The 55,116-nt window shown below is 62.3% G+C and carries 59 protein-coding genes (2 of these 59 cut by a window edge); 36 read left to right on the plus strand and 23 right to left on the minus strand.

What is annotated here, in order from left to right; genetic code table 11:
- Nucleotides 1–578, plus strand: the 3' portion of a protein-coding gene (locus tag ACP7B7_RS12860) for an MFS transporter (protein ID WP_426076916.1). The gene continues 1,123 nt to the left of window position 1, outside the view; only the last 578 of its 1,701 coding nucleotides appear in the window; its start codon lies beyond the left edge, outside the window; the stop codon is at nt 576–578.
- A 91-nt stretch (nt 579–669) separates the two neighbouring features.
- On the opposite strand, the gene ACP7B7_RS12865 is transcribed toward ACP7B7_RS12860, so the two are convergent.
- Complete coding sequence (locus ACP7B7_RS12865; protein WP_308921282.1) at nt 670–873, minus strand: hypothetical protein; 204 nt, start codon at nt 871–873, stop codon at nt 670–672.
- Nucleotides 874–1,059: 186 nt separating this feature from the next.
- Here ACP7B7_RS12865 and ACP7B7_RS12870 point away from each other — a divergent pair, with 186 nt between their 5' ends.
- A complete protein-coding gene (locus ACP7B7_RS12870; protein ID WP_426076917.1) occupies nt 1,060–1,755 on the plus strand; it encodes a nucleotidyltransferase domain-containing protein in 696 nt (231 codons plus the stop codon).
- A gap of 89 nt (nt 1,756–1,844) precedes the next feature.
- On the opposite strand, the gene ACP7B7_RS12875 is transcribed toward ACP7B7_RS12870, so the two are convergent.
- The gene (locus ACP7B7_RS12875; RefSeq protein WP_426076918.1) at nt 1,845–2,744 is read right to left on the minus strand and encodes a LysR family transcriptional regulator; all 900 of its coding nucleotides are present in this window, start codon (nt 2,742–2,744) and stop codon (nt 1,845–1,847) included.
- Nucleotides 2,745–2,854: 110 nt separating this feature from the next.
- Between ACP7B7_RS12875 and ACP7B7_RS12880 the strand changes: the two genes are divergently transcribed.
- Entirely contained in the window at nt 2,855–3,094 is a 240-nt protein-coding gene (locus ACP7B7_RS12880; protein ID WP_426076919.1) for a DUF2798 domain-containing protein, read from the plus strand.
- Nucleotides 3,095–3,240: 146 nt separating this feature from the next.
- Nucleotides 3,241–4,077, plus strand: a complete 837-nt coding sequence (locus ACP7B7_RS12885; RefSeq protein WP_308921286.1) for an alpha/beta fold hydrolase — start codon at nt 3,241–3,243, stop codon at nt 4,075–4,077.
- 49 nt (nt 4,078–4,126) lie between these two features.
- Here ACP7B7_RS12885 and ACP7B7_RS12890 read toward each other — a convergent pair whose 3' ends face one another.
- The gene (locus tag ACP7B7_RS12890) at nt 4,127–6,214 is read right to left on the minus strand and encodes a 3-hydroxyacyl-CoA dehydrogenase NAD-binding domain-containing protein (RefSeq protein ID WP_308921287.1); all 2,088 of its coding nucleotides are present in this window, start codon (nt 6,212–6,214) and stop codon (nt 4,127–4,129) included.
- A gap of 543 nt (nt 6,215–6,757) precedes the next feature.
- Between ACP7B7_RS12890 and ACP7B7_RS12895 the strand changes: the two genes are divergently transcribed.
- Genes ACP7B7_RS12895 through ACP7B7_RS12910 form a run of 4 tightly spaced genes read left to right on the plus strand, consistent with a single transcriptional unit; the run spans nt 6,758 to nt 11,337 of the window.
- On the plus strand, nt 6,758–8,455 hold the full coding sequence (locus tag ACP7B7_RS12895; protein ID WP_308921288.1) for a methyl-accepting chemotaxis protein: 1,698 nt from the start codon (nt 6,758–6,760) through the stop codon (nt 8,453–8,455).
- A 12-nt stretch (nt 8,456–8,467) separates the two neighbouring features.
- Nucleotides 8,468–9,292, plus strand: coding sequence for a CheR family methyltransferase (locus ACP7B7_RS12900; protein ID WP_426076920.1), 825 nt, complete (start codon nt 8,468–8,470; stop codon nt 9,290–9,292).
- A gap of 1 nt (nt 9,293) precedes the next feature.
- Entirely contained in the window at nt 9,294–9,851 is a 558-nt protein-coding gene (locus ACP7B7_RS12905; protein ID WP_426076921.1) for a chemotaxis protein CheD, read from the plus strand.
- Nucleotides 9,838–11,337, plus strand: coding sequence for a chemotaxis protein CheW (locus tag ACP7B7_RS12910; RefSeq protein ID WP_426076923.1), 1,500 nt, complete (start codon nt 9,838–9,840; stop codon nt 11,335–11,337). Before ACP7B7_RS12905 ends, ACP7B7_RS12910 begins: the two co-directional genes overlap by 14 nt.
- A 66-nt stretch (nt 11,338–11,403) precedes the next feature.
- Here ACP7B7_RS12910 and ACP7B7_RS12915 read toward each other — a convergent pair whose 3' ends face one another.
- Nucleotides 11,404–13,050: a 3-(methylthio)propionyl-CoA ligase gene (locus ACP7B7_RS12915; RefSeq protein ID WP_426076924.1), complete on the minus strand. Its 1,647-nt coding sequence runs from the start codon at nt 13,048–13,050 to the stop codon at nt 11,404–11,406.
- A 189-nt stretch (nt 13,051–13,239) separates the two neighbouring features.
- Between ACP7B7_RS12915 and ACP7B7_RS12920 the strand changes: the two genes are divergently transcribed.
- From ACP7B7_RS12920 to ACP7B7_RS12945, 6 genes are all read left to right on the plus strand, one after another.
- Nucleotides 13,240–14,718 carry a protein adenylyltransferase SelO gene (locus tag ACP7B7_RS12920; protein ID WP_308921294.1) on the plus strand — a complete coding sequence of 493 codons (1,479 nt, stop codon included), beginning with the start codon at nt 13,240–13,242 and terminating at the stop codon, nt 14,716–14,718.
- Nucleotides 14,719–14,727: 9 nt separating this feature from the next.
- The gene (gene msrB, locus ACP7B7_RS12925; RefSeq protein WP_308921295.1) at nt 14,728–15,129 is read left to right on the plus strand and encodes a peptide-methionine (R)-S-oxide reductase MsrB; all 402 of its coding nucleotides are present in this window, start codon (nt 14,728–14,730) and stop codon (nt 15,127–15,129) included.
- A gap of 68 nt (nt 15,130–15,197) precedes the next feature.
- On the plus strand, nt 15,198–15,827 hold the full coding sequence (locus ACP7B7_RS12930; RefSeq protein WP_308921296.1) for a septation protein A: 630 nt from the start codon (nt 15,198–15,200) through the stop codon (nt 15,825–15,827).
- Entirely contained in the window at nt 15,824–16,117 is a 294-nt protein-coding gene (locus ACP7B7_RS12935; protein ID WP_308921297.1) for a BolA family protein, read from the plus strand. Before ACP7B7_RS12930 ends, ACP7B7_RS12935 begins: the two co-directional genes overlap by 4 nt.
- Before the next feature lie 114 nt (nt 16,118–16,231).
- On the plus strand, nt 16,232–17,011 hold the full coding sequence (locus tag ACP7B7_RS12940) for a peptidylprolyl isomerase (RefSeq protein ID WP_308921298.1): 780 nt from the start codon (nt 16,232–16,234) through the stop codon (nt 17,009–17,011).
- A gap of 89 nt (nt 17,012–17,100) precedes the next feature.
- Entirely contained in the window at nt 17,101–17,877 is a 777-nt protein-coding gene (locus ACP7B7_RS12945; protein WP_308921299.1) for a peptidylprolyl isomerase, read from the plus strand.
- Between the two features lie 320 nt (nt 17,878–18,197).
- Here the strand turns inward: ACP7B7_RS12945 and ACP7B7_RS12950 are convergent, their stop codons facing one another.
- A complete protein-coding gene (locus ACP7B7_RS12950; RefSeq protein ID WP_308921300.1) occupies nt 18,198–18,539 on the minus strand; it encodes a nuclear transport factor 2 family protein in 342 nt (113 codons plus the stop codon).
- 103 nt (nt 18,540–18,642) lie between these two features.
- Between ACP7B7_RS12950 and ACP7B7_RS12955 the strand changes: the two genes are divergently transcribed.
- Both ACP7B7_RS12955 and ypfJ read left to right on the plus strand, forming a co-directional pair.
- On the plus strand, nt 18,643–21,165 hold the full coding sequence (locus ACP7B7_RS12955) for an excinuclease ABC subunit UvrA (RefSeq protein WP_308921301.1): 2,523 nt from the start codon (nt 18,643–18,645) through the stop codon (nt 21,163–21,165).
- Nucleotides 21,166–21,277: 112 nt separating this feature from the next.
- The gene (gene ypfJ, locus ACP7B7_RS12960) at nt 21,278–22,165 is read left to right on the plus strand and encodes a KPN_02809 family neutral zinc metallopeptidase (RefSeq protein WP_308921302.1); all 888 of its coding nucleotides are present in this window, start codon (nt 21,278–21,280) and stop codon (nt 22,163–22,165) included.
- A 4-nt stretch (nt 22,166–22,169) separates the two neighbouring features.
- Here ypfJ and ACP7B7_RS12965 read toward each other — a convergent pair whose 3' ends face one another.
- The 4 genes from ACP7B7_RS12965 to ACP7B7_RS12980 form a co-directional block, all read right to left on the minus strand.
- Nucleotides 22,170–22,946 carry a substrate-binding periplasmic protein gene (locus ACP7B7_RS12965; protein ID WP_308921304.1) on the minus strand — a complete coding sequence of 259 codons (777 nt, stop codon included), beginning with the start codon at nt 22,944–22,946 and terminating at the stop codon, nt 22,170–22,172.
- Nucleotides 22,946–23,812: a carboxylating nicotinate-nucleotide diphosphorylase gene (nadC, locus tag ACP7B7_RS12970; protein WP_426076926.1), complete on the minus strand. Its 867-nt coding sequence runs from the start codon at nt 23,810–23,812 to the stop codon at nt 22,946–22,948. The genes ACP7B7_RS12965 and nadC overlap by 1 nt, the downstream gene beginning before the upstream one ends.
- Complete coding sequence (gene nadA, locus ACP7B7_RS12975) at nt 23,809–24,942, minus strand: quinolinate synthase NadA (RefSeq protein ID WP_308921306.1); 1,134 nt, start codon at nt 24,940–24,942, stop codon at nt 23,809–23,811. Before nadA ends, nadC begins: the two co-directional genes overlap by 4 nt.
- Nucleotides 24,943–25,147: 205 nt before the next feature.
- Nucleotides 25,148–26,746, minus strand: a complete 1,599-nt coding sequence (locus ACP7B7_RS12980; RefSeq protein ID WP_308921307.1) for an ABC-F family ATPase — start codon at nt 26,744–26,746, stop codon at nt 25,148–25,150.
- A gap of 202 nt (nt 26,747–26,948) precedes the next feature.
- On the opposite strand from ACP7B7_RS12980, the gene ACP7B7_RS12985 reads away from it, so the two are divergent.
- Together ACP7B7_RS12985 and ACP7B7_RS12990 are read left to right on the plus strand one after the other, a co-directional pair.
- Nucleotides 26,949–27,611, plus strand: coding sequence for a hypothetical protein (locus tag ACP7B7_RS12985; RefSeq protein WP_308921308.1), 663 nt, complete (start codon nt 26,949–26,951; stop codon nt 27,609–27,611).
- Nucleotides 27,612–27,634: 23 nt separating this feature from the next.
- Entirely contained in the window at nt 27,635–28,183 is a 549-nt protein-coding gene (locus ACP7B7_RS12990; protein WP_308921309.1) for a DUF2939 domain-containing protein, read from the plus strand.
- A gap of 27 nt (nt 28,184–28,210) precedes the next feature.
- Here ACP7B7_RS12990 and ACP7B7_RS12995 read toward each other — a convergent pair whose 3' ends face one another.
- The gene (locus tag ACP7B7_RS12995) at nt 28,211–28,903 is read right to left on the minus strand and encodes a DUF3334 family protein (protein ID WP_308921310.1); all 693 of its coding nucleotides are present in this window, start codon (nt 28,901–28,903) and stop codon (nt 28,211–28,213) included.
- A gap of 234 nt (nt 28,904–29,137) precedes the next feature.
- On the opposite strand from ACP7B7_RS12995, the gene ACP7B7_RS13000 reads away from it, so the two are divergent.
- Entirely contained in the window at nt 29,138–30,814 is a 1,677-nt protein-coding gene (locus tag ACP7B7_RS13000) for a DUF6138 family protein (RefSeq protein WP_308921311.1), read from the plus strand.
- Here ACP7B7_RS13000 and ACP7B7_RS13005 read toward each other — a convergent pair.
- Together ACP7B7_RS13005 and ACP7B7_RS13010 are read right to left on the minus strand one after the other, a co-directional pair.
- The gene (locus ACP7B7_RS13005) at nt 30,792–31,166 is read right to left on the minus strand and encodes a response regulator (protein WP_308921312.1); all 375 of its coding nucleotides are present in this window, start codon (nt 31,164–31,166) and stop codon (nt 30,792–30,794) included. The genes ACP7B7_RS13000 and ACP7B7_RS13005 overlap by 23 nt on opposite strands.
- Nucleotides 31,167–31,421: 255 nt before the next feature.
- The gene (locus tag ACP7B7_RS13010) at nt 31,422–33,065 is read right to left on the minus strand and encodes a methyl-accepting chemotaxis protein (RefSeq protein ID WP_426076927.1); all 1,644 of its coding nucleotides are present in this window, start codon (nt 33,063–33,065) and stop codon (nt 31,422–31,424) included.
- A 139-nt stretch (nt 33,066–33,204) separates the two neighbouring features.
- On the opposite strand from ACP7B7_RS13010, the gene ACP7B7_RS13015 reads away from it, so the two are divergent.
- A complete protein-coding gene (locus ACP7B7_RS13015; protein WP_308921314.1) occupies nt 33,205–34,032 on the plus strand; it encodes an AraC family transcriptional regulator in 828 nt (275 codons plus the stop codon).
- Here the strand turns inward: ACP7B7_RS13015 and ACP7B7_RS13020 are convergent.
- Nucleotides 34,029–34,283: a hypothetical protein gene (locus ACP7B7_RS13020; protein WP_426076928.1), complete on the minus strand. Its 255-nt coding sequence runs from the start codon at nt 34,281–34,283 to the stop codon at nt 34,029–34,031. The genes ACP7B7_RS13015 and ACP7B7_RS13020 overlap by 4 nt on opposite strands.
- A gap of 172 nt (nt 34,284–34,455) precedes the next feature.
- Between ACP7B7_RS13020 and ACP7B7_RS13025 the strand changes: the two genes are divergently transcribed.
- The 7 genes from ACP7B7_RS13025 to ACP7B7_RS13055 all read left to right on the plus strand — a co-directional run bounded on the left by ACP7B7_RS13025 (nt 34,456) and on the right by ACP7B7_RS13055 (nt 38,213).
- The gene (locus ACP7B7_RS13025) at nt 34,456–34,821 is read left to right on the plus strand and encodes a hypothetical protein (protein ID WP_426076929.1); all 366 of its coding nucleotides are present in this window, start codon (nt 34,456–34,458) and stop codon (nt 34,819–34,821) included.
- Between the two features lie 38 nt (nt 34,822–34,859).
- Entirely contained in the window at nt 34,860–35,711 is an 852-nt protein-coding gene (locus ACP7B7_RS13030; RefSeq protein ID WP_426076930.1) for an alpha/beta hydrolase, read from the plus strand.
- A 67-nt stretch (nt 35,712–35,778) separates the two neighbouring features.
- Nucleotides 35,779–36,624 carry an undecaprenyl-diphosphate phosphatase gene (locus ACP7B7_RS13035; protein ID WP_426076931.1) on the plus strand — a complete coding sequence of 282 codons (846 nt, stop codon included), beginning with the start codon at nt 35,779–35,781 and terminating at the stop codon, nt 36,622–36,624.
- A 59-nt stretch (nt 36,625–36,683) separates the two neighbouring features.
- Entirely contained in the window at nt 36,684–37,256 is a 573-nt protein-coding gene (mntP, locus tag ACP7B7_RS13040; protein ID WP_308921319.1) for a manganese efflux pump MntP, read from the plus strand.
- 131 nt (nt 37,257–37,387) lie between these two features.
- Nucleotides 37,388–37,621 (plus strand): DUF2158 domain-containing protein, encoded by a 234-nt coding sequence (locus tag ACP7B7_RS13045; RefSeq protein WP_426076932.1) that lies wholly within the window; start codon nt 37,388–37,390, stop codon nt 37,619–37,621.
- A 78-nt stretch (nt 37,622–37,699) separates the two neighbouring features.
- On the plus strand, nt 37,700–37,906 hold the full coding sequence (locus ACP7B7_RS13050; protein WP_426076933.1) for a hypothetical protein: 207 nt from the start codon (nt 37,700–37,702) through the stop codon (nt 37,904–37,906).
- A 55-nt stretch (nt 37,907–37,961) separates the two neighbouring features.
- Entirely contained in the window at nt 37,962–38,213 is a 252-nt protein-coding gene (locus ACP7B7_RS13055; RefSeq protein ID WP_426076934.1) for a hypothetical protein, read from the plus strand.
- Between the two features lie 6 nt (nt 38,214–38,219).
- On the opposite strand, the gene ACP7B7_RS13060 is transcribed toward ACP7B7_RS13055, so the two are convergent.
- On the minus strand, nt 38,220–38,510 hold the full coding sequence (locus ACP7B7_RS13060) for a hypothetical protein (protein WP_308921323.1): 291 nt from the start codon (nt 38,508–38,510) through the stop codon (nt 38,220–38,222).
- 69 nt (nt 38,511–38,579) lie between these two features.
- Between ACP7B7_RS13060 and ACP7B7_RS13065 the strand changes: the two genes are divergently transcribed.
- Entirely contained in the window at nt 38,580–39,299 is a 720-nt protein-coding gene (locus tag ACP7B7_RS13065; protein WP_426076935.1) for an SOS response-associated peptidase family protein, read from the plus strand.
- Nucleotides 39,300–39,302: 3 nt separating this feature from the next.
- Here the strand turns inward: ACP7B7_RS13065 and ACP7B7_RS13070 are convergent, their stop codons facing one another.
- The 9 genes from ACP7B7_RS13070 to queE form a co-directional block, all read right to left on the minus strand.
- On the minus strand, nt 39,303–40,475 hold the full coding sequence (locus ACP7B7_RS13070; protein WP_426076936.1) for a DUF418 domain-containing protein: 1,173 nt from the start codon (nt 40,473–40,475) through the stop codon (nt 39,303–39,305).
- Complete coding sequence (gene ldcA, locus ACP7B7_RS13075) at nt 40,472–41,395, minus strand: muramoyltetrapeptide carboxypeptidase (protein ID WP_308921326.1); 924 nt, start codon at nt 41,393–41,395, stop codon at nt 40,472–40,474. The genes ACP7B7_RS13070 and ldcA overlap by 4 nt, the downstream gene beginning before the upstream one ends.
- 34 nt (nt 41,396–41,429) lie before the next feature.
- Nucleotides 41,430–42,347 (minus strand): alpha/beta fold hydrolase, encoded by a 918-nt coding sequence (locus tag ACP7B7_RS13080; protein ID WP_308921327.1) that lies wholly within the window; start codon nt 42,345–42,347, stop codon nt 41,430–41,432.
- Nucleotides 42,348–42,427: 80 nt separating this feature from the next.
- Nucleotides 42,428–43,591: a hemin-degrading factor gene (locus ACP7B7_RS13085; protein ID WP_426076937.1), complete on the minus strand. Its 1,164-nt coding sequence runs from the start codon at nt 43,589–43,591 to the stop codon at nt 42,428–42,430.
- 66 nt (nt 43,592–43,657) lie between these two features.
- The gene (locus tag ACP7B7_RS13090) at nt 43,658–44,107 is read right to left on the minus strand and encodes a hypothetical protein (RefSeq protein WP_426076938.1); all 450 of its coding nucleotides are present in this window, start codon (nt 44,105–44,107) and stop codon (nt 43,658–43,660) included.
- A gap of 48 nt (nt 44,108–44,155) precedes the next feature.
- Nucleotides 44,156–46,036 carry a TonB-dependent receptor domain-containing protein gene (locus ACP7B7_RS13095; RefSeq protein ID WP_426076939.1) on the minus strand — a complete coding sequence of 627 codons (1,881 nt, stop codon included), beginning with the start codon at nt 46,034–46,036 and terminating at the stop codon, nt 44,156–44,158.
- 201 nt (nt 46,037–46,237) lie between these two features.
- Nucleotides 46,238–46,750, minus strand: a complete 513-nt coding sequence (gene tadA / locus ACP7B7_RS13100; protein WP_426076940.1) for a tRNA adenosine(34) deaminase TadA — start codon at nt 46,748–46,750, stop codon at nt 46,238–46,240.
- Complete coding sequence (gene queD, locus ACP7B7_RS13105) at nt 46,743–47,189, minus strand: 6-carboxytetrahydropterin synthase QueD (RefSeq protein ID WP_035819191.1); 447 nt, start codon at nt 47,187–47,189, stop codon at nt 46,743–46,745. The genes tadA and queD overlap by 8 nt, the downstream gene beginning before the upstream one ends.
- Before the next feature lie 10 nt (nt 47,190–47,199).
- Entirely contained in the window at nt 47,200–47,835 is a 636-nt protein-coding gene (gene queE / locus ACP7B7_RS13110; RefSeq protein WP_308921331.1) for a 7-carboxy-7-deazaguanine synthase, read from the minus strand.
- A gap of 277 nt (nt 47,836–48,112) precedes the next feature.
- On the opposite strand from queE, the gene ACP7B7_RS13115 reads away from it, so the two are divergent.
- The 8 genes from ACP7B7_RS13115 to ACP7B7_RS13150 all read left to right on the plus strand — a co-directional run.
- The gene (locus tag ACP7B7_RS13115) at nt 48,113–48,964 is read left to right on the plus strand and encodes a sensor histidine kinase (RefSeq protein ID WP_426076941.1); all 852 of its coding nucleotides are present in this window, start codon (nt 48,113–48,115) and stop codon (nt 48,962–48,964) included.
- 99 nt (nt 48,965–49,063) lie between these two features.
- The gene (locus ACP7B7_RS13120; protein ID WP_308921333.1) at nt 49,064–50,059 is read left to right on the plus strand and encodes a sensor domain-containing diguanylate cyclase; all 996 of its coding nucleotides are present in this window, start codon (nt 49,064–49,066) and stop codon (nt 50,057–50,059) included.
- A gap of 64 nt (nt 50,060–50,123) precedes the next feature.
- Nucleotides 50,124–50,411 carry a type II toxin-antitoxin system Phd/YefM family antitoxin gene (locus ACP7B7_RS13125; RefSeq protein WP_308921334.1) on the plus strand — a complete coding sequence of 96 codons (288 nt, stop codon included), beginning with the start codon at nt 50,124–50,126 and terminating at the stop codon, nt 50,409–50,411.
- 1 nt (nt 50,412) lies between these two features.
- The gene (locus ACP7B7_RS13130) at nt 50,413–50,601 is read left to right on the plus strand and encodes a hypothetical protein (RefSeq protein ID WP_426076942.1); all 189 of its coding nucleotides are present in this window, start codon (nt 50,413–50,415) and stop codon (nt 50,599–50,601) included.
- Entirely contained in the window at nt 50,595–50,744 is a 150-nt protein-coding gene (locus tag ACP7B7_RS13135) for a hypothetical protein (protein WP_426076943.1), read from the plus strand. The genes ACP7B7_RS13130 and ACP7B7_RS13135 overlap by 7 nt, the downstream gene beginning before the upstream one ends.
- A gap of 97 nt (nt 50,745–50,841) precedes the next feature.
- Nucleotides 50,842–53,712 carry a M16 family metallopeptidase gene (locus ACP7B7_RS13140; protein WP_426077000.1) on the plus strand — a complete coding sequence of 957 codons (2,871 nt, stop codon included), beginning with the start codon at nt 50,842–50,844 and terminating at the stop codon, nt 53,710–53,712.
- 391 nt (nt 53,713–54,103) lie between these two features.
- Nucleotides 54,104–55,087, plus strand: coding sequence for a DUF1852 domain-containing protein (locus tag ACP7B7_RS13145; protein ID WP_426076944.1), 984 nt, complete (start codon nt 54,104–54,106; stop codon nt 55,085–55,087).
- Between the two features lie 27 nt (nt 55,088–55,114).
- Nucleotides 55,115–55,116, plus strand: partial view of a methionine synthase gene (locus ACP7B7_RS13150; RefSeq protein ID WP_426076945.1) — a 2-nt sliver only. Its footprint extends 1,027 nt past the window's final position; only 2 of the gene's 1,029 nt are visible here; the start codon is cut by the window's right edge — 2 of its three bases fall inside, at nt 55,115–55,116; its stop codon lies off the right edge, out of view.

Below are 55,116 nucleotides of genomic sequence, written 5' to 3' on the forward strand. Positions count from 1 at the left end.
CCAAGAAATTCCCGTCCTCGTGCGATATCGCCACCGGCTTCCTGTCGAACAGCTCGGTGAACTACACCAAGGAAGACGCACCGGCCGGTGCAATCGCCAAGGTCCGCATCGGCGCCAGGGAATTTACCTCCTTTAACGCCGTCATGACGGCCGACGGCCTGAACTTCGACGCCGACAGCAAGGCCAAGGAAGCGGCTTTCAAGAAAGAAATCGGCGCTGGCGTCAAGGAAGCGGGCTACCCTGCCAAGGCCGACCCGGACCGCATCAACAAGCCGATGGTGGTGCTGCTGCTGTTTATCCTGGTGCTGTACGTGACCATGGTGTACGGGCCGATCGCCGCCATGCTGGTGGAAATGTTCCCGACCCGCATACGCTATACCTCGATGTCGCTGCCCTACCATATCGGCAATGGCTGGTTCGGCGGCCTGCTGCCGACCACCGCGTTTGCGCTGGTGGCGTTCAAGGGCGACATTTATTATGGCCTGTGGTATCCGATCATCGTGGCCCTGGCCACGGTCGTGATCGGCACCCTGTTCGTGCGTGAAACCAAGGACAACAATATCTACGCCGACGATTGATGCAATGTGTGCACCGGCCAGCGCCGGTGCACAAGGAAAAACGCCGCCGGGAGCAATCCCGGCGGCGTTTTTTCATGCACCAACGATCAATTTACTTGTCGCTCGCGCCCTTCTTCAGCTGATCACGATGCTGCACATATTCCTGGTAACTGGTCTGGTTGCGCTTGCGGCAGGCGTTGCGGTCATCAAAATTGTTGAGGCTGTTGCAGTACTCGCCGATCTTGTCCCGATTCGCGTCATACAAAACCTCACAGCCGGTGATGGCCAACAAACAGGGGACGATCAGATATTTCATTGCATCTCTCATGGCATGGTGTAAATAAACTGCGGGAAGGACTGCACGGCCAAAAAATGCTTGACGGCTTTATCTTAACGCGATCAAGGCGCGAAGTACAAGCGCTCGGTTTTACTTTCTGGAAAGATGTGTGCCATCGCTAGTGCTGGCGCATGCTACAGTCCGCCTTTTGAAGCCAGAATTCGCATGACCGTTACCCCACGCACCATTCCACCCGCCCCCCACGGCCCATTCCAGCCAGCCTATCTTGACCTGATCGATGACCTGCGCACGGCACTGCTGGCGCAGGCCGGAGAGCTGCTCGATGGCATCTATTTGTACGGCAGCGTGGCGCGCGGCGATGCGACACCCGGCGTGTCGGACCTGGACGTGACCCTGATCCTGCGCCACCGCCCTGCGCCGCGCGACGCCAGCATGCTCGAAGCGCTGCGCCTGGCGCTGGCGGCGCGCCATCCGGAAGTGAGCAAGATCGATTTCGATATCGGCACCCGCATCGACGCGCTGGCGCCGCGCCACCTGCACAGCTGGGGCTACTGGCTCAAGCACCACTGCCGCTGCATCTGGGGCAACGACCTGTCACGGTGTTTCACACCGTTCCCGCCGTCGCGCACCATCGCGCTGGCCGTCAATGGCGATATCGTCGAGGTACTCGAGCGCCAGGCCGGGGAGATCGAACAGCTGCGCGAGCAAACCATCGACACCGCCAAGCTGGTGCGCCGGCAGCGCGAAGCGGCGCGCAGGCTGCTACGCGCCACCAGCGTGCTGCGCGCGGAAAATGAACCGTCGTGGCCACAAACGCTGGAACAGCATGCGGCGCTGTTTCTCAGCAATTATCCAGCGATGCGGGAGCAGATCGACTTTTTCATGCGCCATGCCGGCTAGGGTGGCCTGCCGGACGAGCAATTCGTCACGCGCCTGCGCGCCTTTGCCGGCTGGCTGCAGCTGCAGCTGCAGCTGCAACAACAGCAAAGCTAGGCCGGTTGGTTCAGCGCCGGGCAGTTTTCCGCGAACTGCGCCAGGTGTTCCAGCAGCACCCGCACCCGGGCCGGCAGGTAGCGGCGCTGGGTCCAGACCGCGTACACATGGCGCGGCTGCGGCATCCAGTCGGGCAGCACGCGCACCAAACGGCCATCGGCCACTTCCTGGCGGCATTGCAACAACGGGCACAACAGCACGCCGATGCCCGCCTCCGCCATCTCGACCGCGAGGCGCATTTCATTGACCCGCAGCCGCGCCTGCGGCTGCAGCACCATTTCGACGCCATCGCCGGGGCGGTGCAAGCGCCAGGTGCGCAGCGGCTCGGCCACGATCAGTTCATGCCGGGCCAAAGACGCCAGGTCCTGCGGCACCCCGGCGCGGGCCAGGTAGGCGGGCGCGGCCACCATCACCAGCGCCGCGCTGCCCAGGCGGCGCTGCATCAGCGAGGAGTCGTCAAGCGCGCCGACGCGGATCGCCAGGTCGGCGCCGCTGGTCACCATGTCCTGCAGCCGGTTCGACAGTTCCAGTTCCAGCCGTATTTCAGGATACTGCCGCATGAAGCTGACCCAGGCCGGCGTCAGCAGGCCGCTGGCAAAATTGACGGGCGCCAGCACGCGGATCGAGCCGGACACGGCCGACAAGCTGGCGTCGAGCTGGCGCGTCGCCTGCCGCAGGGCATGCACCAGCGGCCGGCACTGTTCATAGTATTGCCAGCCTTCCGCCGTCGGCTGCATGCGCCGCGCGCTGCGGTTGAGCAGGCGGTAGCCCAGCTGGCTTTCCAGCTTTTGCAGGCGGCGCGTGACGGTGGCGGCAGGCAGCTCTTCGGCGGCCGCCGCCGCATTCAGGCTGCCGGCCTCGACGATGGCGACAAACAGGGCCAGGTCATCCAACATGGTCGTTGATCAATTCCATTTTTGAAATTTCAGATTAAAAATATGCGTCTAGTATAGATTGTTGCAAGTGACTATGCTGCCTGTCTGTTCACTTTTTTGAAAGACTCACCATGTCCGAAGCCCTGCGTTTGCGTTTTGTATTTGCCGTCATCATGTCGCTGGTCATGACCTTGCTGATGAGCGCCTGGGTGACCTGGCTCAATATCGGCTTGCAGGACGACTTCCTGGCGCGCTGGCGCCATGCTTTCCTGGCCGCCTGGCCGGTGGCCTTCTGCGCGGTGATGCTGTTCGCGCCCCATGTGCAGGGCATCAGCCGCCAGATCGTGCTGCGCTTCAGGCGCTCAAGCTGACACGCCCCCAGACGGCGGCAGGCCGTGTGCCAGCGCACGCTGGTGACAAAAGCACGGGCATTTCCCTCTGTTCAATGTTTTCATCGCCGTATGATGTGCCTATAATGGGTGACGTCATACCGATCCGTGAACCAAGAAGGAGATTCATGCAGCATCTATCCGCCGTCCGCCCCGCGCGCGCCATTCTCCTCGGCAGCGTAGCGCTGTTGATGTCCGGCTGTTCCATGTTGCCCTCGTCCGCCCCCAAGTCGGGCCCGCCCGCCAGCGCCACCCTGCCCGACGCCACCATCGCCTACACCCTGACCGGCCAGGGCGCCCTGCCGGTGGTCTTCCAGTCCGGCCTCGGCGACGGCAAGGATGTGTGGGACGGCGTGCTGCCGGAAGTTGCGAAAAACCACCGCGTGCTGGTGTATGACCGGCCCGGCTATGGCGCCAGCCAGAAGACCACCACCCCGCGCGACCCCTGCACCATCGCCGCCCAGCAGCGCGCGCTATTGGGGCAGGCAGGCTTGAAACCACCGTATATCCTGGTAGGGCAAGGCTTGGGCGGGCTGTATCAATATGTGTATGCCAGGCTGTACCCGCAGGACGTGGCCGGCCTGATCCTGCTCGACCCCACCCATCCGCAACAGTGGCAGCGCATGCAAACCGACGCATCCACCTACGCCATGCTGCTGAAGACCCGGCGCAAGCTGATGTTCAACAGCACCGAAACGGCGGAATTCGACGCTCAGGCGCAATGCCTGCAACACATCGACATGAAGACGCCGCTGCGCGCGCCGGCCATGCTGCTGGTGCGCGACAAGTTCGGCATCGAGGAAATGGGCTCGTACGAGACCCTGGTACGGGCCCAGGAAAAGGACTGGCAGCGCCTGTCCGGCGCCCCCGCCATCGAGCGCATCACGGGCGCCGGCTATTACATCCAGAAGGACAATCCCGTGATCGTCAATGAAGCAGTCAAAATGGTGGTCAAGAAGAAATAAAGAAAGGGGCAGATGAATCTGCCCCTTTTTCATTCGCCGTCAAGCAGCATCAGCTATTGAATCCCTTGCCCTCGCCCGCCAGCTTGACCAGCAGCGGCGCCGGCGTCCAGGCCTCGCCATGGCGCCCCTGGGCATAGCCGGCAATCGCATCGAGCACATTCGGCAAGCCCACCGTATCGGCATGGAACATCGGCCCGCCGCGGAACAGAGGGAAGCCGTAGCCGGTCAAATACACCATGTCGATATCGGAGGCGCGCAGGGCGATGCCCTCTTCCAGGATGCGCGCGCCCTCGTTCACCAGGGCATACACCAGCCGTTCGACGATTTCCTTGTCGCTGATCTTGCGCCGCTCCACGCCGATGTCCTGCGAGTGCCGCACGATCATGGCGTTGACCTGCTCGGACGGATAGGCCTTGCGGTCGCCCGCCTTGTAGTCATACCAGCCGGCGCCCGTCTTCTGGCCGTAGCGGCCCAGCTCGCACAGCAAATCGGCCGTCTTCGAATACGTCACGTCCGGCTTTTGCACGTAGCGGCGCTTGCGGATGGCCCAGCCGATATCGTTGCCGGCCAGGTCGCCCATGCGGAACGGGCCCATGGCGAAGCCGAATTGTTCGGCCGCCTTGTCGACTTGGGCCGGCAAACAGCCTTCTTCCAGCAGGAAGCCGGCCTGACGGCTGTATTGCTCGATCATGCGGTTGCCGATAAAACCGTCGCACACGCCGGAAACGACGCCGGTTTTCTTCAGTTTTTTCGACAGCGCCAGCGCGCTGGCCAGCACGTCCTTGCCGGTGTCCCTGCCGCGCACGATTTCCAGCAGCTTCATCACATTGGCGGGGCTGAAGAAATGCGTGCCGATCACGTCCTGCGGGCGGCCGGTAAAACTGGCGATCTGGTCCAGGTCCAGCGTGGACGTATTCGACGCCAGGATGGCACCCGGCTTCATGACGGCATCGAGCTGCCTGAACACCGCTTCCTTGACGCCCATCTCCTCGAACACGGCTTCGACCACGATATCGGCCTGTGAAATATCCGCATAGTCCAGGGTGCCGGTGACCAGCGCGATGCGCTGCTCGGCCTTGTCCTGCGTCAGCTTGCCCTTTTTCACCGTGTTTTCATAATTCTTGCGGATAGTCGCCAGGCCCTTGTCCAGCGCTTCCTGCGTCGTTTCCAGCAGCTTGACGGGGATGCCGGCATTGGCGAAATTCATGGCGATGCCGCCGCCCATGGTGCCGGCGCCCACAATCGCCGCCGAAGCGATCGCGCGCACGGGGGTGTCGGCCGGCACGTCCGGCACCTTGCTGGCCACGCGCTCGGCAAAGAAGGCGTGGCGCAGGGCCTTCGATTCCGGCGACTGCACCAGCTGCATGAACAGTTCGCGTTCGAATTTCAGGCCATCATCGAATTTCATGGTCACGGCCGCCGCCACCGCTTCCACGCATTTCAACGGCGCCGGGAACGGGCCGGCCATCGCTTGCACGGTATTGCGCGAAAACTGCAGGAACGCTTCGTGATTCGGGTAATCGACCTTGCGTTCGCGCACTTTCGGCAGCGGACGCGCATCGGCGATTCGTTCGGCAAAGGCCACGGCAGCCTGCAACAGGTCGGCGCCCGGTGCGGTCACTTCGTCGAACAGCGCCGTGCCCGCCAGCTTTTCGGACGCCACCGGCGTGCCGGAAACAATCATGTTGAGCGCCATTTCCAGGCCCAGCACGCGCGGCAGCCGCTGCGTGCCGCCCGCGCCCGGCAAGATGCCGAGTTTCACTTCCGGCAAGGCCATCTGCGCGCCAGGCGAGGCGACGCGGTAATTGCAGCCCAGCGCCAGCTCCAGCCCGCCGCCCATGCACACGCTATGGATGGCGGCCACCACCGGCTTGGTCGACTGCTCCACCACATTGATCAGGGTATGCAGGGTCGGCTCGGTGAGGGCCTTCGGTGAATTGAATTCCTTGATATCGGCGCCGCCCGAAAAGGCCTTGCCGGCACCGGTGATGACGATGGCCTTGATGGCATCGTCGGCCAGCGCCTGCCTGATGCCGGCCACGGCGGCGGTGCGGGTAGCCAGTCCCAGTCCATTGACCGGTGGATTGGCGAGGGTGATCACGGCTACGGAACCGTTGACTTGATACTCGGCGCTCATTGTCTCTTCCTTGTTGGTGTGGGTGTCTTGGATATGGCAAGCGTTGAAGCTTCACTATACCGCACAAAAGAACGCTCGTATTATTTTTATCCTTCCGGGCGGCCTCGAGCCTCATGTTACAGGATCACCGTGCCAGGCGCCGTGCCAGGCGGCCGAAATGCTTTTTTCGACTATCAAATTAATATTCGAAACAGTATGACAAATGCAATAGATAAAACCTTCTATTAATAATGGCAATACCCTGTTTTATATGAATAAAAGCGGCAACAACCACACTTTTACCCATATTTAAAGATCTCTCTTGTTTTTCCATATAGCCTGAGGAATAATAAATTTATTGATAAAAATCAACACTCTACAATACACGTCATATATGGCAAACTGGCTGCAATCAAATATAGCGTCGAGTGCGTAGATTCTCACCAATTACCACCGAAGATTTAAATGCACGGCAGATTATCACGCAATGTAACAGACCCACGCATTAATAAAATACCCTTCCTTTTCTCTCTTATATATACCGACTCAACTGAAGGAAATATTATGGACGCAGCCAGCCATGTCAGCCATTCCCAGGATCTGGACTTACAAGCGATCAACACTGCCATCAACCGGGTGCAGGCGGTGATCGAATTCGAGCTCGACGGTACCATCCTGCACGCCAACGACAACTTCCTGAACGTCGTCGGCTATACCCTGGACGAGGTGCAGGGCAAGCATCACGCCATGTTCTGCGATCCCGAGTATGTCAAAACGCCGCAATACCGCGAATTCTGGGCCAAGCTGGCGCGTGGCGAATTCGACCAGGGCGATTACAAGCGCCGCGCCAAGGATGGCCATGAAGTGTGGATCAGCGCTTCCTACAATCCCATCTTCGACGCCGATGGCAAACCCTATAAAGTCATCAAGTTCGCCAACGACGTCACCGCCGTCAAGATGCGCAATGCCGAATACGAAGGCAAGGTCAGCGCCATCGGCAAGGCGCAGGCGGTGGTGGAATTCGATGTGCATGGCAATGTACTCGACGCCAATGCGAATTTCCTCGACGTGATGGGGTATGAGCTGGCCGATATCAAGGGCGAGCATCACCGCATGTTTTGCGAAGCCGAGTATGCCAACAGCCTCGAATATAAAAAATTCTGGCAAAAGCTGAACCGCGGCGAATTCGACAGCGGCCGCTACAAGCGCATCGGCAACAACGGCAAGGTGGTCTGGATACAGGCCACCTACAATCCCATCCTCGACCTCAATGGCAAGCCCTACAAGGTAGTGAAATTTGCCATCGACATTACCGAGCAGGTCAGGCTGGAAGCGAGCATCCACGACAAATCCCAGGATGACAGCCGCAAGGTCAAGGTGCTGCTCGACTCGGTGGCGCGCGCGGCGCAAGGCGACCTGACCTGCACCATCGTGCAGGAAGGCGAGGAACCGATCGACCTGCTGGCCGGCGGCATCGGCAAGATGATCGTCGACTTGCGCGGCGTGATCGCCAACGTGGTGGCGGCCGCCGGCGGCTTTGCCGATTCCTCGCATGCGATCGCCGAGCGCGCCACGGGCGTGGCGGTGGGCACGCAGGCGCTGGGCGCCACCGTCGAACAGATGAACGCCTCGATCGACGGCCTCACCTTCTCGATCAACTCGATTGCCGAGAACGTCTCCAGCGCCGACTACCTGGCCCGCGCCACGCAGCAGGAAGCCGAAGCGGGCGCGCGCGCCGTCGCCAAATCGATCGAGGCGATGGACCTGATCAACCGCTCCTCGGAAGACATCGGCGAAATCGTCAAGGTGATCAGCGAGATCGCCAACCAGACCAATATGCTGGCCTTCAATGCGGCCATCGAGGCGGCGCGCGCGGGCGAGCACGGCCTGGGCTTTTCGGTGGTGGCCGACGAGGTGCGCAAGTTGGCCGAGCGTTCCTCGCAGGCGACGAAGGAAATCTCCAAGCTGATCAACGAGTCGGTCAAGCGGGTCACCACCGGCAGCGAGATTTCGCGCCAGGCCAGCGACGCCTTCGACAAGATCGTCTCGGGCGTGGGCAAGACGACGCTGGCCATCTCCGATATCTCCAAGGCCGCCAACGAGCAGCTGCTGACGGCGCGCGAGGTGTCGACCGCGATCCAGTATATCGCCGAGGAAACGGAAAAATCGGCCGCCAATGTCGACAGCATCGCCCGCTCCACCGACGCCCTGAACGACCGCGCCGGCAACCTGAACCAGACCGTGTCCGGTTTCGTGGTCTAGGTGATGCACACGATGAGCCACGCCGCCACCCTGACGCCCGAAGTTCTCACCAGCCTGATCGCCATGGTGCGCGAGCATACGGGTATCGCCATGACGCCGCGCAAGAGCATTTTGCTCGAGCGGCGCCTGCAGCCGCGCCTGCAGGCGCTGTCGCTGCACAGCTACCAGGCCTACCTGGACAAGGTGGCCAGCGACCGCGAGGAAGTGGCCCATTTCATCGACCTGGTGACCACCAACGATACCCTGTTTTTCCGCACGCCGCAAATCTGGGAGTATTTTGGCGAGCGCTACCTGCCGGCCTGGGCGCGCCAGCATCCGGGGGGCTGCCTGAAAGTGTGGTCGGCGGCGGCCGCCAGCGGCGAGGAGCTGTACTCGATCGCCATGGTGTGCGAGCAGTTCAAGGTGCAGCAGCCGGCTTTTCGCTACCAGATTTTCGCCAGCGATATTTCGCAGCAGATATTGAATGCGGCGCGCGCCGGCCAGTACAGCGGCCGTTCGGTCGAGCGCATCCGGCTGTCGCACCCGGAATTGCTGCGCAAATACTTCACGGCCTCGCCGTATGGCGTGCAGGTCAACGACGAGCTGCGGCAACACGTCAGCTTTGCGCTGCACAACCTGCTCGAACCCTTGCGCCCGGCCCAGCAGTTCGACGTGGTGTTCCTGCGCAATGTGCTGATTTATTTCGATGCCGAGCACCAGGAAACGGTATTGCGGCAGGCACGCCACAGCCTGAAGGACGACGGCAGGCTGATCCTGGGCGAATCGGAAACCATCGCCCGCCTTGGCACCGGTTATCAATTTGAATTTCCCATGATCTACAAGACAGGCGAGGCATAAGATGCGAGCGATGACAGCGATGACGGCAGGCGACCTGTGGGACACGCCCTTGAAACAGGTGGGCATGGGGCAGCTGAGCGTGGGCGCGCACGACGATCAGCTGCAGGCCCTGCTGGGCTCCTGCATCGGCATCGGCTTTCTGTGGAAAAAGGGCGGGCGCTGCGGCCTGGCCCATTGCCTGTTGCCGGAAGCGCCAAGACTGGACGGCAGCCTGGGCGCGCGCTATGTGAACCAGGCCGTGCCGTCCCTGTTGCGCCTGATGGGCGTGCGCGTGGCCGATTACCCCGATATCGAAGTGGTGCTGGCCGGCGGCGCCAGCATGTTTGGCGCCCGCAATGCGCGCTTGCAGGTGGGCAAGCAAAACGTGGAAGCGGCGCAAAAATACCTGGAACGCTGCGGCCTGAACGTGAGTTTTTGCGCCCTGGGTGGACAGCAGGGGCGCCAACTGCTGATCGATTGCGCCGACCACAGCTACGCCGTCACGGACGTGGCCGCCTCCGGGCAGCGGCCGGGCCGCGCCGTCAATCCTTATGCGGGAGCTGTCCATGGACATGCATGAAGCAAGCGTGGTGGCGCAAGCGGGCCAGGCGGCCAGCGAACTGTTCGGCTCCTTCCACCTGGGTGGCGACGAGTTCGCCCTGCCCGCCAGCTGCATCCGTGAAGTGGTCAATTATCCGGCGAAGATGACGGTGCTGCCGCTGTCGCCGGCCTACCTGGAAGGCATGTTTACCCTGCGTGGCAGCGTGATTCCGGTGGTCAACCTGGGCCGGCTGTTTCGTCCCGGCGCGCCAGCTGCCGGCGCCACCGACAAGGTCGCCATCCTCGACTTCCAGCAAGTGCTGATCGGCATCGTGTTCCAGGACACGGGCGAGATCATGCGCGTGCAGCCGGCCCAGCGCTCGACCCTGCAGTATGCGGCCGGCGATGCGCACGCCGTGATCGCCGGCACCATCCTGCTCGATGACGGCGCCCGCCTGCTGCAGATACTCGATCCGCACGCCTTGATCCGCATCGAAAACGTGCCGCAGGTGCTGGCGCGCCAGGCATCCAATGGCAAGCACAACGCGCGCCTGCTGGCCCAGGGCGAACGGCGCCAGTGCGTCAGCTTTCATGCGGCCGGCTCGACCTTTGCCTTCGACATGGCGGCCATCCAGGAAATCATCCGCGTGCCCGAGCTGCACAGCTCCATCCTGAACAGCGCGCTGTGCCTGGGCCGCATGCATTTCCGCGGCAGCCAGGTGGCGGTGGTCGATTTCGCCGCCCTGCTGCAGGCGCCGGGCAGCACCGCGGGCGCCAGCCCGGACCAGCGCGTGATCGTGGTACGCCTCGATGACGCCACCGTGGGGTTTCTGGTCGACTCGGTCGACAGCATCGTCCACTACCTGGCCGACGAGGTGCTGCCGATACCGCTGTTGAGCAAGGCGCGCGCCGCCATGTTCGCCGGCTGCATCTCGAAAGACGGCGTGGGCGACATCATCGTGCTCGACCACCGTGAAATCCTGTCGCATGCCGAAATCGTCGAAATGCAGCAGGGCCACGCGCGCCTGTATCCCGCCAAGGAAGAGGCGGCCGCCACGCGCAAGGCGCAGCGCCAGGTCTACATCACCTTCACGGTGGACAATCCGTTTGCCGTCGAAATCAAGCAGGTGCGCGAAATCATCGATGTGGGCGGCGCCATCACCAGGCCGCCCGGCCTGTCCCCCTTCATGCGCGGCATATTGAATCTGCGCCAGCAGATGATCAGCATCGTCGACCTGCGCCAGCTGTACGGCATGGCGCCGCTGGCGGACGAAAGCAATGCCAAGATCCTCATCATCGAACGGGGCGAGGAACGCTACGGCTTCCTGGTCGACGCCGTCAACAACATCATGACGATCTCGGACAGCCAGCGTTTCTCGGCGCCCCAGCTGATCCGCACCGGCAGCCATGACGACCTGCGCAGCGAGATGGAGGAGATGATCGATATCGGCAGCGCCGAGCAGCGGCAGACGCTGAGCGTGTTTCGCTGCGACAGCTTGCTGGACAAATTGGGGCAGGCGGCTTGATGGCATGGCCAACGATGTTGTCGGATTACGCGCTTGCGCGCTAATCCGACCTACGTGCCTATCCATCTACGCAAGCTTGTGCCCCTTGAACTGCTCCCTCAGCTTGTTCTTCTGGATCTTGCCCGTCGCTCCCATCGGCAGCGCGTCGACGAACAAGACGTCGTCCGGCGTCCACCATCTGGCGATCTTGCCGTCAAAGAACTGCAGCAGCTCGGCGCGTGACACCGTCATGCCGGGGCGCTGCACCACCACCAGCACCGGGCGCTCGTCCCATTTCGGGTGGAACAGGCCGATGCAGGCCGCCTGCAGCACGGCCGGGTGGGCCATGGCCAGGTTTTCCAGGTCGATGGTGCCGATCCACTCGCCGCCCGATTTGATCACGTCCTTGCTGCGGTCGGTGATCTGCATGTAGCCGTCGGCGTCGATGGTGGCCACGTCGCCGGTCGGAAACCAGCCGTCCTGCAACACCTCGCCGCCCTCGTCCTTGTAGTAGGAGGCGATGATCCACGGCCCTTTCACCATCAAATGGCCATAGCTGCTGCCGTCCCACGGCAACTCCTTGCCCTCGTCGTCGACGATCTTCATGTCCACGCCATAGATCGCATGGCCCTGCTTTTGCAGGATCTTGCGCTGCTGGTCTTTCGGCAAATCGAGGTGCTTGGCCTGCAGGCCGCCGGTGGTGCCCAGCGGCGACATTTCCGTCATGCCCCAGGCGTGGATGACTTCCACGCCGAACTGGTCGATCAGGGTGTCCATCATGGCCGGCGGGCAGGCCGCGCCGCCGATCACGGTGCGGCGGAAGGTGGAAAACGTCAATTGGTTCTGCAGCACATGGTTGAGCAAACCGAGCCAGACGGTCGGCACGCCGGCCGAAAACGTCACTTTTTCCGTTTCGAACAGCTCGTATAGCGACTTGCCGTCCAGCGCCGCGCCGGGAAACACCATGCGCGCGCCGGACAGCGGCACCGAATACGGCAAGCCCCAGGCATTGACATGGAACATGGGCACCACCGGCAGCACCGTATCCGAGGCGCGCACGTTCAGGCCGCTGGGCATGGCCGAGGCATAGGCGTGCAAAACCGTCGAGCGGTGCGAATACAGCGCGCCCTTGGGGTTGCCGGTGGTGCCCGAGGTATAGCACAGGGTGGCGGCCGCGTTTTCGTCGAACAGCGGCCATTCGTACTGGTCGGAATGGCTGGCGATCAGGTCTTCATAGCACAGCAGGTCGGGAATGCTGCTGCTTTCCGGCATGCGGTCGCGGTCGCACATCAGGACAAAACTGCGCACGAACGTGCAGGCGGCGGCGATCTTTTCCACCACCGGTAAAAAAGTCAGGTCGAACAGCAGCACCTGGTCTTCCGCATGGTTCGAGATATAGGCGATCTGGTCGGGAAACAGCCGCGGGTTAATCGTGTGCAGCACCGCGCCCGAGCCGGACACGGCGTAATACGCTTCCAGGTGGCGATAGCCGTTCCAGGCCAGGGTCGCCACCCGGTCGCCCATGCCGACACCGAGGCCATGCAGCGCGTTGGCCAGGCGCCGCGCGCGCTGGTGGCAATCGCGGTAATTGTAGCGGTGCATGTCGCCTTCCACCCGCCGCGAGACGATCTCGCTGGCGCCATGGTGGCGCGCGGCGAACTCGATTATGCTGGAAATCAACAGGGGCTGATGCATCATCTGGCCCATCACCGGACTGACCTGGAATACCGACATCGTGTCTCCTCGACTGTTAGTGTTTAAGTAAGCAGCTTCAGTTTCGACCGCTCGTGCTATTCCGGTCAACGGATTTCGATATTGCACTGCAGCATGGAACCGGGGGTTCCGTTTTGCGGCGCGCCGCAGAGAAGCACGCGCTGCGGTAAAATCGCCGTTTCGGCCCTCGCCCGGGCCTGCCAGCTCAATATGATCGGAACTGCCATTAGCGCCCTGACCCTGCCCCTGAACAATGCGTTTGCGGCCCTGCCGCCCGCCTTTTACACGCGTTTGATGCCGACTCCGCTGCCGGCGCCCTACTTTGTCGCCGCCAGCGCCTCGGCCGCAAGCCTGGTCGGCCTCGATGCGGCGCGCCTGGCCGAGCCCGATTTTGTCGAACTGTTGAGCGGCAACGCCGTCGCGCAGCAGTCGCAGCCGCTCGCCGCCGTGTATTCCGGCCATCAGTTCGGCGTCTGGGCCGGCCAGCTGGGTGACGGCCGCGCCATCCTGCTGGGCGATATCGCCACGGCTAGCGGACCGATGGAGCTGCAGCTGAAAGGCGCCGGCGCCACGCCGTATTCGCGCATGGGCGACGGGCGCGCCGTGCTGCGCTCGTCGATCCGCGAATTCCTATGTTCGGAAGCGATGGCGGCGCTGGGCATTCCCACCTCGCGCGCGCTGGCCATCACGGGTTCGCAGCAAGGCATCATGCGCGAAACCGTGGAAACGGCCGCCGTGGTGACCCGCATGGCGCCCAGCTTCGTGCGCTTCGGCTCGTTCGAGCACTGGTTCTCGCGCAAGAAACCGGAGGAACTGAAGATCCTGGCCGACTACGTGATCGACAGTTTTTATCCCGAGCTGCGCACCCGGGACAACCCGTATGCGGCGCTGCTACGCGAAGTGTGCTTGCGCACCGCGCAGATGATCGCGCACTGGCAGGCGGTGGGTTTCATGCATGGCGTGATGAATACCGACAATATGTCCATCCTGGGCCTGACCTTGGACTATGGTCCGTTCGGCTTCATGGAAGCGTTCGACGCCGAGCATATCTGCAACCATACCGACAGCCAAGGCCGCTATTCCTATGCGAACCAGCCGCAGGTGGGCCACTGGAACTGCTACGCGCTGGGCCAGGCGCTGCTGCCCTTGATCGGTGAAACAAGCCTGGCGCAAGCGGCGCTGGACAGCTACGAGCCGGCGTTTGCGGCGAAGATGAACGAATTGCTGCGCGCCAAACTCGGCCTGCGCACGGAACAAGGCGACGACAGCCAGCTGTTCGACGCCATGTTTGCCGTGATGCAGGCCAATCACGTCGATTTCACCAATTTCTTCCGCGCCCTGGGCAATCTGCAGGTGGCCGCGCCCGAGAATGACACGGAGCTGCGTGACATGTTTATCGACCGCCCCGCGTTCGATAACTGGGCCCTGCAATACCGCGCGCGCCTGGTGCTGGAACAGAGCGACGACTTGCCGCGCAAGCTTGCAATGGACCAGGTCAACCCCAAATACGTGCTACGCAACTATCTGGCCCAAGTCGCCATCGACAAGGCGCAGCAGCAGGATTACACGGAAGTGGCCCGATTGCTGGCGGTTTTGCAAAAGCCATTTGACGAACAGCCCGAACACCAGCACTATGCGGCCCTGCCGCCCGACTGGGCCAGCCATCTTGAAGTAAGCTGCTCTTCCTAAGGAGTCACCATGACCACCAATAAAGTACAAAAAACCGACGCCGAATGGCGCGCCATGCTCGACACCATGCAATACCAGGTGACGCGCCATGCGGCCACCGAACGCGCTTTCACGGGCAAGTTCTGGGACCACCATGAGCACGGCATCTACACCTGCATCTGCTGCAATACGCCGCTGTTCGCCTCCGATACCAAGTTCGATTCGGGCTGCGGCTGGCCCAGCTATTTCGAGGCGCTCGATCCGGCCAACGTGACGGAGATCGTCGACCGCACGCATGGCATGGTGCGCACCGAAATCGTGTGCGCCGTCTGCGACGCCCACCTGGGCCATGTGTTCCCGGACGGCCCGCCGCCGACGGGTCTGCGCTATTGCATCAATTCCGCCTCGCTGCGCTTCGATCCGCAGCCGTGATGCCGGGGAATGGCCGGGCCTAAGCCATTCCTAAGCTGCTTTTTAGTTGACCATAGTAAAGTCTCGCCATGAAATTTCTCTTCGACCTCTTCCCGCTGATCGCCTTCTTTGCCGCCTTCAAACTCGGCGGCATGTATGAAACGGCGACGCACGACTTCGTGCAGCAGTATTTGTCCGGCATCGTTTCCGGCGGCGTGATCCAGCCCGAACAGGCGCCATGGGTACTGGCGACCCTGGTCGGCATTATCGCCACCGCCTGCCAGGTCAGCTACCTGCTGCTGCGCGGCCGCAAGGTCGACGGCATGCTGTGGCTGTCGCTGTTCATCTTCGTGGTGTTCGGCGGCGCCAGCATCTATCTGCATGACGATTTCTTCCTGAAATGGAAGCCGACCCTGATCTACTGGCTGTCCGGCCTGGCCCTCCTGATCGCCCATGTGGGCTTCAAGAAAAACCTGATCCGCAAGACCATGGAAGCGCAGGTGCAACTGCCCGACGCCGTGTGGAACCAGCTGCTGGCGGCCTGGATCATCTTTTTTGGCGCCATCGGCGCACTCAATCTGTTCGTCGCCTTCGTGCTGTACAAGGGCGACATGGCGGCCTGGGTCAGCTTCAAGGCGTTTGGCGCCACCGGCATTTTCTTTGCCTTTATCGTCGCGCAAACCCTGTTCCTGTCCAAACATATCAAGGAAGACGCATGAGTACCGAACTGAACACCTCGCCAGCGACGCGCATGGAGCGCATCCGCGCGCGCCTGGAAGCGGCGCTTTCCCCTGTGGAATGCGTGCTGGAAGACGACTCGGCCAGCCACCGCGGCCATGCCGGCGCCGCCTCGGGCGGAGGCCACTACAATGTGCGCATTATTTCCAGCAAATTTGAAGGGCTCAGGCTCGTCATGCGCCATCGTCTGGTGTATGATTCCGTGCACGATATGATGCATAATGAGATACATGCATTGGCTATTGTCGCATTGGCGCCTTCAGAAGCATGATATTGAAGGCGTTTTTGGCGTAGGCCGGTATGCCGGCATCACGCTGCAGCAAACGCGATAAACACAAAAATTTTGATGCGTTTTTTACGAAACTTTCCCTAACAGGATTTAATAATGACTTTTAAGCCAGCCCGCTTGCTGATCGCACTACTCGCCGTAGCCGCTGTACCTGTTTTTGCGCAAAATGTCGCCGTTGTAAATGGCAAGGCTATCCCATCGTCGCGCGTTGATGCAGTCGTCAAGCAAGTCGTCGCCCAAGGCCAGCAGCCGGATTCGCCGCAACTGCGCGAAGCGATCAAAAAAGACCTGATCGGCCGTGAAGTGCTGATGCAGGAAGCGGAAAGCAAGGGTTTCGGTAAAGATGCAGCGGTCAAACTGCAAATCGAGAACGCACGCCAGGCCATCGTCATCAATGCCCTGGTCGGCGACTACCTGAAAAAGAATCCGGTCAGCGATGCCGACATCAAGGCCGAGTACGATCGTTTCGTGGCCCAGACCGGCGACAAGGAATACCATGTACGCCACATCCTGGTGGGCACGGAAGCCGAAGCGAAAGACGTGATCGCCAAGCTCAAGGGCGGCGCCAAGTTCGAAGACCTGGCCAAGCAATCGAAAGATGCCGGCTCGGCCGACAATGGCGGCGACCTGGACTGGGCAGCGCCTTCGTCCTTCCCGAAAGTGTTCTCGGACGCCTTCGTGAAACTGCAAAAAGGCCAGGTCACGGAAACCCCGGTGCAAACGCCTAACGGTTTCCACGTGATCAAGCTGGACGACACCCGCCCGGCAAAACTGCCGACGCTGGAAGAAGTCAAGCCACAGATCTCCGAAGCGCTGCAGCAGAAAAAACTGCAGGCGTACCAGGAAGACATGATCAAAAAAGCGAAAGTTCAATAAGAACTGACCACCCCGGCGCCCCTTTCGGCGCCGGTCGTGTATTCTGCGTTTGAATAAACGATTGTTATTGTATTTTTATAGGAATAAACATGATTTTGAAGCCAGCCCGCCTGATTCTTGCCTTGGTCGCCGTCACCGCCGCGCCAGCTTTCGCGCAAAACGTCGCCACCGTCAATGGCAAGGCCATTCCGGCGTCGCGCGTCGACCAGGTCGTCAAGCAAGTCGTCGCCCAAGGCAAGCAAGCGGATTCGCCGCAACTGCGCGAAGCCATCAAGAAAGACCTGATCGGCCGCGAAGTGCTGATCCAGGAAGCCGACAAGCAAGGCTATGGCACCCGTCCCGAAGTCAAGGCCCAGCTCGACAACGCGCGCCAGAGCATCATCATCAATGCGCTGCTGGCCGACTATGTCAAGAAAAACCCGGTCAAGGACGCTGAAATCAAGGCCGAGTACGACAAGTTCAAGGCGCAAGCCGGCGACAAGGAATACCATGCACGCCACATCCTGGTAGCGACCGAAGCCGAAGCGAAAGACATTATCGCCAAGCTCAAGGGCGGCGCCAAGTTCGAAGAACTGGCCAAGGTTTCGAAAGACGGCTCCGCAGCCAATGGCGGCGACCTGGACTGGGCCAGCCCGACCTCGTACGTCAAGCCATTCGCCGATGCGATGGTGGCCCTGAAACCAGGCCAGGTCACGCAAACGCCGGTGCAATCGCAATTCGGCTTCCACGTGATCAAGCTGGAAGAAACCCGTCCGACCAAGCTGCCGGCACTGGAAGAAGTCAAGGGCCAAGTGGCCGAGTCGCTGCAACAGAAGAAACTCGCCGCTTACCGCGATGAACTGATGAAAAAAGCCAAGGTACAATAAAAAACACGCAACCAAACCTACTGCGCGTCGGGATAGCTGGCCTGCGATGCTCACCGTACTAAAGTACGGTTGCGCTTCTCGACCACCTCTGCCTTCCGCTCGCTACGGTTTGTTGGTGTTTTGCTCGTTAGTAAAAGCGCTCCACGGAGCGCTTTTTTCTATTGGCCAACAATGTTGTCGGGTTACGCTGCGCTAACCCGACCTACAGTTGCGACGCCCTTACCGGTCGGCTTACGAAACACCGTTTGACGCGTAGGTCGGATTAGGCGCGCAGCGCCGTAATCCGACAACACCACCGGCCGCAGCCGACAAATTGGCCATCACGCAAAACTGAACCATGCTCGCGCGATGCGGCCATCGACCACCTCATATGTCGCCACCAGTTCCTGTTCCATCGTGCCCTGGTCGGTGACGCTGGTGATGACTTCATGGTCGATCACCAGTTTGCCGCAGGCGATGCGGTTCAACAGGCGCGCCTGCGGGCGGCTGGCGGCAAAGCGGGCTGTAAAGCGTGCGGCGATCTGCGCGCTGCCTTCGGCCAGCAGGACGTCCGGATGCTGGAACTGCTGGACGTTGTCGGCATAGATGGCGACCAGCGCGGCGACATCGTGGGCGTTGTAGGCGTCGAGCTGGGCTTGCACGACGTCGGTAGGTGTGTTCATGACTCTCCTTTGAAAGAATGGCACTCTATAATGTGCGTGGGGGAACGGACAAGCCCGTTCTCCACTGCCAGACTGGTCTTTTATAGTGACGAGGCCAGCCTTCATGTCCCGATCGATTTCACCATCCGCACCCCTGCCCGGCCATGTCAGCGTACGCGGCGCGCGCGAGCACAACCTGAAAAATGTCGACGTCGATATCCCGCGCGATGCGCTGGTGGTGTTTACCGGCGTGTCCGGCTCCGGCAAGTCCTCGCTGGCGTTCGGCACGCTGTATGCCGAAGCGCAGCGGCGCTACCTGGAGTCCGTTTCGCCGTACGCGCGCCGGCTGTTTCACCAGATGGCGGTGCCGGAAGTGGACAGCATCGACGGCCTGCCGCCGGCCGTGGCCCTGCAGCAGCAGCGCGGCGCCCCCACCACGCGCTCGTCGGTGGGCAGCGTCACCACCGTCTCGAACCTGCTGCGCATGCTCTATTCGCGCGCCGGCGATTATCCCAAGGACCAGCCGCTGCTGTACGCGGAATCGTTTTCGCCCAATACCCCCGAGGGCGCCTGCCCGCAATGCCATGGCTTGGGCCGCGTGTATGAAGTCACCGAAGCGTCGATGGTGCCGGACGACACCCTCACCATCCGCGAACGGGCGATCGCCGCCTGGCCCACCGCCTGGCATGGCCAGAACCTGCGCGACATATTGACCACCCTGGGCCATGACGTCGATACGCCGTGGCGCGAACTGCCGCAAACGCTGCGCGACTGGATCTTGTTTACCGACGAGCAGCCGGAAGTACCCGTCTATGCGGGCTTGACGCCGAAGGAAACCAGGGCCGCCCTGAAGGCCAAGATGCCGCCCAGCTACATGGGCACCTTTACGGGCGTGCGCAAATACGTGCTGCAGACCTTTGCCAACAGCCCCAGCGCGCAGATGAAAAAGCGCGTGGCGCAGTTCATGCTGGGCGCCGACTGCCCCGTGTGCGACGGCAAGCGCCTGCGCCGGGAATCGCTGTCGGTACAGTTTGCCGGCCTCGATATCGCCGAGATGTCGCGCCTGAGCCTGGCCAAGCTGGCGGCGCTGTTCGCGCCCTATGTGACGGGCAAGGCAAAGATACGCGACAGCCGCGCCCATCCCGAAAAAGCCATCGTCACCCAGCGCATCGCGCAGGACCTGGCGGGCCGCCTGGAGGTGCTGCTGGACCTGGGTCTCGGTTATTTGAGCCTGGACCGCGGCACGCCCACCCTGTCGCCCGGCGAATTGCAGCGCCTGCGCCTGGCCACCCAGGTGCGCTCGAACTTGTTCGGCGTGGTGTATGTGCTGGACGAACCGTCGGCGGGCCTGCACCCGGCCGATACCGAAGCGCTGCTGCGCGCGCTGGCGCGCCTGAAGGCCTCGGGCAATTCCCTGTTCGTGGTCGAGCATGACCTGGACGTGGTCAGGCAGGCCGACTGGCTGGTCGACGTGGGGCCGCAGGCGGGCGAGCACGGCGGCCAGATCCTCTACAGCGGTCCGCCGGCAGGCTTGCGTGACGTCAAGCAATCGCAGACGCGGCGCTATCTGTTTGAGGAAGGCAAGCCGCAGCAGCGCACCCCGCGCACGCCCGCCGCCTGGCTCGGCGTGGAAGGCGTGACGCGCAACAACCTGCACAGCCTCGATGCGCAGTTTCCGCTGGGCGTGCTGTGCAGCGTGTCGGGCGTTTCCGGTTCGGGGAAATCAACCCTGGTCAGCCAGGCGCTGGTGGAACTGGTATCGAGCCAGCTGGGCCAGGCGGTGGTGGCGGAAACAGACGACGACTCGCCACTGGCACCGGCCAGCATGCCCACCGGCGGGCGCATCACGGCTGGCCTGGAACATGTGCGCCGGCTGGTGACGGTCGACCAGAAACCGATCGGCCGCACGCCCCGCTCGAACCTGGCCACGTACACCGGGTTGTTCGACCATGTACGCAAGCTGTTTGCGGCCACGCCGGCGGCAAAGAAACGGCATTTCGACGCGGGCCGTTTTTCGTTTAACGTCAGCAAGGGCCGCTGTGCCACCTGCGAAGGCGAAGGGCAGGTGATGGTTGAGCTGCTGTTCCTGCCCAGCGTATATGCACCCTGCCCCGTCTGCCATGGCGCGCGCTACAACGCGGAGACATTGCAAGTCGCGTACCGGGAGCAGAATATCGCCCAGGTGCTGCGGTTGACGGTCGACGATGCGCTGGCGTTTTTCCAGGGCGAAGCGGCCTTGGAGCGGCCTTTGTCCGTGTTGCAGGAGGTGGGACTCGGCTATTTGCGGCTGGGCCAGTCGGCCACGGAATTGTCGGGTGGCGAAGCGCAGCGGGTGAAACTGGCAACCGAGCTGCAGCGCGCGCAGCGCGGCGACACGCTCTATATTCTGGACGAGCCGACCACCGGCCTGCACCCGGCGGATATCGATCGCCTGGTGGCCCAGCTCGACACCCTGGTGGCGGCCGGCAATACGGTGATTGCCGTCGAACACGATATGCGGATGCTGGCGGCCAGCGACTGGGTGATCGATATCGGCCCGGGCGCCGGCGAAAACGGCGGCCTGGTGGTGGCCAGCGGGCCGCCAGCGGCGGTGGCGAACACCAGGGGTAGCCGCACGGCGCCGTATCTGCATAAAGCCCTCGCTTGAGCGGAACACTGCCGACGGGGATTTGCTGGGATAATGTCAACTTGAAATCACAAAACATGCCGGCGTATTTTGCGCGGCATCAACAAATACCAGGGTAACAGGAGCAAACATCATGAAATGGGAAGGCAACCGCGAAAGCGACAATGTGGAGGATCGCCGTGGCGAAGGGGGTGGTGGCGGTGGCGGCGGCTTTGGTTTCGGCGGGCGCTCGATCGGCATCGGCACCATCGTCATCGCGCTGGTCGGCGGCTGGGTACTGGGCGTCAATCCGATGACCATCCTCAGCATGCTCAGTGGCGGCGGCGGCCAGGTCACTACCCAGCAAAGCCAGGCGCCGGCACAACAGCCGCCGGTGGACGACGAGATGGCGCGTTTCGTGAAAACCGTGCTGGCCGATACGGAAGACACCTGGACCACCCTGTTCAAGGCCGAAGGCGGCAGCTATGTGCGGCCCAAGCTGGTGCTGTTTTCAGGCAGCACGCCGACCGCCTGCGGTACCGGCCAGAGCGCTACCGGCCCCTTCTATTGCCCCGGCGACCAGAAGGTTTATCTGGACCTGGACTTCTTCCAGCTGATGCAGCAGCGCTTCAAGGTGTCCGGCGAATTTGCCCAGGCGTATGTGATCGCGCATGAGGTGGGCCACCACGTGCAGAACCTGCTGGGCCTGTCGGAAAAAGTCGACAATGCGCGCCGCACCGCCACCGAGCGCCAGGCCAACGCCATGTCGGTGCGCCTGGAACTGCAGGCCGACTGCTTTGCCGGCGTATGGGCCTATCATGCGAATGCCGAGCGCAAGATCCTGGAACAGGGCGACGTGGAAGCGGCCCTGAAGGCGGCCACGGCGATCGGCGACGACGCGCTGCAACGCCAGGCGCAAGGCCATGTGGTGCCGGACTCGTTTACCCACGGCACCTCGGAACAGCGCGTGCGCTGGTTTACCAAAGGGATCGAGTCGGGCCGGATTTCACAGTGCAACACGTTTGAAGCGAAGCAGCTGTAAGGGCTTAAGGGACGGTGACGTCGAAGCGCCTGCCGAGGCGCTTCAGTTCACCGCTGTCGATCAGGACATTGAATTCCTGGTCGAACTGCAGGCGCAGGCGGTCGAATTCGGGCGAGCGGGGAAAGGCAAAGTAGCCGTTCTGCGTTTCCAGCACGCGCGGCAGTATCCTGACCTGCCGCTCCATGCTCAGGCGGGTCACCACGGGTTCGGTGTTGCGCCGGTTGGTGACAAACAGGTCGACGTGGTTGTGCACCAGCATCTTCAAGCCATTTTCCACGTTATTGGCGACGCTGACCTGCAAGCCGGGCCGCGCCCGTTCCAGCTCAAAGCCATAGGCCCATCCATTGAGCATCACGAGGCGGCGGTTTTTCAAGGTCGCATAGTTGCCGTCCCAGCTGAAGCCGGCGTCCTGGCGCGTATAAAAGACGATCTGGTCCTGGTAAAAGGGCTTCTCGGAAAAGGCCATGCTGGAAAACCGCTCGGGCGCCTTGTAGGGACCGATCAGGATGTCGGCCTGGCCCTGGGCCAGCATGGCTTGCGCACGCGCCCACGGCACCATGCGAAAGCGCACCGTATTGCCGGTGCGCGCCGCCAGGATGCGCACCAGTTCGGCGCCCAGCCCCTGGTATTCGCCACTGCTCTGGTATTCGAACACGCGTTCGAACTGCGCGCCCACGGCCAGCAGTTCACGTGCTTGCGCCTGCATTGGCGCGAACAGGACCGGCCACAGGGCCAGTCCGAGCAGGAGCCGGCGCCAGCGGCGCTGCCCTGCCCCGTTCATCAGCCGACGATGCGCAAGGAGTAATCGGTGGCCCGTACATCCTTGGTCAGGCTGCCGATCGAAATGCGGTCCACGCCGGTTTCGGCGATCGCGCGCACGGTGTCGAAGTTGATGCCGCCCGACGCTTCGAGCAGCGCGCGGCCGTTGGTGACGGCCACCGCCTCGCGCATCATGTCGTTGCTGAAGTTATCCAGCAGCACCGACACGGCGCCGGCGTCCAGCGCTTCCTGCAACTGGGCCAGGGTTTCGACTTCGATCTGCACCGGCACGCCGGCGTCCAGCGTGCGCGCATTGTCCAGCGCCTGGCGTATGCCGCCGGCGGCCGCGATATGGTTTTCCTTGATCAGGATGCCGTCGTACAGGGCCAGCCGCTGGTTCTGCCCGCCACCCACGCGCACCGCGTATTTTTGCGCCAGGCGCAGGCCGGGCAAGGTCTTGCGGGTGTCCAGGATGGCCGCCCTGGTGCCGGCGATCACGTCCACGTACTGGCGCGTGACCGTCGCCACGGCCGACAGCAGCTGCAGGAAGTTCAGCGCGCTGCGTTCGGCCGTCAGCAAGGCGCGCGCCGGCGCCTTGATGGTGCACACCACGCTGTCGGCGGCCATCAGGTCGCCTTCGGCGTAATGCCAGTCGATCCGGATGCCGCGGTCGAGGCTGTTCATGACGCCTTCGAACCATGGTGCACCGCACAGCACGGCCGCTTCGCGCACGATCACGCGTGCCGTGACGATCTCGTCGGGCGGCACCAGTTCACCCGTCAGGTCGCACTGGCCCACGTCTTCCAGCAAGGCGGCCAGCAAATTGGCTTCAAAGGCGCGCGCCAGGGCGGCGTCAAACGGGGCAAAAACATTGACGAGAGTACTCATGCGGGACCAATTCCTTGAAACAGTTGAGCTTCCTTGGCCAGGTCGGAACCTGGCTGGACGCCGGCCTTTTTGGCGGCGGCAAAGTCGAGCATGCGCTTGATCGAGCGCACCGCCAATTGACCTATTGCCGGGTCGACATGAATTTCGTTCTGCATGTTTTCCAAGGTCTCGGCCAGGTTGCGCAGGCCGTTCATCGCCATCCACGGGCAATGCGCGCAACTCTTGCAGGTGGCGCTGTTGCCGGCCGTGGGCGCTTCGATAAAGCGCTTGCCAGGCGCGGCGGCGCGCATCTTGTGCAAAATCCCGTTGTCGGTGGCGACAATAAAGGTGTCGCTGTCCATGGTCTGCGCGGCGGCAATCATTTGCGAGGTCGAGCCCACCATGTCGGCCAGCGCCACCACATTGGCCGGCGACTCCGGATGTACCAGCACCTTGGCCTGCGGATACTCTTCCTTCAACAAGTCGAGTTCGATGCCCTTGAATTCGTCGTGCACCAGGCAGGAGCCCTGCCACAGCAGCATGTCGGCGCCGGTTTCTTTCTGGATATATGAACCCAGGTGCTTGTCGGGCGCCCACAGGATTTTCTTGCCCTGCGCATGCAGGTGGGCGACGATGTCGAGGCCGATAGAGGACGTCACCATCCAGTCGGCGCGCGCTTTCACGGCCGCGCTGGTGTTGGCATACACCACCACCGTGCGGTCGGGATGCTGGTCGCAAAACGCGGTGAATTCATCAACCGGGCAACCGAGGTCGAGCGAGCAAGTGGCGTCCAGGTCGGGCATCAGCACGGTTTTTTCCGGGCTGAGGATCTTCGCCGTTTCGCCCATGAAGCGCACGCCGGCCACCACCAGGGTCTGGGCCGGATGGTCGCGCCCGAAGCGCGCCATTTCCAGCGAATCGGAGACGCAGCCGCCGGTCGCTTCGGCCAGGTCCTGCAGGTCGGCGTCGACATAATAGTGCGCGACCAGCACGGCTTCGCGCTCGACCAGCAGGCGCTTGATGCGCGCGATCAGTTCGGTTTTTTCGGAGGGGGAAGGCGTGGCTGGCGTACGCGCCCAGGCGTGGGCGGTACAGCTGGCGCCGTCTTGCGGATGTTCGTACTCGACGGATTTGATGGCTAGAGTTTGCATGGCTGTGTCAAACAAAAACGGGATAGTGGATGAGATGACCGCAACACGGCGGTTCGGCTTGAAAAAGGCACACCACCGGCTTTTCAAACACCTGACAAAACCGTAGCGAGCGGCAGTGAGTTGCGGCTAAGAAGCGCAGCCGTGCTATAGCACGGTGAGCATCGCAGGCCGCAAATCGCGACGCGCAGTAGGTTTGGTCAGGTGTTTAATCGATGCCCTGGCTCTTCAGGTATTCCTCGTAATTGCCGCTGTAGTCGACAATGCCGTCTTCCTTGATCTCGATGATGCGGTTCGCCAGCGAGGAGACGAATTCGCGGTCGTGCGAGACGAAGATCAGGGTGCCGGCGTATTTTTCCAGCGCGATGTTCAGCGACTCGATCGATTCCATGTCCATGTGGTTGGTCGGCTCGTCGAGCAGCAGCACGTTGTGGCGGCCCAGCATCAGCTTGCCGTACATCATGCGGCCTTTTTCACCACCGGACAGCACCTTGACGGCTTTTTTCACGTCGTCGCCGCCGAACAGCAAGCGGCCCAGGATGGAGCGCACGGCCTGGTCGTCGTCGCCCTCCTTGGTCCACTGGCCGATCCAGTCGGTCAGGTTGGTATCCTTGGCGAAGTCCTCGGTCGGGTCTTGCGGCATGTAGCCGACGTTGGCGTTCTCGGCCCACTTCACGCGGCCCTGGTCAGGCTGCAAGCCGGCCAGGTCGCCCGCGATACAGCGCAGCATGGTGGTCTTGCCGGCGCCGTTGGCGCCGATGATGGCGATGCGTTCGCCCGCTTCGACCATGATACTGAAATTCTTGAACAGCTGGCGGTCGAAACCTTTCGAGATGTTTTCCACTTCCACCGCCAGGCGGTGCAGCTTCTTCTCGCCGTCGAAACGCACGAAGGGATAGGCGCGCGACGATGGCTTGATGTCGTCGACCTTGATCTTTTCAATCTGCTTGGCGCGCGAAGTCGCCTGGCGGGCCTTCGATTTGTTGGCGGCGAAGCGGCGCACGAATTCCTGCAGCTCGGCAACCTTGTCTTTCGCTTTCGCGTTGTTGGCCAGCTGCTGGTTGCGCGCCTGGGTCGAGGCGAACATGTATTCGTCGTAGTTGCCCGGATAGATCTTCAGCGTGCCGTAATCCATGTCGGCCACGTGGGTGCAAACCTGGTTCAGGAAGTGGCGATCGTGGGAAATGATGATCATGGTGGAGTTGCGCTCGTTGAGCACATCTTCCAGCCAGCGGATCGTGTTGATGTCCAGATTGTTGGTCGGCTCGTCGAGCAGCAGGATGTCCGGGTTCGAGAACAGCGCCTGCGCCAGCAGCACGCGCAGCTTCCAGCCTGGCGACACATTGCTCATCGGACCCTGGTGCAGGTCGATGGCGACGCCGGCGCCCAGCAGCAGTTCGCCGGCGCGCGATTCGGCCGTGTAGCCGTCGTATTCCGATACCTTGCCTTCCAGCTCGGCCGCCTTCATGTAGTCTTCGTCGGTCGCTTCCAGGTTGGCGTAGATGGCGTCGCGTTCCTGCATCGCGGCCCACATTTCCGTGTGGCCCATCATCACCACGTCGAGCACGCGCATCTCTTCGAACGCGAACTGGTCCTGGCGCAATTTGCCGAGGCGCTCGTTGGTATCGAGCATGACATTGCCGCCCGACGGTTCCAGGTCGCCGCCCAGGATCTTCATGAACGTCGACTTGCCGCAGCCGTTGGCGCCGATCAGGCCATAGCGGTTGCCGTCGCCAAATTTGACGGAAATATTCTCAAACAATGGCTTGGCGCCAAACTGCATCGTGATGTTAGCTGTACTGAGCATGTGGTATCGGGTCTTTATCCAGTGAAAACGGGGTGTTGAATACTTTTCCACCATTATACAGCAGCTACTGGCAGCTACTGCAAAGGCGCATGGAAACAAGGACTTAGCTGATACATGAAAGGGCATGGCAGGGTCGTAGTTACCAGAACAGCAATAATGTGCGAGAATGGGACGCATTTGCAACTACTGATAGGGAGATCTTGTGCTGACAGCATCAATGATGGCCCTCGCCGCCGCAGTATTTGTCGGCACGCCGGAAGAAATCGAAAAAAAGAGCCAGGAAACGCGTGCCAGGGCCACGCAAGAAGCGCGAGTGCGGCAGGAAGACAACATCGCCAGGGCCTCGCATCCCGATGCGCCTGGCGTGCTTGCCAGGGATGGCAACGTGCCGCTGACAACACTGCGCCACCGCTGGGCGCTGGGGCAGGCGCAAGCCGGCAAGATGCAGCTTGCCACCAGCATCGATCCTGCCGTGCTGGAAACGATGGCCGCCAGCGTCGGCTGCGTGGCGGACGGCAAGGTACAGCCTGCCGGTTTTGCCCGCGACCAGGCCCGGCCCAAGGTGCTGTCGGGCGCCACCCTGCTGGCCACCTGTCCGGGCGAGGCCTATCTGTTTATCCAGGCCATGCCGATTACCGGCAGCAAGGGCAGCGGCGACGTGGTGTTTCCCGATCTGTACACCCTGCGCGTGGCAGGCAGGCCCGCGCTCAGGTACTACTTCAAGGACGGCAGCGGGCGGCAGAAGGACGCGCTGTTCATCCTCGACGGCCAGGACCATTACACCCTGGAATACTGGTCGCAGGGCGACCGTGAACAAAAAGCCATGACAGGCGTGCGGCGGCTCGATACACTGGCGATGCCGTAACCTTCTACCTGGACAGACATCCCTTGAAAAAACTCATTCTTGCCGCGGCGATTGCCGTCATCACCTTGGGCGCCGTGACCTATGCCTCGCCGTATTACACCCTGCACCAGATGAAAACGGCGCTGGCCGCACGCGACGCCGCCGCGCTGGCCGAACATGTCGACTTCCCCGCCCTGCGCGAAAACGTCAAGGAGCAGATCAATGGCGCCATGGCCGACGGCATCCGGACCACCGCAGGCGCGGACAATCCGTTTGCCGCCATGGGCCAGGCTTTGGTCAGCAGCATGACGAACAAGATGGTCGACGCCATGGTCTCGCCGGCGGGCGTGGTGGCGCTGGTCAACAAGAGCGTGGTCAGCGGCGATGAGAAGGTCGGCAGTGGCGAAGCGGCGCCTGGGCCGAAGACGGACAGCAAAGCCCGCTACACGGCCGCATATGCCGGCTGGGACAGTTTCGTGATCCGTCCCACAGCCAGGCAGGAAGATGGCGGCGGCCTGGTCTTGCGCCGCCATGGCTTGTGGAGCTGGAAGCTCAGTGCGATAGAGCTGTCGCAGGCGATGGCGGCCAGGTAAGCGGCAGTCCGCCATCAGTGGGCAGGCTTACATGCCCAGGGACTTGAGCAGGTCCTCGTTATCGTCGTCAGCGGCAGCGGGCGACGGTGCGGGGGCCTCATCCTTGGCCTTGTTGGCGAATTCAGAGTCCATCAGCGAGTCGGTGTCGACTTCCTGCGAATCGAAATCGTGCAGCTTGATGAACTCGGTACGGTCGATCGCCAGTTCCAGGTAGAAAATATTGTTCTTTTCCGTGTAGAAGGTCACACGGCGCATTTCAGGACGGTCCAGCGGCGTATCGACGCTGAGCATGACCTGCTTGTTGAGCACCAGCATTTTCGGCTGGCTCTGCGTGATATTGGTTTGCAGTTCGCGCCGCACCTTGCCCGTGAAGTCGCCGACGATCTGGTTCATCAGCTCGCCCATGATGTTCGACACTTCATCGGAGGTGTAAAACGCGGCCAGTTCCGATTTTGGCATGCCCATGTGCAGCATGTAGCGCTCGTAGATTTCCATCGCCGTGTCGGCCGCGAAATTGAGCACCACCAGGCCCGTGAAACCGCCGTCGAACATGACGAAGCAACCGATATCGGGCTTCAGGCCGGTCTTGGTGATGCGCTGCACCATGCCGGAGTAATTGACCCTGCTTTGCGTTGCGACGTTCAGCACCCGAACCACCGAGTTGCACAAACTCATCAACAAATCTTCTGTACCGTACACAACATCCTTTTCTGCGCTCATGGGCAACCTCTCGTACTTTTATCCGTGCTTTTTATAATCGTATTTCTATGTAGAAATATGTATCAGATGGGCAGAATACCGGTGCGCGCCATGTCCGTCCAGCCATACCTGCATTTACTTGACGATGTGTCGGGAAATCGCCCTTTCCTGCGCCGCGAGCGTGCCGAACAGAACAGGCTTTGACGCCAGTTTCAGGCATCATGTGCCTTACGGGCAACAGAATGAAAGGCAGCGATGAGTCAGGACGTGGCATTGCAGGAAATATTGGAGACCGTGCAAGCATGGTTCGATGAACAGGCGCGCAGGGAACCGGGCAAGACGGTGGGACGCACCACCTTGCAGATCGGCGTCTTCAATGAGCTGCTGCTCGACTACCAGCCGGGCCGCAGCAGCCTGGACGTGGACCTGGGTTTCGGCCAGGGATCGCCGTCGATGCAAGCGCCTTTCCTGACGCCGGCGCAAGTGGAAGACGAACTCGTGCCCGCACTGGCGCAGGCATTCCGAAACGCCCTGGCGAACGCCGACCCGGCCCTGCTGGACTACCATTTCCGCTTGCGCGCCACCTTCCCCACCACCGAAGGCCAGCGCGAATGGCTGGTGCTGGAATTGCTCGACGAAGCCAAGCGGCAGGCACTGCTGGCGCGCATCAAAGCGTATATCGACCGCAAGCTGCGCGCCGGCAGCTATGACGGCAAGCCGCTGGAATCGTTTTTCCTCAGCCGGCACCTGCTCGATCCGCGCCTGTTCCCTGCCCTGGACGCGGCCTGGACCATCGCGCAATTCGAGCAGCTGCAGCAGCTGCGGCCCGGCCGCCAGGCGGCGCTGGCCGAGCATCGCGGCAATCTTATCCGCGCCGGCACCAGCTGGGCCGAGGATTGCTTCCTGCCGCGCCATTTCGAGGTGCGGCGTTCCGAATACCGGGCCAATGTCTACACCATCAAGCCCGGCGCGCAGAACAGAGGCCAGGACGGCGGCAAGGACGGCGGCACGGATGGCCAGATCGACCTGCTGCTGTATATCGCCGTGATGATACTGCGCCACGAGCCCAGCTATGCCAAACCGACCGGCCTGCAGTTCATCCAGCTGGCCACGCAACTGGGCAGCGAGCGCGCCGCCCGCATGCTGACCGAGGGCAGCGGCAGCTTTGCGCAGGACGCCATCGACCTGGCGACAGAGCAGGCGCGCTGCACCGCGAATGACGTCTTCGCCACTATCCATATCCAGATCAAGGAAGAAGGCGCCGCGGCCTATGCCCAGGCGCTCGATTTCGTGACCCGCCTGCTGGAAAACGGTTTTCCGAAAAGCTGCCAGATCAAGCTGAAATCAAGCGTCCGCGATTACCTGCCCATCAAAGGGCTGGCCCGCTCCGATACCCACCGCTTTTTCGCCAATGCGCTGGCTTATACAGAACTGCATCCGCGACTGGCGCGTTATGCGCGCGCGGCCATTGCGCAATATGAATTCTATGCCGATACCGAGGATGAAAAGAATTGCATGCCGGGCAGCTACGCCACCTTCGGCCTGGCGCTAGCCGATCCACAATGGTTCGCACTGCTGGAACACTATATGGCCGCCGTCGATGAAGAGCATCAAAGCGTGCAGGATAGTTTCACGGCCGCATTTGCCGCGCACCATGGCGTCAACCCGGACACCATCGCCACCCTGGTCACCTGCCTGCGCCACTGTACCGACAATGTGAAACTGAAGATCTCGCCGGCATTCGACGATGACGCACTGCTGGAATTGCTGCACCGGCAACTGCAAGGCCTGGAAGCGCACGAGGTGGACCATGTGCTGCAGGCAATCTGGGGCAAGTCGGAAAAACTGGCGGCGCTGGCGCGCAAGGCACAGGGCCGGCGCCAGGAATTGCTGGCGAGTCTGGCCGCGCTTAGCGCGCCGACACGACGTTGAGGATATCGTCCAGGCTGGCCGGCTTGACCAGGTGATGGTCGAAACCGATGACCTGGGTGCGCTCGCGCGTGCGGGCATCGCCCCAGGCGGTCAGCGCGATCATGCGCGTCTGCTTGAAGCGCGGCGTGCGGCGCAGGGTGGATACCACGTCAAAACCGGTGATTTCGGGCATGCCCAGGTCGAGCAGCATGACGTCGGGCTGGAAGGCGTCGGCGGCCTTGATCGCTTCGGCGCCGCCATAGATGGGCAGCGCTTCATGCCCGCACATGTGCAGGAATTCGGCGATCAGGTCGGCCGCGTCGCGATTGTCGTCGACGACCATGACACGCAAGGGTAAGAGTTGGTTTGCCATTGTAGCCTGCTATAAATACGCGCTTTCCGGCGAGGGTCAGCGCTCGTATGCCAGCAGGTTCGAGGCGGCAGATTGATTTCCAGCCAGGAGTGGTGACTGAAAGGATGAGGTTGCTTCTTGGGAATTATACATAGTTTTTGCTCCTACAAGTGCCAGAAATCAAGATCGTCTGCATATTTTAACAATCTTTCATCTTTGCACTGTAGGAGCTGACGCTGCCTTCCTGTAGCTGTAACCGCCGCCGCCCCGCGAGAATCAGCCCTGCATCAACAGCGTCTGCTGCCGCTGAGACTGGTGTGGCGGCGGCGAAGCGTGCATGGCGGCCGGCCTGGCCGCTGCCGCGCCGGCGTCCTGCAAGCGGAATACCTGCACCGATTGCGACAGCTGCTGGGCCTGTTCCTGCATGGCGTTGGCCGCAGCGGCGGCCTCTTCGACCAGGGCCGCGTTTTGCTGCGTCACCTGGTCCATCTGGGTAATCGCTTCATTGACCTGCTCGATGCCGACGCGCTGCTCTTCGCTGGCGTCGGTGATCTCGCCGATGATGCCGGACAGGCGCTGCACGCTGTCGACCACCTGCTGCATGGTGGCGCCGGCCTGCTCGACCAGCTTGTTGCCGGCGCCGACCTTGTCGACCGAATCATCGATCAGGCCCTTGATTTCCTTGGCCGCGCTGGCGCTGCGCTGGGCCAGGTTGCGCACTTCGCTGGCGACCACGGCAAAGCCGCGCCCCTGCTCGCCGGCACGCGCCGCTTCCACGGCCGCATTCAGGGCCAGGATATTGGTCTGGAAAGCGATGCCGTCGATGACGCCGATAATGTCGGCGATCTTGCGCGACGAGGCATTGATCGAGCCCATGGTCTGCACCACGTCGGCCACCACCGCGCCACCCTGCACCGCCACCGCCGAGGCGGATGCGGCCAGCGTACGGGCCGCCTGGGCGTTATCGGCATTCTGCTTGACGGCGGCAGTCAGCTCTTCCATCGACGAGGCCGTCTCTTCCAGCGAGCTGGCTTGCTGCTCGGTGCGCGACGACAGGTCCATATTGCCGGCCGCGATCTGCGCCGAGGCCGTGGCGATGGTGTCGGTACCGCCACGCACATCGCCGACGATCGTCACCAGCGCCGCATTCATGTCGCGCAGCGCGGCCATCAGTTCACCGGTCTCGTCTTTTGAACGCACGACGATATGGCTGCTGAGGTCGCCCTTGGCCACACGCTGGGCCAGGGTCACCGCCTCGCGCAGCGGCGAGGTGATATTGCGGTTCAACAGGAAGGCCAGCACGCAGGCCAGCAGCGCGGCAATCGCGCCGCCACCGAGCAGGACCACGCTGGTACGCGTTTTCAGGGCCGCCGCTTCCTCGCCGCGCTGCACCAGCAAGCCGCGTTCGGCCTGGCCGATTTCACCGAGCACGGCGCGCATGGCATCCATGTCGGCCTTGCCCTTGCCCGCTTGCTCGGCCGCCACAACGGCTTCCATATTGCCGTCGGCCAGGGCAGCGCGGCGCAGCGCGATGATGGGCTCGACAGCCGTCGCCAGCCAGCGCTGCTGGGTCGCCTCCAGGGTCGCCAGCCGGGTTTGCTGGGCCGGATTGTCCGACGTCAGCGCGCGGATCTTTTGCAGGTGCTCGCTGAAAATGCGCTTGCCATACAGCAGCGGCTCCAGCGACGCATCCTTGCCCGTCAAGGCAAAGCCCCGCTCGCCCGTTTCGATATCGACCAGGCCTTCGAGCAAGCCGCTCGCTTCGCCCAGCACTTCATAGGTATGCACATTCCAGCGATTGGCTTCGCCCAGGCTGGCAAAATTGCTCTGGGCCATGGTAATCAGGATCGCCAGCAAGGCGATGACGGCGCCGAACGCCAGGTAAAGACGCGTGCCTATTTTCAAGTTCGACAGAACCATGTAACTCTCCATTGATGCGACGCTACGCGACAAGAATGCTGTCCAAGACAGCCATATTGGCGACGATCATAGCGATAAAAATGACATCATTAGTTGCTGTTAGTCTACAATTTATATCTTTCCGTCTTTTTCTTTCCGCATGGACACTCTTTCCGTCTTGCTGTTGCGCCTGGGCTTTTCCGCCGATATTTTTTTTCGCGGCGCTTTTTGTGGCAGCAACCATTTCCCCGTGCAACCGACGCGCGGCCATTTGCACCTGCTGCGCCAGGGTACGCTGACCTTGACGCACGACGATGGCACGCCCTTGCAACTGGAAGGCCCGGCCGTGGCATGGTATCCGCGCCCGCACGCGCATGGCCTGTCGACCGGCGGCGATACCGCCGAATTGCTGTGCGCCAGCGTGCACCTGGCCAGCGACGACGCCATGGTGCGGGCCTTGCCGGACTGCCTGCACCTGGACCTGGCGCAGCTGCCGGCCTTGTCCGCCACCCTGGCCTTGCTGTTCGAGGAAGCCCAGCTGGCCGGCCCCGGCCATGAACTGGTGTTGAAACGCCTGTGCGAAATACTGCTGGTGCAATTGCTGCGCCATGCCTTGCAGCACAAGCTGATCTCGGCGACCACCCTGCCCGGCGTGTCTGATGCCGCCCTGGGCAAGGCCATGCACGCCATGCGCGCGCATCCCGGTGGCAAATGGTCGGTGGCCGAGCTGGCGGCCGTGTGCGGCATGTCGCGCAGCCGCTTCGCGCGCCAGTTTCATGAGATGGTCGGCTGTCCGCCGGCCCAGTACCTGAACCGCCTGCGCATCGAGCGCGCCCAGGAACAGCTGCGGCAAGGCAGGCTGGTACAGGATATCGCGGTGGAAGTCGGCTACAGCAGCCAGCCCGCTTTTACCCGCGCCTTCCGCGCCGCCACGCAGCTGTCGCCGCGTGACTGGCTGGCGCGGGACGGCCGCGACGGGCCGCGTTAGAAATCGAGCGCGCGCAGCACCACGCTGCTGGCCATCAGGTCGCGGCTCAGGTAGGCAAACGCCCGTTGGGCGATCAGCAGGCTGTGCGCTTCGAAGACCGACAAGGCGTCGCCCTGTCCGCCGCCCAGGCTGAGCAGTGCGGTGGAAGTCACGCGGCAGATCTTGTCGGCGCCAAACGCGGCCAGGTGGAAGGTGACGGCACCGTCGGCTTGGTCGAGCGTCACGCTGTTGCGGAGAATTTCATATGGCATGGAACGTCCTTTGCCGCCATGCGGCGCGCTGCGGGAAGGTGTGTAATGAAAGAGGCAATGACATGACACCAGCCTAGCGGCGTTGTTGAGACGCTACCGTCTGTTACCGTACACACAGAAACGTTTGCAGGGGCAATCGACCGGGATGGCGCTTGCGGATACAATGCGGCAGATGACTAGCACCAAAAGCAATATTACACAGATGCCAATTTTCGATATTCCGCCAGACCAGGATGCGGCACGGCGCCTGGCCCTGCTGCGCCTGCTGGAACCGGGCCATGTGCCCGGCGCACTGGCCGCCGACATGCTGGCCGCGAATTTGCCTGGCCGGCATGTGCGCCAATTGCTGGCCCGGCTGCGCAGGCTGCGCGCCGCGCAGTCCAACCTGCTGCATTACGCCGGCGCTACCGAGGTCCAGGCGCAGCAGGAGTTTGGCGCCGCAATTGCCGCACTGAAGGCCGAACTGGCCAAGCGCCCGCATGTCCCCAACAAGCGGGAAGCGAAGGCGCTGCGTCAGGCGGCGGCGAAACAGCGCTGACATTTCGTCATTCCCATCACTTAACCAGTCGAGACCCCATGCCACGATTCCATCCTTGCCACTTGCTGTTCAGCGCGCTGCTGTGCATCACGGCGCCTGCCGCCACCGCCATTGAACCAGCACTGCCCGCCGCCACGCCGCTGGTCATCGGCGAGAGCTTTACCATCGCCTCGACCGTGCTGGGCGAAACGCGCCATATCAATGTGTATGCGGCGCGCGCCTGGGATACGCCGCCGGACGCGCCACTGCCGGTGCTGTACATGCCCGACGGCGGCATCGCGGAGGATTTCCTGCACATCGCCGGCCTGCTGCAGGTGTCGGTGGCGAACGGCACCATGCGCCCGTTCCGGCTGGTCGGCATGGCAAACACCCAGCGCCGGCGCGACCTGACGGGCCCCACCGAGGATGCCAAGGACCGCGCCATCGCGCCGGTGGTCGGTGGCGCGGCGGCCTACCGCAGCTTTATCCGCGACGAACTGATGCCGCAGGTGCGCCAGCGCTACCGTGGCACCGGTGAAACGGCCATCGTCGGCGAATCGCTGGCGGGCCTGTTTGTGGTGGAAACCTTGCTGCTCGAACCGCAGCTGTTCGACCATTACCTGGCGTTCGACCCCAGCCTGTGGTGGAACCGCGGGTTTCTGCCCAGCCAGGCCGCCGCGCTGCTGGCCAAGCAAGGCGGCAGCAAACATAGTCTGTATATCGCCAGCAGCAACGAAGCGGGCATTGCCAGCGAAGTGCAACGCCTGGCCACGGTGCTGACACAGTCCGCGCCCAAGGGGCTGGACTGGCAGGTGGAAAGCATGCCGCAGGAAAGCCATGGCACGATTTACCACCCCGCCGCCCTGAAGGCCTTTCGCGCCGTATTTGCGCCGAAGATGGACAAACTGTAATCGTCGCCGCAGGTCATGGGAAGGGCCGCGCCGGTAAAATGCAGGCCCGCCCCCAGCAAGGATTTCCATGACCTTATTGCAGCTGTTTATCCTCTCCGTTGTCCAGGGCTTTGCCGAACTGCTGCCCGTATCGAGCTCCGCCCACGTCATCATGGCGGAAAAGCTGATGGGGCTCGATCCCACCTCGCCCGAACTGACCATGCTGCTGGTGATGCTGCACACCGGCACCATGTTCGCCGTCATCGTGTATTTCTGGGCCTCATGGCGCAAGACGTATTTCAGCTCGGGCGCGGCCCTGCGCGGCAATCTGCTGTTGCTGGCGGCGGCGACCTTGATGACGGGCATCGTCGGCTACGGCCTGCTGAAACTGATCACCCATGTGGTGATGGCCGGCACGCCGGGCTTCGAGATCGAACACCTGTTCGGCAACGCCAGGCTGATGGCCGCCGCGCTGGCCGCCGCCGGCGTGCTGATCATGCTGTCGTCGCGGCTGCAAGCGCGCCACGATGGCGCGTTGACCTTGCCGCGCGCCATGCTGGTCGGCGCGGTGCAAGGCCTGTGTCTGCCATTTCGCGGCTTTTCGCGCTCCGGCGCCACCATTTCCACGGCGATCGCCGTCGGCGTGCCGCAGCGGCGCGCCGAGGAATTCAGCTTCGCGCTGGCGGTGGTGCTGACGCCGGCCGTGCTGGCCAAGGAAGGCTGGCGCTTTTACCAGGCCGTCAACACCGGCGCGGCCGGCCATGGCGCGCCCCTGGCGCACCTGCTGGCGCCGAGCTTGCTGGGCATGTGTTTGTCCTTTGTGGCCGGGCTGCTGGCGCTGCGCTGGCTGTCGCGCTGGCTGGAACAGGGGCGCTGGCATTTGTTTGGCGTATATTGCCTGGCCGCCTCGGCAGTAGTGCTGTGGGTAGGGTAAAATCGCGGCGGGCCGTTTTGGGCCCGTCCATCCCAGCCAGGTATTACTGAAAGCCAACGATGAATTTTGCCGCCACTGCCGCCCTCTCGCTCGCCATGTCCACCGACGCCTTTGCCGCCGCCGTCGGCAAGGGCGCCGCGCTGCACAAGCCACAATGGCGCGAGGCGCTGCGCACCGGCCTGATCTTCGGCGTGATCGAGTCGATCACGCCGCTGATCGGCTGGGCCCTGGGCCGCGTGGCCGCGCCCTACGTGGCCGCCTGGGATCACTGGCTGGCGTTCAGCCTGCTGGGCATCATCGGCGTGCTGATGATACGCAATGCCTTGTCCAATGCCGAAGAAGAAGAGGAACCGGCACGCAGCCATTCCTTCTGGGTGCTGGCTGTCACCGGCTTTGCCACCAGCATCGACGCCATGGTGGTGGGCGCGGGCCTGGCTTTGCTGGGCGCCAATATCCTGGTCACGGCCGCCGCCATCGGCTTTTCCACGTTCGTGATGGTCACCATCGGCGTGATGCTGGGCCGCGTGCTGGGCACGGTGGCCGGCCGGCGCGCCGAACTGGTAGGTGGTTTGATCCTGATCGTGATCGGCTGCCTGATCCTGTACGAACACCTGGGTCACCCGGCTGCCTGAGCGCCTCTGCCAGTTTTCCTTGCCAGCTTTCCCTGTTCAGCACCACCGCCATCGATTATGATGCAGACACTGCCGCAACAGACGGCAGCCTTGTTGTATTGTCCTGCCATAGCGCCCTGAAAGCAGCAACCATGAATCAGTTCAATGAAGGCGATATCGTCCGGGTCAAATGCGGTGGCCCCGACATGACGGTGGTATGTGTCGATAACAATTATTTCTCGCAAGACGACAAACCGCTGGCCGTCTTCTGCATCTACGAAAAAGACCATTTCCTGTTCGAACAGGCATATCCCGAATATGCGCTCGACATCGTGCGCTACGAGCGGCGGCGCTATACGCGCGAAGACCAGCAGACTGGCAGTTAAGTACGCGAACGCACACAGACACCCTTGCACGCATGCTAGATTCATGACTCTGTGTTGAACCACCGCGAGGAGACTGTCATGGAAACGCTGGAACTGCTGTTTGCGTCCCTGGTCAGGGAAACCGCCGAGTCCATCCGTGATCGCCATCTGCCGTTTGCCATCAAGAATGACGAGGCCGCTTGTTTTGCGTGGATGGATGCTCATCCGGTGTCAGGCTATGTGCAGGAAGCCTACCGTGAAATCGAGGAAACGGCGCTGCAGATCCGCGCCATACGCGCCGGTTGATCGCCTGGCGGCAGCGGTTATAATGCCGCGTTGATATGGTTGCCTGAGTGAACGAATGGAAGATGTGAACGTACCGCTGGTGTTTCTGATCGCCTGCGCGCTGATCGCCTTGCTGGCCAAAAAGAACGGCCATTCCGGCTACTGGTTTTTTCTCGCCGCCATCCTGCCCAGCGTGCCGCTGTTGCTGCTGTTGCCGCACGTGGTGGGCGCCGACCTGGCCATGCAGCCGGCCGTGAGGCTGCCGGTGGCACTGCTGGCGCCATTTGTCTGCCTGCTGTGCGCCTTGCGGCGCAAGCGTCAGCGCTGAACCGGCTCAACGCATCGGTGCGCTGTCGGCCAGGCGCCAGCCGATGGACAAGGCCACTTGCTGCGCCTCTTTTTCGTTGCTGCAATCATCATAATCGCAGGTGTCCTCATACGCGCCGCAGGCATGATTCTGGCTGATGAACGAGCCTACCCAGCGGCCGTCACGGCGCTGGGAAGCGGTTGCACTGATGGTGAATCCTTTGTGGATGGTGGGATTTTCCAACGACATCATAATTTCCTCCGCTAAAAAAACGTCAGCCACCTGACTTGACTCCAGTGTGCCGCAACGCAGCATCATGGTCTGTACGCTTGCCCACATTCCGCGCATGCGAACCCGGTTGACGCCCGGATCGGGTATGATTTCGCCATGTGTGGACGATTTGATCAGAACGACACGGCGCGCACGCAGGCCGCCAGTTTCGGCTGGACCGACGCTGTCTTCGACAGCGAGGCCGAACCGCACCTGAATGTGTCGCCCGGCACCTACCGCCCGGTGATGCATATCGAAAACGGCGTACGCCGTGTCGATGATGTGTTCTGGGGCTACCGCCCCGCCTGGGCCACCGCCGCCGAACCGGCGCCGGGCAGGAAGAAAATCCCGATCGCCATCAACGCCCGCCTGGAAAAACTGGCCGGCAGCTATTGGAAACCCTTGCTGCGCAACGGGCGCGGCATCGTCTGCGTGCACGGCTGGTATGAATGGACCGGTGAAAAAGGCGCGAAGCAACCCTGGCATATCCACCGCCGCGACCGCGAACCCTTGTTCCTGCTGGTCCTGGCGCACTTTGGCCCGTTCAAGCACCACCGCGAGGAATCTGGGTTCGTGCTGATCACGGCCGACAGCCTGGGCGGCATGGTCGACATCCATGACCGGCGGCCGGTGGCCGTCAGCTGCGAAGACGCGCACCGCTGGCTGAATCCCGCACTGACGCCGGACGCAGCGCTGCACCTGGCGCGCACCTGCATGCTGGATGCCGAACTGTTCGCATGGCATGCGGTCGACAACCCGCTGGTGCCGGCGGCCCGCGCCAGAAAGACGCCGGCGCCACCCCCGGGACAGGCATCGTTCGACTGGAATGCGGACTGATCTCTAGCGCGCCAGGCGCCGCCACAACGCCTCGACCGGCCCCTGCCTGAAACGCGCCAGCCAGCAGCGGCTGATAACTATTTGCGCCACCATGATGGCCAGCGCCAGGGCCAGCATCTCGATCGGGCGCAGGCGCGCGCCCCATGCCAGTCCCCAGCCTTGCAACAAAAAGGTGCCCAGCAGCGACTGCGCCAGGTAATTGCTGAGCGCCATGCGCCCGACCGGCGCCAGCCAACGCGCCAGCGCCGCCATCAGCGCGGGACCGGCCAGCATCAAGGACGCCACATAGCCGGCCGCCAGCAGCGGCCCGCCTGCATACAGCAGCAGCTCGAACAGCGTGCTGTTGTAGTTTGTTTGATATGGATCAATTGTTTGCTGCAGCAGCACCGTGGCGGCCAACAAGTTGAACGGCAAGCCCAGCCCCAGCCCAACGGCGAGCACGCGGTGCCACACATGGCGATGGCGCCGCGGCTCGGTCAGCCAGCCCAGGCGCACCGACAAGATGCCCAGCGAGAACAGCACGATGACATGCGGCAGCATCACGATCACGAACAGCATCTGCATGGCGTAGTCGCGCACGCGCAGGGCCGCCACCGCCAGCAGGCCGCCCTCGGTATAGATGGCATAGCGGCCGGCAAACTCCTGCAACTGGCGCGTGGTGTCATCCGCGGTCATGCTGGGGCTGACCGGATACAGCAAGGCCATGAACAGCAGGAAGCCGCCCGCCAGCAGCCAGGCCAGGTTACGGACGCGGCCCAGCCTGGCGGATGCCAGCGACAGGATCAGCATGCCGCCCAGCGCATAGGAACTGAGCACGTCGCCGCTCCAGATCAAAAAACCATGCAGCAGGCCGATCAGCAGCAGCCAGCGCAGCCGCCGCTGGTAGGCAGCTTGCGCGGCCTGCCAGCTGCCCAGCTGCTGCCTGAGCGAGCGCGTATGCAGCGCAAAGCCGGCGCCGAACAGGAAGGCAAAGATGGGGTAGAACTTGAACTCGGCAAAGGCCGCCACCAGGAAGATGGCGGCCTGGTCCAGCCATGGCGCCGGTGTGGGCAAGGTGCCGTAGCGCAAGGACAAGGTGCCCCAGGCAAAGCCCCATATATTGACCAGCAGGATGCCGAACACGGCGATGCCGCGCAGCACATCGAGTTGCGCCAGCCGGCCCGGCCGCACGCTCATCGGCTGGCGCGCGCCAGGGTCGGATAATCCTCTACCCGCAGGGTGAAACCGGCGTCATTCGAGCGCAAGTGCGCGTGGCCGCCGAACGGCAAGGTCACGCGGCGGCGGATATGGCCGAATTCCAGGCCCGTCAGCACCGGCACGGGCAGGTGTCCACGCACATAGGCCAGCATGGCCTCGAAATCGTAGCCGTTCTCCATCGGCCCCAGTTTATAGCCTGAAAAGTCGCCCAGCAGCACGGCTTGCTGGCGGCCAAGCACGCCCGCATGCAGCAGTTGCAGCAGCATGCGCTCGACCCGGTAGGGGTGCTCGTTGACATCTTCCAGGAACAGGATGCCGCCGTCGATCTGGGGGAAATACGGCGTGCCCAGCAGATGCACCAGCATGGCCAGGTTGCCGCCCCACAGCTTGCCACGCACATCGACCTGGGGATTGCCATTCGATACGCCCGTGACGGTATGCGTGGGACCTGCCAGGCAGGACCACAGCTGGTCCAGGGTAAATTGTTCCGGCTCGTCGCGCACAAAATCATCGCAGATCATGGGGCCGGCAAAACTGGCGCGGCCGGTCCTGGCCATCAGGCCCATGTGGAAGGCCGTGAAATCGCTGTAGCCGACAAACAGCTTGCCGCTGTCGGCCATGGCCTGGAAATCGATCTCGGGCAGGATGCGGCTGATACCGTAGCTGCCGCGCAAGGCCAGCACCACCTGCACTTCGGGGTCCTGCGCGGCGGCATTGAGTTGCGCCAGGCGCCCTGCTTCCGTGCCGCCGAAGCGCTGGAACTTGTGCGCCGGATCGTAGTAATTGTGGACGGTGGCGCCTTGCGCCTGCAGGCGGGCGATGCCGCGCGCCAGCGCCGCCTCGTCGGGCGCGTAACCGCCGGGCGCCACGATGGCGATGCCGATTTCAGGAGTACTCAATATAGTGGTTCCGGACAGTGGAGGAGTGTTCCGCTCAGGCTGGCTGCGAGCGCATCTGGGGCGCCATCTTACCGTGCAGATGCACATCGATCAAGGCGAGGATGCGTTCGATCAGCTGTGGCGGCAGGTCGTGGCCCATGCCTTCGATCACTTCCAGCCGCGCGCCCGGAATCAGCGAGGCCGTATCGATGCCGCAGGCGAGCGGGATCAAGGGGTCGGCCGCGCCGTGTATCACCAGGGTCGGGCAGGCAATGGTGGGCAGCAGGGCCACCCGGTCGCCCGAGGCGCCGATGGCCACCATCTGGCGCAGCACGCCATCGGGACAGTTGGCGCGGGCCAGCGCCAGCGCGATACGCTGGTGCAGCACCTTGTCGGCAACGGGATAAGCGGGGCTGCCCAGGGCGCGCACGGTGGCAGCCATATGCGCCACCAGTTCGGCCTGGCTGGCGTCCGCCTTCGGACGTTTCATCAAGGCATTACGCGCCACCCTGGTCGGGCCAGGCAAGCCGCGCCGGCTGCTGCTCGACATGATGGACACCAGGCTCGGCACGCGCTCGGGGGCGCGCGCCGCCATCACTTGCGCGATCATGCCGCCCATCGACACGCCGACCAGGTGGGCCTGGGCGATACCCAGGGCCGACAGCAGGCCCAGCGCATCGTTGGCCATGTCGTCGAGCGTATAGGAACTTTTCAGAGGCCAGCCCAGTTTGCTTTTCAGATAGGCCAGTGGCAGGCTGGGCTTGCCGGCATGCGTCATCTTGCTCGACAGCCCGACGTCGCGGTTGTCGAAGCGGATCACGCGAAAGCCCTGTTCGACGATGCCGTCGACAAAGGCGTCTGGCCAGGCGACCAGCTGCATGCCCAGGCCCATGATGAGCAGCACGCAGGGGTCTTGCGGATCGCCATGGCTTTCGTAAGCGATATCGAGGCCGTTGGCCTGGGTAGTTGCCATGATTGCCTTTCCGTTCAACGGCCGCGAGCACCAGCGCCGCGGCCGTGGGATCAGCATAGCATTTTACGGCTGGAACGGCATTACTTGACGCGCGGCAGGCTATCGGCCAGGTCGTTCCACGCTTGCGGCTGCGGCTTGCCGCGCTCGCGCACGCCGAAGAAGGTCAGCACCTGCGTGCCTTCCTTGTCGAAAAACTCGATCGAGGTCACGCCGCCGCGCTTGACGACCCAGCCGCTGCGCAGGGCCGTGTCGCGGATATGCAGGTTGAAGTCGGGATCGAGCACATTATAAAAACCGCCGGCGGCCATGGTTTTTGCTATCTTGCCACTGTAGATCTGCGTCAGGCCCTGGTTGCCGAGGAAGACCATGATGGCGACCTTGTCTTTCGCCGCCTTGTCGAGCAAGGTGCGCAGCGCTTCCGGCGTCACGCGTTCGACCATGCCGGCCGGCGCCAAACGCAGCGCCTGTTCGCGGGTGAGTTTGAATTCACGCAGGATTTGCGCAAACTGGTGCACGTCCGTCATCTCTTTCCAGGCCAGCTGGAATTCCTTCAGGTCGACCTCGGCGTCGGGCTTTTCCGCCGGCCTGGCCACGGCGGCCAGCACGTTCAGCTGGCTGTCCTGCTGCGGCGCGCGGAATGTGGCCACCAGCTGGTCGAACACGGCCACGCCCGCCTCGCTGCGCACATAGACCTTGTGTACCGAGTCGCCCTGGGCGTCAAAAAATTGCAGGCTGCGCGACAGCTTGCCGTCGCGGCCCGGCTGGGCCACGGCAAACGCGTATTTCCAGTTTTCAAAGTGAAAGCGCAGGTCGATCGCGCCGCCCAGGTAGCCGCCGGCGATATTGCGCTCGCGCGCTTCTTTTTCGGGATCCTGCTTGGCATCGGTCTGGTCCGACTTGTCGCCGGCCTGCTTGAATTTGCTGGCAACGCCGGTGGTTTCGATCACACCGTTTTCATTGCGCGTGATGGCTTGCACCAGGCCCAGGTCCAGCGCGGCGCGCATGATTTCGCGCGGCTGGTTGCCATCGGCCTGCAGGCGCGTGACGCCCTGGCCGAGATTGGTCGCCAGCAGCTGCGCTTCCGAGGCGCCCAGGGCGCGCGCCGCATCGCGGATCTGCAGCTTGGGCTGCTCGGTGCGCAAGGTGGACCAGCGTTCCGCCAGGTTGGCTGGGGCCTGTGCTGAGGAAACGTTTGCGATCAGCAGGCTGCCTAGCAGGGAAAGAACGAGTTTGGATAAGGTCATGAATAGTCCATGTTGTTGAACAAGAAAAGAGCGGCACGGATAGCGCCGCTCCTGGTGAAAAACTGCTTAGTAATTGACGCTCAGGCTGGCCGCCACATTACGGCCCGGCTTGGCATAGCGCTGGATTTCGCTGAGGTTGGCCGCCGACGTGCCGGCCGCCAAGGTGCGCGAGGCGGCGTAGTCCCAGTACTTGCGGTCCGTCAGGTTGTACACGCCAACGATGATCTTCGCGTTCTTGTGCACGTTCCAGTAGGTCGACAGGTCAAAGATGGTATATGCCGGCACCTTGTAGCGGGCCGTCGTCACGCCCGAAATCACGTCATTGGGCGCCTGCTTGCTGTCCGCATGCACGGCCGTCAGCGCCAGGCCGAACAGCTGGTTCGCGTGGTCGTAGCCGAAGGTCAAGGCAGTCTTGGCCGGCGCCACCGAAGCCAGGCCGTCGCGCAAACCGGTCTGGCTATTGGTGGCGCGGCCCTTGGCCACGCCGGTGGCCAGCTCAAACCGATAGCCTTGCAAACCTGGCGCAAACGCGCCCAGTTGCGCGCGCAGCGCCAGCTCGCCGCCTCAGGTGCGGGCGTTGCCGACATTTTCAGGACGGAACAGGCCTTGCACGATGGTGGGGTAATTGACCGGATCCGGGTCCTGCCCCACGTATTCGACCATGTCCTTGTAGTCGGTACGGTAGACGGAAGCGTGCAGCGCCAGGCCTTTCACGACATCGCCCTTGACGCCCAGTTCATAGGCGTTGCTGGTTTCCTTGCGCAGGTTTGGGTTGCCCAGCACGGCGTAACCGGTGCCGGTGCCCGTGTAGCTGAACGAATCATAGGTGCCGGTACGCTCGGCCGCCGTCGGCAAGCGCGTGCCGCGGCTGAACGTGGCATAGGCGTCGATCTGCGGCAGCACTTCCACCGACAGGGCCAGGCTCGGCGTGACGGTGGTATCGCTTTCCTTGCGGATTTCCTTCGCCGCAGCCGGCACGGCGATCACATAGTTCTGCAGGTTTTTCGGATCCAGCGTGCGGCGTTCGACGCGCAGTCCCGGCGTCAGCACGGCCTTCTTGCCGCCCAGGCTGAAGGTGTAGTCGTCGCGCGCATACAGCGCCAGCTTGCTGCTGTCCATGTCGGCCATGCGGTTCTTGCGCGTGATCTGGTGCACGCCGGTGGCCACCACCGTACGGTCTTCCAGCCATGGGCGGCGCGCCTGGTTCTGTTCGATCTGCAGGCCATAGACCAGGGCATTGGCCTCATTGACCTGCTTGAATGCTTCGCTGGTCAGGCCGATGGTGTCATTCTTGAAACTGGTGTCGATGGCGCGCTGGTACAGCACCCGTTGCGAGATATAGCGCGCGTCGGTGTGGTCCTCGATCTTCGACTTCTGCACGTAGACCTTCGAGGTCAGGCGGTCGAACAGTGCCAGGTCCTTGAGCACCACGTCGTGGCCGAGGCTGACCCGGGTGCGGCGCGTGGTCGAATCCTGGAAGATGCCGTCCGGATAGCTGGCGGCGGTGATCTTGTTGTTGACGTCGCGCTTGTTCTTGCGCTCGAACATGTCGATCGTCAGGTCCAGCTTCTGCTCGCCCGGCAAGGCCCACACCAGCTTGGACAGCAAGGCGTTCGAGTGCCAGTCGTCCGGATTGACCGGCGTGCTGCCGGCGCTGTCGGTGGCGTCGCCATCGCGGCGCACATATACCGCCAGGCCCTGCAGGGTCGCGCCGATCTTGGCCGCGCCGGTCACGGTATGCGCATTGCTGCGGTTGGCGGTGGTGCGGCCGAATTTGTAGCCGACATACGTGTCCTGCCCCTCGCCCAGGTAGTCTTCCGGCGACTTGGTAATAAAGCTGACGCCGCCACCCAGGCCCGGGCTGGCGCCGCTGACGGCGGTGGTGCCCGAATCGATGCGCACTTCGCGGAACGTTTCGGGATCAAAATAATCGCGGCCGGTGCCAAAGGCGTTCAGGGTCGAGCCGTCCGGCTTCGGCGCCGCATCGGGCAGCGCAATGCCGTCGACGTCCAGGCTGACCCGGTTGCCTTCCAGGCCGCGGATGTTGTAGCCCGTATTGCCGGCGCCATCCCACACATTGCCGCCGCCCGAGTTGGCCACCGGCGCGCTGATCAACGGCTGGTAGCGCACGATGCCGCCCATTTCCGTCACGTTCTGGCGTTCCAGGTCTTCGCTGCGGATCACGGTCTTGCTGCCGGCGCGGCGCTCGTATTCCTGGCGCGAGTTGACGACGATTTCCGGAAAGGTCGGCAGTTTCGAGGGTTCCTGCGCGGCCGTGCCGGCATTCACGGCAACCGGCGCGGCGGTTTGGGCATGCGCCGGCAGCAGCGGCGCGGCAAACAGGCCCAGCAAGGCGGCGCGCAGCACCAGGTTGGGACGACGGGCGGGACGGAAAGCTTGGGATACGACAGGCGCAGCGCTACGCTGCAGTGGCACGATAGTCATGATGGTCCGGTGTCAGAGTAAAGGCTGGCTCAGACCGGGGCGCATCATGGGTGCGCGGGCAGTTCGCTGGCAAAGGGGAAGCAATACTGTGACACGAATCATTCTCATTTGAGAATGGCGATATCGTCCACGTACAGGTTATTTCGCAACAGTTATCAAAGAATATTAATTGCAGAGTGACTACATGTCACCCTGCCCTGCTTATTCCGCTTTTGCAGCGGCAAGCTTGCGCGCCTCGGCCTGGGCCCGGCGGCGCTCGACAAAAAACGCCCGCAGGAAGTCGCCGCACTCTTCCGACATCACGCCGCCGACAATCGCGGTCTGGTGATTCAGGGCCGGCTGGTCGAACAGGTTCAGCACCGAACCGCAGGCGCCCGTCTTGGGGTCGCTGGCGCCGAACACCACGCGCGACAGACGCGCATGCAGCATGGCGCCGGAGCACATCACGCACGGCTCCAGCGTCACGTACAGCTCGCAGCCGGGCAGCCGGTAGTTGCCGAGCTTTTCCGAGGCCGCGCGCAACGCCATGATTTCCGCGTGCGCGGTCGGATCATGTTTGCCGATGGGCTGGTTGTAGCCCACCGCGATCACCTCGCCATCCTTGACGACGACGGCGCCGACCGGCACTTCGCCCAGGTCCCAGGCGTGCTGCGCCTGGTCCAGCGCCAGCCGCATGTAGTGACGGTCAGTATCCGGCACCGGCGTTTCAGTCATCGGTCACTTCAGCCCAGCAATTCGGGGTTTCATGCAGCACCAGTTTGTGTAGGTGCAAGCCGGTGCCGAAATGGTCGGTAAACGCCGCCTTCAGGATCTCGAAAGCGATGCGCGCCAGGTTTTCCACGGTGGGAATGCGGTCGATGACGACAGTTTTATGGTCGGGCAGGCTGGCCAGGAAGTCGCGCACGGCCGTGTCTTTTTCATAGACCAGGAAGGCATGGTCCCAGACATCGACCAGGTGTTGCTTGGCCAGCGTCTTGACGTCGGAAAAGTCCATGATCATGCCGTTGTCGGAATTGCCTTCGGCTTCGATGACCTTGCCGACCAGGGTGATTTCCACCGTATAGCGGTGGCCGTGCAGGTTGCGGCACTGGCTTTTATGGTCGGGAATGCGGTGGCCCGCGTCGAATTCGAGCTTGCGTGTGATAGTCAGCATAGTGTTTTTATTAAGGTATTTGCAGGAGTTTATGGGTTTGCAGGCTCAGCTTCCATTTCGGATTGCTTTTGCAGGTCTCGATGGCCAGCTTCATGTTTTGCGCGGCCAGCAGGCCATCCATGGCTTGCACATAGAAATTCTCGAAGTCCAGCTGTTCGTAGGCGGCCAGGTCTTGCTGGAATTGCGGGATCACCACCTTGATCTCGTTGCCCTTGTGCACCACCAGGGTAGAACCCATCTTCGGGCTGACGCAGATCCAGTCCACGCCGTCGGGCACCGGCAAGGTGCCATTGGTTTCGATGGCAATCGTGAAACCGACCGCGTGCATGGCGGCGATCAGCGCGGTATCGAGTTGCAGCAGCGGCTCGCCGCCCGTAAACACCACGTATTTGCTGGCGGTGTAGCTGGTGGGCCACAGGCTGTCGATCAGCGCGGCCAGTTCCTGCGGCGTCTTGAACTTGCCGCCCAGTTCACCGTCGGTGCCCACGAAATCCGTGTCGCAGAACTGGCACACGGCGCTGGCGCGGTCGCTTTCGCGGCCGGTCCACAGGTTGCAGCCCGAAAAGCGGCAGAACACGGCGGGACGGCCCGCATGCGCACCTTCGCCCTGCAGGGTGTAAAAAATCTCTTTGATGCTATAAGTCACTGTATTTCCTAAGAGCGGGCCGGCGCCCTCGCGCATGGGCGGGCAAACCTGGCCTGGGCCGCAAAAGCCGATTGACAACCCTCTATTATAAGCTGGCGCGGCGCTTCCCGTGCAAACGCCGTGCCGGCCATGGCCTGGGCACGGAAACAACACTCGCCACCTGCAGTGCAGCATTTTGCGCCCGGTTTGCGCCGGCGCAAACCGGGCCGCTTCCCGCAACTGTATTTTTAATTAATGATATTGCCGAATGGAAAACACCTTGCGCCCGGGGAACTGCATGCCTGCCGCCAGCGAGTCCGCGAACCACCTTGTCAACCTGCTCAGCGCGTGCGCCGTGCTGCTGGGCGTGATCGCCCTGCTGCTGCTGTGGCGCCTGCGTGAGCTGTACGCGCAAATGCAGGACGACCAGGTAACGCTGCAGCGAGCGGAACACGCGCTGCATCTGGCCCGTCGCCAGCTTGACCAGATGGCCGCTGACCGGCAACACATCCAGGCCCGGGAGCGCCGCCGCCTGGCGCGCGACTTGCACGATGACCTGGGCCAGTATCTGCTGACGCTCAAAATGGATGTCGCCAGCTTGCAGGCCCATGCCGACGGCACCACCAGCCGCCTGGCCCACACCATGCAGTTCATGGCCGGCAATATCGACAAGAGCATCGCGGCCTTGCGCTGCGTGATCGCCGGCCTGCGCCCTCCAGCGCTGGAGCAGGGTCCGCAAGCCGCCCTGCGTCAACTGCTGGCGGAGTTCACGCGCGCCACCGGCATTCCCGTCAAACACGCCTTCGTGCTGGCCGATGCACACCAGGCCAGCCTGGGCTTGCATGAAACCGTGCTGTACCGCGCACTGCAGGAAGCGCTGGCCAATATCGCGCGCCATGCGCAGGCCACGCAGGTGCAGGTGCGCCTGCAATGCCAGGGCAGCTTGCTGCAACTGTATATCGCCGACAATGGCATCGGCATGCGCGACGTGACGGCGCGCACCGGCTGTGGACTGGCCGGCATGGAAGAACGCCTGCAGGAAGCGGGCGGCGTGCTGCGCCTCGCCAGCCGGGTCGGTGCCGGCACCACCTTGCAGCTGTCGCTGCCGATGCTGGCCGGGCAAGGCGCAGCGCCGGTCCGAGTCGCTTGACGATGGCTATTTATTGCCATTTATCAATATCTATTACTTGCCGCACTGCATCATTAACCCCTGCCCACTCCCGCCACCACCTCACGCAAGGAAGCACCCATGCCGGACACCCACGCAAGCATGCATGCGGCGCCAGCAGCGCCTTATGCCGCATCGCATGATTTTGCCGTCAAGATGATGGAAATGCTGGTCGTACCGACCTTTGTCCTCGATGCCCACGGCAAGATCATGATCTGGAACCGCGCCTGCGAACAGCTGACGGGCGTGCCGGCCGCCGAGGTGCTCGGTGGCGACCAGCACTGGCGCTGCTTCTATGCGCAGCGGCGGCCGACCCTGGCCGACCTGCTGCTGGCCGGACACGGCAACACGCTGCCCGTGCCTGCCGGCCAGCAGTCCTGCCGCAGCGGCACCGGCGAGAACCTGTGCGCCGAAAACTGGTGCGACATGCCGCGCACGGGCCGGCGCCGCTACCTGGCGGTGGACGCCAGCCCCATCTATGGCAAGCATGGCGAGCTGATCGCCGTGGTGGAAACCCTGCGCGACATCACCGAGGAGAAGCGCGCCCAGGCCGCGCTGGAACGCCTGGCCATGCACGACGGCCTGACGGGCCTGGCCAACCGCCGCTGTTTCGACGACACCGTGCAGGCGGAATGGCAACGCGCCCAGCGCCAGCAACTGCCCTTGTCCCTGCTGATGGTCGACGTCGACAATTTCAAGCAATACAACGACAGCCACGGCCACATGAAGGGCGACGATTGCCTGCGCAGGGTGGCCGGCGCGGTGGCCAGCGAGATGCGCAGCAACGACCTGGTGGCACGCTACGGCGGCGAAGAGTTCGCCGTGATCCTGCCAAACCAGTCCCTGAAAGGCGCCGCCATCGTGGCCGAGCGCATACGCCATCGCGTGGAGCGGCTGCGGTTGCCAAGCGACCATGCCGGCACGCCGTGCGTGACCGTCAGCATCGGCGCGGCCACCGCCCTGCCCGGCGTTGGCACGGAACCGGCGCAACTGATCCATACGGCCGACAGCGCGCTGTACCGCGCCAAGCACCTGGGCCGCAATCGCATCAGTTTGCCTGAAGTGGCAAGCTGCTGACATGCCACAAGACCAAATTTGATATATATTTGGTCGCATCAACCCAATCATGATGGGAGCCAGCATGGACGCCACCGAACGCATCAAACCCATTTCCTATTTAAAAGCCAATACGACCGAGATCGTCAGCGGTTTCGATAGTGGCCAGCATGATCCCATCATCATCACGCAAAATGGCGAAGCCAAGATGGTGGCGCTGTCCATGCACGCCTACCAGGAAAACAAGCGCCATTTGCGGCAATTGCGTGAACAGCATGCGTTCATGAAGCTGATCGCCATGGGCAATGCCGACATCGCGCGCGGCGACACCGTGACGGAAGACGATTTCCTGGCCCGGCTCGACCAGGATTGACATGACCCGCATCGTCATGCTGAAAAGTGCCGAGCTGGACTTCAAGGAACTGTGCCATGACTTCAAGGCCCGTCATGGCGCGCCAGCCTGTGCGGCATTCAGGGACTCCTTCAAAACCTTGCTGACGGACCTGAACAGTCTCCCGACAGCGGCGCACCCGTCACCGAAGCCACTGCCGTCGGCATGCTGATACGCCAGCGCATGTGCGAGCAGGTGCGCGTCGTGTATCACCATGAGCAGGCCGGCGAAACGATTTATATCCGCATGTTCCTGCTCACCCAGCGCAACTTCCTCGAACACCTGACCAACCGCATACTGCGCCCCGGCTTTTGACACGCTCGGCTTCCCCTATGCACGACAGCAAGATTATTCTATGCTGCGGCGTTGCACTTTCAACTTATCCCGAAAGAAGGAGCCCTACGTGTCAAGAATGATTCCTGCATTTGCCCTGGCTTTGTCGGCCATGGCGTCATCCGCCATCGCCCAGCAAGCGGCCACCACCCCGCCGGGCAAACCTGCCAGCGCCAACAGCGCTGCCGCCGCCAGGGCCGACCTGCTGCCGTTCAGGGCGACCGAAAAAACGCTGGCCAATGGCCTGAAAATCATCGTCGTGCCGACCGGTTTTCCGAATATCGTCTCGCTGCAGATTCCCGTCCAGACCGGTTCGCGCAATGAAGTCGAGCCGGGCAAGTCCGGCTTTGCGCATTTCTTCGAGCATATGATGTTCCGCGGCACCAAGGCTTATCCGCCCGAGCAATACCAGGAGATCATCACCAGGGCCGGCGCGCGCCAGAACGCCTACACCAGCGACGACCTGACCAATTACCACACCACCTTCGCGAAAGACGACCTGGAAACCGTGCTGAAGGTGGAAGCGGACCGCTTCCAGCACCTCGATTATCCGGAAGACGCCTTCAAGACCGAATCGCGCGCCGTGCTGGGCGAGTACAACAAGAACAGCGCCAATCCGGTGTCGAAACTGTTCGAAGTGATGCGCGACAGCGCCTACACCACGCATACCTACAAGCATACGACGATGGGCTTCATCAAGGACATCGAAGACATGCCGAACCAGTACGCGTATTCGAAGCTGTTCTTCGACCGCTGGTACAGGCCGGAACGCACCACCATCATCATCGCCGGCGACGTCGAACCGCAAAAAGCCATCGCGCTGGTGGAAAAATACTGGAGCAAATGGCAGCGCGGCAAGCAGCAGGCGGCCGTGCCAGCGGAACCGGCGCCACGCGGCCCCGTCTACAGCCATGTCGCCTGGCCGACGCCGACCCTGCCCTGGGTGGCGGTGGGCTTCCACGCACCGGCGTTTTCCGTGAAAGACAAGGACCAGGCCGCGCTGGCGACCCTGCTGTCGCTGTCGTTCGGCCGCACCTCGCCGTTGTACCAGCGCCTGGTGCAAAACGAACAGAAGGTCGATCAGTTGTTCGACATGACGCCGAACCGGGTCGATCCGACCCTGGCCGTGATCGGCGCGCGCGTGAAAAACATCGATGACGCCGTGTATGTACGCGACGCCATCCTGAAGACCGTGGCGCAATTGCGCGACACGCCAGTCAGCGACAAGGACCTGGCGGACGCCAAGTCGGCGCAAAAATACGGCTTGATCCGCTCGCTCGACAATACCGAGCAGATCGCCGGCACCCTGGCCTCCTACGTGCATTTCGACCGGTCTTATGCCACCATCAACCAGTACTACCGCCTGCTCGACACCCTCACGCCAGCCGACCTGCAAGCGGCCGCACGCGTCTACCTGACGGACGAGCGCCTGGTCGTCACCACCCTGTCGAACCAGGCCATGCCGGCCGCGATCGCCACCACGCCAAAGCTGGCCAGCCTGCTGCCGGCCGCGCCGACGGCGAAATTCGACGTGCTGGTGCAAAAATCGAGCTTGCCGCAAATCCGCTACAAGTTGCTGTTTACGGTAGGCTCGGCGCAGGACCCGCAGGGCAAGGAAGGCCTGGCCGCGCTGACGGCCGCGATGGTGGCCTCGGGCGGATCTGGCCAGCGCAAGATCGACGAGATCAACCAGGCCCTGTTCCCGCTGGCCGGCAGCTTCAGCCAGCAGACCGACAAGGAAATGACGACGTTTACGGGTGCCATCCACAAGGATAACTGGGCGCAGTTCAACCAGATCGCCCTGCCGCAGCTGCTGTCGCCGGGTTTCCGCGAGGATGATTTCCGCCGCCTCAAGGATGGCCAGAAGAACGCGTTGCTGCTGGACCTGAAGGACAACAACGAGGAAGAATTCGCCAAGGAACGCCTGCAAACCAATGTGTATGCGGGCACGCCGTATGGCCACCCGGTGCTGGGCACCCTGGCCGGCATCGAGGCAATCACCCTGGACGACGTGAAACAGTTCTGGAAGAGCGCCTACGCGCAAGGCGCGGTGAAAGTGGGCATCTCCGGCGACGTCAGCGACGCCATGACGGCCTCGCTGACGCAGGCGCTGGCGCAGCTCCCAAGCGGCCCCGGCTTGCCGGCCAGCGTAAAACCGGTGGGCCACAAGGCGCAGGGCCTGCAAGTGGAAATCATCGAAAAAAACACGCGCGCCACCGCGATTTCCTTCGGCCAGCCGCTCGACGTGACACGCACGCACCCCGACTTCCCTGCCCTGTGGCTGGCGAAAACCTGGCTCGGCGAACACCGCGCGTCGAACTCCTATCTGTACCAGCGCATCCGTGAAATCCGCGGCATGAATTATGGCGACTATGCGTATATCGAAGCCTTCCCGCGCGGCATGAACCAGTTCTTCCCCAGCCCCAACCTGGGCCGCAAGGCGCAGCTGTTTGAAATCTGGATCCGCCCGGTCGCGCCGGAAAACGCCCACTTCGCGCTGCGCGTGGCCTTGACGGAATTGGGCAAGCTGGTCGACAACGGCCTGACGCAGGAACAGTTCGAGACCACCCGCGGCTACCTGATGAAAAACGTCTTCGTGATGACCTCGACCCAGGACCAGCAACTGGGCTACGCGCTCGACTCGCAATGGTATGGCACGCCCGAGTTCACCAAGCTGATGCGCGATGGCCTGTCGAAGCTGACGGTGCTTGATGTCAACCGCGCCATCAAGCGGCACTTGTCGGCGCAGAACCTGTCGGTGGTGATGGTGGCCAAGGATGCGGCCGGCCTGAAGGAAAAGCTGGCCAGCGATGCGTTTTCGCCGATCAAGTACGACGGCAACAAGCCGCAAGCCTTGCTCGATGAAGACAAGGTGATCGGCGCGATGAAGCTGAACATCCAGCCGGAAGCCATCGTGGTGACGCCTGCGGCGCAGGTGTTCGCCAGGTAAGTTCGTCATCAAGGGCGGCGGCCACCCGATGGCCGCCGCAGGGCTCTCGCCCCGTCCAGCCTGCTGAAGCAGGCCGGTCACGTACCAGCCGGCGATTCGACCAGATTCGCCGGCACATCCCCTCCCCAATCTTCCACTACCCACACGTCTTGAAGAGCGCCGGTGTGCCGCTCATTTGCGTCTGATATGCATACCCATATCTCAACATGAATATTACTAATACTTGAATGAGATCAATTCACTTTACGCCTGTCAATAACTCGGCATAAAATACGCAATACTCATCATCACAGTTATTATAAATACTGTCGAGCGGCAAGAACAACAACAATATTTAAAACACTGAATAAACCTATTCAGATTTTTCGCAGAAATCAGGACACAGATCACCATGAGCAAAGATTTTACCTTCAGCATCAAAAGCATTTGTTTCGATGAAAACTATCATCCGGCAGATAATACGCGCATGACGACCAATTTTGCCAATCTGGCCAGAGGACTAAGCCGCCAGGAAAACCTGCGCAATACGCTGAGAATGATCGCCAATCGTTTCAACAACCTGGCGCATTGGGACAACCCGAACGGCGATCGTTACGCTGTCGAGCTCGACATCATTTCGGTCGAGATGAATATTGATGCCGAAGGCAGCAATAATGCGCTGCCTTTGATCGAGATATTGAAACCGAATATCATCGACAAAAAAACCGGCGAGCGCATTGATGGCATTGCAGGCAATAACTTTTCATCCTACGTGCGCGACTACGACTTCAGCGTGCTGCTGCCAGAGCACAACAATAACAAATCCAGCTTCAGCACGCCCGATAATTTCGGCGATTTCCATGGCAAGCTGTTCAAGCACTTTGTCAACTCAAGCACTTACCAGGAGCATTTCAAGAAGCCGCCGGTGATCTGCATCAGCGCCTCGAGCAGCAAGACCTATCATCGGACCGAGAATCAGCATCCCATCCTGGGGGTCGAGTATCAACAAAATGAATTCTCGTCGACGGATCAGTATTTCGAAAAAATGGGCATGCAGGTGCGCTATTTCATGCCGCCCAACAGTTCCGCACCGCTGGCTTTTTATTTTATCGGCGACCTGCTTGGCGACTACACGAATCTTGAGCTGATCGGCACCATCAGCACGATGGAAACATTCCAGAGGATTTACCGGCCCGAGATCTACAATGCCAATTCCGCGGCGGGAAAGCTTTATCAACCCAGCCTGAAGAACCAGGATTATTCATTGACGCAAATTGTCTATGACCGGGAAGAGCGCAGCCAGTTGGCTGTCAAGCAGGGAAAATATACGGAAGAGCACTTCATCAAGCCATACAAAAACATTCTCGAACAATGGGCTGCGAATTACGCGCTCTGATTAACCAAATACACAAAGTCATCCATCAT

It is taken from the genome of Janthinobacterium sp. PSPC3-1, from assembly GCF_049896105.1.
Taxonomy (GTDB): Bacteria; Pseudomonadota; Gammaproteobacteria; order Burkholderiales; family Burkholderiaceae_D; genus Janthinobacterium.

Bases quoted from the DNA above. Each gene is read 5' to 3' on its own strand.
- ACP7B7_RS12865 (WP_308921282.1), bottom strand. From the start codon at position 873: ATGAAATATCTGATCGTCCCCTGTTTGTTGGCCATCACCGGCTGTGAG.
- ACP7B7_RS12870 (WP_426076917.1), top strand. From the start codon at position 1,060: ATGACCGTTACCCCACGCACCATTCCACCCGCCCCCCACGGCCCATTC.
- ACP7B7_RS12875 (WP_426076918.1), bottom strand. From the start codon at position 2,744: ATGTTGGATGACCTGGCCCTGTTTGTCGCCATCGTCGAGGCCGGCAGC.
- ACP7B7_RS12880 (WP_426076919.1), top strand. From the start codon at position 2,855: ATGTCCGAAGCCCTGCGTTTGCGTTTTGTATTTGCCGTCATCATGTCG.
- ACP7B7_RS12885 (WP_308921286.1), top strand. From the start codon at position 3,241: ATGCAGCATCTATCCGCCGTCCGCCCCGCGCGCGCCATTCTCCTCGGC.
- ACP7B7_RS12890 (WP_308921287.1), bottom strand. From the start codon at position 6,214: ATGAGCGCCGAGTATCAAGTCAACGGTTCCGTAGCCGTGATCACCCTC.
- ACP7B7_RS12895 (WP_308921288.1), top strand. From the start codon at position 6,758: ATGGACGCAGCCAGCCATGTCAGCCATTCCCAGGATCTGGACTTACAA.
- ACP7B7_RS12900 (WP_426076920.1), top strand. From the start codon at position 8,468: ATGAGCCACGCCGCCACCCTGACGCCCGAAGTTCTCACCAGCCTGATC.
- ACP7B7_RS12905 (WP_426076921.1), top strand. From the start codon at position 9,294: ATGCGAGCGATGACAGCGATGACGGCAGGCGACCTGTGGGACACGCCC.
- ACP7B7_RS12910 (WP_426076923.1), top strand. From the start codon at position 9,838: ATGGACATGCATGAAGCAAGCGTGGTGGCGCAAGCGGGCCAGGCGGCC.
- ACP7B7_RS12915 (WP_426076924.1), bottom strand. From the start codon at position 13,050: ATGTCGGTATTCCAGGTCAGTCCGGTGATGGGCCAGATGATGCATCAG.
- ACP7B7_RS12920 (WP_308921294.1), top strand. From the start codon at position 13,240: ATGATCGGAACTGCCATTAGCGCCCTGACCCTGCCCCTGAACAATGCG.
- msrB (WP_308921295.1), top strand. From the start codon at position 14,728: ATGACCACCAATAAAGTACAAAAAACCGACGCCGAATGGCGCGCCATG.
- ACP7B7_RS12930 (WP_308921296.1), top strand. From the start codon at position 15,198: ATGAAATTTCTCTTCGACCTCTTCCCGCTGATCGCCTTCTTTGCCGCC.
- ACP7B7_RS12935 (WP_308921297.1), top strand. From the start codon at position 15,824: ATGAGTACCGAACTGAACACCTCGCCAGCGACGCGCATGGAGCGCATC.
- ACP7B7_RS12940 (WP_308921298.1), top strand. From the start codon at position 16,232: ATGACTTTTAAGCCAGCCCGCTTGCTGATCGCACTACTCGCCGTAGCC.
- ACP7B7_RS12945 (WP_308921299.1), top strand. From the start codon at position 17,101: ATGATTTTGAAGCCAGCCCGCCTGATTCTTGCCTTGGTCGCCGTCACC.
- ACP7B7_RS12950 (WP_308921300.1), bottom strand. From the start codon at position 18,539: ATGAACACACCTACCGACGTCGTGCAAGCCCAGCTCGACGCCTACAAC.
- ACP7B7_RS12955 (WP_308921301.1), top strand. From the start codon at position 18,643: ATGTCCCGATCGATTTCACCATCCGCACCCCTGCCCGGCCATGTCAGC.
- ypfJ (WP_308921302.1), top strand. From the start codon at position 21,278: ATGAAATGGGAAGGCAACCGCGAAAGCGACAATGTGGAGGATCGCCGT.
- ACP7B7_RS12965 (WP_308921304.1), bottom strand. From the start codon at position 22,946: ATGAACGGGGCAGGGCAGCGCCGCTGGCGCCGGCTCCTGCTCGGACTG.
- nadC (WP_426076926.1), bottom strand. From the start codon at position 23,812: ATGAGTACTCTCGTCAATGTTTTTGCCCCGTTTGACGCCGCCCTGGCG.
- nadA (WP_308921306.1), bottom strand. From the start codon at position 24,942: ATGCAAACTCTAGCCATCAAATCCGTCGAGTACGAACATCCGCAAGAC.
- ACP7B7_RS12980 (WP_308921307.1), bottom strand. From the start codon at position 26,746: ATGCTCAGTACAGCTAACATCACGATGCAGTTTGGCGCCAAGCCATTG.
- ACP7B7_RS12995 (WP_308921310.1), bottom strand. From the start codon at position 28,903: ATGAGCGCAGAAAAGGATGTTGTGTACGGTACAGAAGATTTGTTGATG.
- ACP7B7_RS13000 (WP_308921311.1), top strand. From the start codon at position 29,138: ATGAGTCAGGACGTGGCATTGCAGGAAATATTGGAGACCGTGCAAGCA.
- ACP7B7_RS13005 (WP_308921312.1), bottom strand. From the start codon at position 31,166: ATGGCAAACCAACTCTTACCCTTGCGTGTCATGGTCGTCGACGACAAT.
- ACP7B7_RS13010 (WP_426076927.1), bottom strand. From the start codon at position 33,065: ATGGTTCTGTCGAACTTGAAAATAGGCACGCGTCTTTACCTGGCGTTC.
- ACP7B7_RS13015 (WP_308921314.1), top strand. From the start codon at position 33,205: ATGGACACTCTTTCCGTCTTGCTGTTGCGCCTGGGCTTTTCCGCCGAT.
- ACP7B7_RS13020 (WP_426076928.1), bottom strand. From the start codon at position 34,283: ATGCCATATGAAATTCTCCGCAACAGCGTGACGCTCGACCAAGCCGAC.
- ACP7B7_RS13025 (WP_426076929.1), top strand. From the start codon at position 34,456: ATGACTAGCACCAAAAGCAATATTACACAGATGCCAATTTTCGATATT.
- ACP7B7_RS13030 (WP_426076930.1), top strand. From the start codon at position 34,860: ATGCCACGATTCCATCCTTGCCACTTGCTGTTCAGCGCGCTGCTGTGC.
- ACP7B7_RS13035 (WP_426076931.1), top strand. From the start codon at position 35,779: ATGACCTTATTGCAGCTGTTTATCCTCTCCGTTGTCCAGGGCTTTGCC.
- mntP (WP_308921319.1), top strand. From the start codon at position 36,684: ATGAATTTTGCCGCCACTGCCGCCCTCTCGCTCGCCATGTCCACCGAC.
- ACP7B7_RS13045 (WP_426076932.1), top strand. From the start codon at position 37,388: ATGAATCAGTTCAATGAAGGCGATATCGTCCGGGTCAAATGCGGTGGC.
- ACP7B7_RS13050 (WP_426076933.1), top strand. From the start codon at position 37,700: ATGGAAACGCTGGAACTGCTGTTTGCGTCCCTGGTCAGGGAAACCGCC.
- ACP7B7_RS13055 (WP_426076934.1), top strand. From the start codon at position 37,962: ATGGAAGATGTGAACGTACCGCTGGTGTTTCTGATCGCCTGCGCGCTG.
- ACP7B7_RS13060 (WP_308921323.1), bottom strand. From the start codon at position 38,510: ATGATGCTGCGTTGCGGCACACTGGAGTCAAGTCAGGTGGCTGACGTT.
- ACP7B7_RS13065 (WP_426076935.1), top strand. From the start codon at position 38,580: ATGTGTGGACGATTTGATCAGAACGACACGGCGCGCACGCAGGCCGCC.
- ACP7B7_RS13070 (WP_426076936.1), bottom strand. From the start codon at position 40,475: ATGAGCGTGCGGCCGGGCCGGCTGGCGCAACTCGATGTGCTGCGCGGC.
- ACP7B7_RS13080 (WP_308921327.1), bottom strand. From the start codon at position 42,347: ATGGCAACTACCCAGGCCAACGGCCTCGATATCGCTTACGAAAGCCAT.
- ACP7B7_RS13085 (WP_426076937.1), bottom strand. From the start codon at position 43,591: ATGACCTTATCCAAACTCGTTCTTTCCCTGCTAGGCAGCCTGCTGATC.
- ACP7B7_RS13095 (WP_426076939.1), bottom strand. From the start codon at position 46,036: ATGACTATCGTGCCACTGCAGCGTAGCGCTGCGCCTGTCGTATCCCAA.
- tadA (WP_426076940.1), bottom strand. From the start codon at position 46,750: ATGACTGAAACGCCGGTGCCGGATACTGACCGTCACTACATGCGGCTG.
- queD (WP_035819191.1), bottom strand. From the start codon at position 47,189: ATGCTGACTATCACACGCAAGCTCGAATTCGACGCGGGCCACCGCATT.
- ACP7B7_RS13115 (WP_426076941.1), top strand. From the start codon at position 48,113: ATGCCTGCCGCCAGCGAGTCCGCGAACCACCTTGTCAACCTGCTCAGC.
- ACP7B7_RS13120 (WP_308921333.1), top strand. From the start codon at position 49,064: ATGCCGGACACCCACGCAAGCATGCATGCGGCGCCAGCAGCGCCTTAT.
- ACP7B7_RS13125 (WP_308921334.1), top strand. From the start codon at position 50,124: ATGGACGCCACCGAACGCATCAAACCCATTTCCTATTTAAAAGCCAAT.
- ACP7B7_RS13130 (WP_426076942.1), top strand. From the start codon at position 50,413: ATGACCCGCATCGTCATGCTGAAAAGTGCCGAGCTGGACTTCAAGGAA.
- ACP7B7_RS13135 (WP_426076943.1), top strand. From the start codon at position 50,595: ATGCTGATACGCCAGCGCATGTGCGAGCAGGTGCGCGTCGTGTATCAC.
- ACP7B7_RS13140 (WP_426077000.1), top strand. From the start codon at position 50,842: ATGATTCCTGCATTTGCCCTGGCTTTGTCGGCCATGGCGTCATCCGCC.
- ACP7B7_RS13145 (WP_426076944.1), top strand. From the start codon at position 54,104: ATGAGCAAAGATTTTACCTTCAGCATCAAAAGCATTTGTTTCGATGAA.